Source organism: Aeromonas sp. FDAARGOS 1416 (assembly GCF_019048085.1).
Classification (GTDB): domain Bacteria; phylum Pseudomonadota; class Gammaproteobacteria; order Enterobacterales; family Aeromonadaceae; genus Aeromonas; species Aeromonas veronii.
This window is the reverse complement of sequence record NZ_CP077301.1, coordinates 3,718,869-3,762,500: the sequence shown is the minus strand read 5'-3', so window position 1 is coordinate 3,762,500 and position 43,632 is coordinate 3,718,869. Positions and strand designations below refer to the sequence as shown.

Genomic DNA, 43,632 nt, shown 5'->3' with positions numbered 1-43,632 from the left:
TTCGCTCGCCACCTTCTCGCCCCGGGGCGGTTCAACCAGCGTGGCCATAAACAGCAGGATGCCCAGACTGAGGGCAATCCCCAGCCCCAGGCTCATCAGCTTGTATTTCATTTCGGCGCCACCGCCACGGCGATATTGGCGATACCCGCCGCCTTGGCCTCATCCATCACCCGCACCACCTTGCCATGGGGCACTCGCTCGTCGGCCTGGATCACCAGGCTGGCATCGGGCTGCTCCGCCAGCAGACGGGCGATGGTGGCCTGTACCCGCTCCACATCGATCTGCTTGCGGTCGAGGAAGATCTGACCCTGAGCCCCGATCGCCAACATGATGCTGGAGGATTTCTGCGCCTTGGCCTGACTGGCCTGGGGTCTGTGTACCTCGAGCCCGGCTTCGCGCACAAAGGAGGTGGTGACAATAAAGAAGATCAGCATGATGAACACGATATCCAGCATGGGGGTCATGTCGATCTGCACTTCGTCACGCTGGCGTTTGGATTGCCGTCTCATTGCATTACCTTCTCTTCTCGCAGGCCGTCCCGGGTCTTGGCCAGCGCACGCTTGGCCTGACTCTCGAGCCGACTGAGTAACAACACGCCGGAGAGCGCCACCACCATGCCTGCCATGGTGGGAATAGTGGCGCGGGAGATCCCGCCCGCCATGCTCTCCGGGTTAAAGCGGTTGGCCGCAGCCAACGCATCAAATACGCCGATCATGCCGGTCACGGTGCCCAGCAACCCCAGCATGGGACAGAGCACCACCAGGGTGCGGATGAAGATCAGATGACGGTTCAGTTCCAGCTCTGCCTGCGCCAGCCAGCGGCTGCGGATCGCCCGGGCGTGCCAACTGTGGCGCTCGCTGCGGGCCTGCCAGCGGCCGAGCAGCTGTTGCTGCAAGGGGCCAAAACCCAGATTGAGGTAGAGCAGCCGCTCGATCATCAAAATCCACATCAGCACCAGCAGGGCCAGAATGACCCAGAGCACCGGACCGCCACGGCCCATGAAACTCTGCAGCTGTTGCCAGATGTCGAGCATCATGCTGCTCGCTCCATCCCGCCGTTATTGCTCTCGGCGCGCTCGGCCAGAATGCCGGCTACCTGCTGCTCCAGCACATTGGAGAGCTCGGTGAAGCGCGATTGCAGCAGGCTGTGGGCCAGGATCAGCGGAATGGCCGCAACCAGACCCTGTACCGTGGTAACCAGCGCCATGGAGATACCGCCCGCCATGATCTTGGGATCGCCGGTGCCAAACTGGGTGATGGCCTGGAAGGTGCCGATCATCCCGGTTACGGTACCGAGCAGACCCAGCATGGGGGCGATGGCCGCGATCACCTTGACCATGCCAATGCCGCGCTCCATACGAGGAGTCTCCTGCAGGATTGCCTCATCAAGACGCAATTCGAGGGTCTCCATGCTCAGCCCGGGGTGTTTGTCCGCCACCGTCAGTACCCGGCCGAGGGCGTTGTCGGCGTGATACTCGCCGCTCTTGAGCTGGCGGCGCACCCGACCCAGTTCTCGGGAGAGGCTCCACAGCCGTACTGCTGCAATTCCCAAGCCGATGGCAGCCAGCAGCACGATAATGGCGCCGACCTGACCACCTTGCTGTACCTGCTGCCAGAAGGTAGGTGCCTGTGCCAGCATCGCCAGCAGAGTGCCATGCGAAGGATCCAGCGGCAGCGTTTCCCCTTCCTGACCCTGATAAGCCGCAACGGCAGAGAGCACGCTACCGGGCAGACCCAGTACCGGGCTCAAGCCTTCGGCGGTCGGTTGCAGGAAGCCTTCGCTCCCCAGCAGGGCAAAACTGCCAACCCGGGTCAGCGACTGCTCGCTGGCAGCCCCCTGGGCATCGAGCACCTTGCCGTTGAACTGGGCAATCCGGCCAGATTCGCGGATCTCCTGCAGCAGCGTGGCGGGTAGCAGGGCGAGGGCGGCGCGATCCGGCACCTGTTTATCCTGTGCCATGGCTTTCAGCGGGGCGAGACGTTCCGGGTACTGGCCCTCGACGGCGGATTCGCTCAGCAGCTTGACCGCATCGCTGGCGCCCTGACGGGTGACCGCGAAGATCTCGTTCATGTCGCCGGAGGCTTGCTCCCACTGGGCGTTAAGCTCGACCAGCTGCTTCTCGTTGCTGGCGAACTTGCCGGCCAGCTCCTTGCTCAGGCGCTGGGCCTCGGCCAGTCTGGCGCGGGCAGTGCCGAGCTCCTTGGCAACGGTCGCCAGATCTTGCTGAGCCTGCTGTTCACGAGCCTGTTCCTGCTGCTGCCACTCATCGGCAACAGCGGCGTTGGTACCGCAGGAGAGGGCAATAAGGAGGGGGAACCACTTCATGGTGACTCTCATGATTGGGCCTCCTGACTACGGCTGACAGAGAGGGGGACATTGAGCAACTGGGGAACTTTATTGTCGGCGGCCACATCCATCGCCTCGGCGATAGGGGAGAGCCACTTGCTGTCGAGGGCTTGCCACTGCTTCGCCTCGGCAGACCAGCGCCATGCCTGACTGCGATCGGCCGTCATTGCCAGCAGGGAGACCCGACCCAGCGCCAGCACATCGACCCGACGCGGGGCACCATCCAGCTCCAGCTCGGCGGAATAGCGGTCCATCCGGCTGCCATATTCGGCTTCGATCTGATAGGCCTGCAGCAACTGACGGAATTTCTCCGCCTCGCTAACGTCTGCACGGGCCAGGGTCGCTTTCAACTGTTCAACCCGCGCCAACCGATCTTCCTTGCGCAGCGGGATGTCGTTTTGCACCAGCTGTTCCAGATCTGCCTGCATCTGCAACATCAGCGGGATCAAGCCCTGACGGGTCTCTTGCACCGCTTCCAGCTGCTGGCTCAATTTACCCAGCTCATTTTGCTGATCGGCCACCAGAGATTGCATGTAGCGGTTGTAGGCTTCGAGGTCACGCAGTTGTAGCTGGGCGTTTTGCAGCTCCAGTCGTGCGGCAACAGCGGCATCGGCGGCTTTTTCCACTCGCTGCTGGGAGGCTTTCCCGGCAGCTATGCTGTTCTTGAGGGCGGGAGCAACCAGCTCATCCCCGATGGCAGCAAAGTGGACTGACAGTGGCAGCAGGGCCACACCCCATAATTTGTTCATTGAAATACATCTTACTAATGATAACTATTATCATTATCTCAAATGCAGGGCGGACTGGCAACGAGAGGATTTTCTTGGCCTTTATGCACAAAAACAGGATAATTTTTAAGCACGCACGGAATAAGTGGCGCCAATAGCCACCGCACAAATATAAATAACGATAAAAAATCTTTTCGATCAGTGTGATAGAGATCGAAAAAGGAGAAAGTAATGCTCAACGATGCGATCTGGGAACATATCGACAAGTTCACCAAGGCAACAAAAACCAGCGATATCCAGCAACTGCTGGAGCGCTTCAGTCATCAAATGGGCTTTGATTACTTTCGGCTGCTGATTATTTTCCCCATCAGCATGCAAAAATCCCACGTGGCACTGTTCAACAACTGTCCGACCACCTGGTTTGACGCCTACAGCGAAAACCAGTATCTGACCCAGGATCCGGTGGTCTATCTGGGGCTGAAACAGACCCAGCCGATCTTCTGGAACAAGCTCGACTGCGACTCGCCCTGGCTGCCCAGCGCCAGCCGCGACGTGATGAACCTGGCGGCTGATTTCGGGGTACGCAATGGCGTCTCCTTTCCGCTGCACACCCCGCAGGGGGAGCACGGCATCCTCTCTTTCATCACCAAGGACAAATCCAACTCCGATCTGATGTTTGAAAATGTTCCGCTGCTGTCGTTTTGTGCCAGCTACATCTTCAACTCCGCACTGCAACTGATCAAAAGCAGACCGGATATGATGAAATACCTGACCGAACTGTCGGATCGGGAGAAGGAGTGCCTGTTCTGGGCCAGCGAGGGCAAGACCTCCTGGGAGATCGCCACCATCCTCGGCATCAGTGAGCGGACGGTCAACTTTCACCTGACCCAGGTGACCAACAAGACCGACTCAAAGAACCGCAGTCAGGCCATCGCCAAAGGGATCACCAGCGGCATCATAGTGCCCTCCCTCGACGAGGTCACCATCACCAACCTGCGGCTGTCGTAACCCCTCAGCCGAAACAAAAAGAGCCGCAATTGCGGCTCTTTTTCATTTGAGAGAGTGACTTACTCGACGGTCACCGATTTTGCCAGGTTGCGCGGCTGGTCCACGTCAGTGCCCTTGATCAGGGCAACGTGGTAGGAGAGCAGCTGCAGCGGCACGGTATAGACGATGGGGGCGATCACCTCTTCCACATGGTTGAGGTTCATGACCCGCATGGTCTCGTCGCTCTTGAAGCCGGTGTCGGCATCGGCGAACACGTAGAGGATACCGCCACGGGCGCGCACCTCTTCCACGTTGGACTTGAGCTTCTCCAGCAGATCGTTGTTCGGCGCCACCACAATGATGGGCATCTCGGCATCGATCAGCGCCAGCGGGCCGTGCTTCAGTTCGCCAGCGGCGTAAGCTTCGGCGTGGATGTAGGAGATCTCTTTGAGCTTGAGCGCCCCCTCCATGGCGATGGGGTACTGGCTGCCACGGCCGAGGAACAGGCTGTGCTGCTTGTCGGCAAACTCTTCGGCCAGGGTTTCGATATCCTTGGCCAGCGCCAGACTCTCTTTAATACGCAGCGGCAGGGCTTGCAGCGCCTTGACCAGTTCAGCCTCGGCGGCGGCGCTCAGGTGGCCACGGCAGTGACCGACGGAGGCCACCAGCATCAGCAGGCCAGCCAGCTGGGTGGTGAATGCCTTGGTGGAAGCCACCCCAATTTCTGCCCCCGCGCGAGTCATAAAGGCCAGATCCGATTCACGCACCAGCGAGGAGCCTGGCACGTTGCAGATAGCCAGCGAGCTCATGTAGCCGGATTCCTTGGCCAGACGCAGCGCCGCCAGGGTATCGGCAGTCTCGCCGCTCTGGGAGAGGGTCACCAGCAGGCTGTTGGGGCGCACTACCGATTTGCGATAGCGGAACTCGGAGGCGATCTCCACATCACAGGAGACGCCAGCGATCTCTTCGAACCAGTAGCGAGCCACCATGCCGGAGTGATAGGAGGTGCCGCAGGCGACGATCTGCACGTGCTCGACCTTGTCAAAGATGGCACGCGCGCCGTTGCCGAACGATTCGACCACCACGTGATCGCTGCCCAGACGCCCTTCCAGAGTGTTGGTGATCGCTTTGGGCTGCTCGTGGATCTCTTTGAGCATGTAGTGGCGATATTCGCCCTTGTCACCGGCATCGTGGGAGAGTTCGGACTCCTGCTCTTCGCGCACCACAGCGTTGCCGTTGATATCGAAGATCTGCACATCGCGACGGGTCACTTCGGCCACATCACCCTCTTCCAGGAAGATGAAACGGCGGGTCACCGGCAGCAGCGCCATCTGGTCGGAGGCGATAAAGTTCTCGCCGATACCGCGGCCGATCACCAGCGGTGAACCGGAGCGGGCCACCACCACGCGGCTGTCGTCGCGGCTGTCCATCACCACGGTACCGTAGGCACCGCGCAGCTGCTTCACCGCAGTTTGCATGGCGGCCAGCAGGCTGCCGGCGCTCTTCAGCTCGTGATGGACCAGATGGGCAATCACTTCGGTGTCAGTGTCGGAGCTGAACACATAGCCCAGCGCCTTCAACTCTTCCCGCAGCTCTTCGTGGTTCTCGATGATGCCGTTGTGCACCACCACGATATGCTCGGAGACGTGAGGGTGAGCGTTGCGTTCGGAGGGCTCGCCGTGAGTGGCCCAGCGGGTATGAGCGATGCCGGTACCGCCATGGACGGACTGCTCGTCGAGCGCCTTGGCCAGCTCGGCCACCTTGCCCAGACGGCGAACCCGCTGCAACGGCTGGTTGGCGCTGAACACGGCCACACCGGCTGAGTCATAACCGCGGTACTCCAGACGGCGCAGGCCCTCTACCAGAATTTCAGCCACATCACGTTGGGCAACAGCCCCGACGATGCCACACATACACTTCTCCTTGAGATGCAAATCGTAAAGTCAGTTGGATGGTTCAGAGCTCGATGTCAGCAAGTGACCGGGGCGCAGATAAGCGTCACCCCCTGGGCTTGAATCTGTTCTCTGGCCTCGCTGGCCAGCCCCTCGTCGGTCACCAGGGTATGGATGCTCGACCAGGGCAGCTCGAGATTGGGGATCTTGCGGCCGATCTTTTCCGATTCGACCATCACAATGACCTCCCGCGACACCTCGGCCATGACCCGCGACAGGCCCACCAGCTCGTTGAAGGTGGTGGTGCCACGCTCCGGGTCGATGCCGTCGGCACCGATAAAGAGCTGGTCGAAGTCGTAGGATCGCAGCACCTGTTCCGCCACCTGCCCCTGGAAGGATTCGGAGTGAGGGTCCCAAGTGCCACCGGTCATTAACAGGGTAGGCTCATTTTCCAGCTCGCGCAGGGCTCCGGCCACATTGAGGGAGTTGGTCATCACGATGAGGCCGCGCTTGTTGCCCAGCATGGGGATCATGGCGCTGGTGGTGCTGCCGCTGTCGATGATGACGCGGTTGTGATCACGCAGCCGCTCGGCCGCCGCACGGGCAATAGCTAACTTTCGGTTCGAAACTTGTTCAGGGTTGACCTCGACCACCATCTCATTCGGCAAGGGAACGGCACCACCGTAACGGCGCAGCAGCAGACCGCCGGTCTCCAGTACCGCCAGATCTTTACGGATAGTCACTTCGGAGGTAGAAAAGTGTTTGGCGAGGGCGTCGACACTCACTTCACCCTGCTCTTGTACCAGGGTCACTATGGTGTGTCGGCGTTGTTGAGTATTACGTTTGGTCATCTTTAAGTTTCGATTCGAAAGAACATCGAAATATTAGCCCCTTTTTCGGAAAAATAAAACAGCAAATAGGATCCGATTTGGTTCGATGCCAGAATGGGGTGCCAATTTGCGACGAGGATGCCATGCAAAAGAGAGTCATCTGGCTGGTGGAGGATGAGGCCAGCATCGCCGACACCCTGATTTACGCCCTGCAGACCGACGGGTTCGAGGTGGAGTGGTTCATGCTGGGCCAACAGTTGCTGACACGACTGGAACAGACGCGACCCGACTTCCTGATCCTCGATGTGGGGCTGCCCGACATCAGCGGCTTCGAACTCTGCAAGCAGGTGAGGGCGCTGACCGATATCCCCCTGATGTTCCTCACCGCCCGCAGCGAGGAGATAGACCGGCTGATCGGGCTGGAGATCGGTGCCGACGACTATGTGGCCAAACCCTTCTCGCCACGGGAAGTGTGTGCCCGGGTGCGGGTCATCCTGCGCCGCAGCCAGCCCGTCGCCCCCCAGCCCAGCGCCCTGCTGGTACTGGATGAGGAGCGGGCCCGCATTCACTTTCGCGGCCAGCCGCTGGCCCTCACCCGCTACGAATATCTGCTGCTCAAGACCCTGATGCAGACGCCGGGGCGGGTCTACTCCCGCCAACAGCTGATGGATCTGGTGTGGCAGGATGCGGAGGAGAGTCTGGATCGCACCGTAGATACCCATATCAAGACCATCCGCGCCAAGCTGCGCGAACATGATCCAGAAGCCAACCTGATCCTCACCCACCGCGGGCTGGGCTACAGCCTGGAGCTGGCATGAGACTAGGGTTGCAACTGCTGTGCGGCCTGCTGCTGATCTTCGCGCTGGCCGCCTGGTTCGTGCTGGAGATCTTCGTCGAGGAGATAAAACCCGGGGTGCGCAGCGCCACCGAGGATACTCTGGTCGACATGACCCAGCTGCTGGCGCCGCTCGCCCTCGATGATCTGAAAGAGGGCAATATGATGAACGGGCGGTTGGCCAACGCCTTCGCCCGCCTCAACCAGAATCCCATCAATGCGATGATCGATGGCCACCTCAAGCAGCAGGCGGAGTACCGCATCTATGTCACTGACCAGAAGGGTATGGTGATTTACGACTCCGACGGCACGGATCTGGGCAAGGATTATTCCCGCTGGAACGATGTCTACCGCACTCTGCGCGGCCAATATGGCGCCCGCAGCACCCGCACCGACCCCGACGATGCCGCCAGCTCGACCATGTATGTGGCAGCGCCGCTGCGGGAAGGGGCCGAGATCATCGGCTCCCTCACCGTCGCCAAACCCAATCGCACCCTGATGCCAGCCATCGAGCGCGGGGAACAGGAGCTGCTGCGGGCCGGCGGCCAGATGCTGCTCATCTCGCTGCTGATCGGCAGCCTGCTGGTGTGGTGGCTCAACCGCGCCATCGGCAAGCTGGTGCACTATGCCGACTCGGTCAGCAAGGGGGAGGCGGCACCGCTGCCACGGCTGCACACCGTCGAGCTGGATCGGCTCGGCCGCTCACTGGAGACCATGCGCCACCAGCTCGATGGCAAAAGCTACATCGAAGCCTATGTGCACAGCCTGACCCACGAGCTGAAGAGCCCGCTGGCCGCCATTCGCGGGGCAGGGGAAATTTTGGCCGAAACGCCGCCCCCCGAAGTTGCCAAACGCTTTATCGGCAACATCAATCTGGAAAGCGCGCGCATGCAGCAGCTGATCGAGCGAATGCTGCAACTGGCGCGGCTGGAGTCGGGCCAGGGGCTGGATCGCCAGTCGGTGGAACCGGCAAAACTGGGCAAGCGCACCCTCGACGCCCGCCAGATCATCGCCCAGCGCCGTCAGGTCGAGTTGGTGGCCGAGCTGGCCAGCGCGCCGAAACAGAAGTGGGATCCGCTGCTGGTGGAGCAGGCCATCGGCAACCTGCTGGATAACGCCATCGACTTCTCTCCTGCCTACGGGCTGGTCACCCTGAGCGGCAGCCAGCAGGAAGAGGGCTACTGTTTTCGGGTCACCGACAGCGGCCCCGGCATTCCCGACTACGCCCTGCCGCGCATCTTCGAGCGCTTCTACTCCTTGCCGCGCCCGGACAAGGGCAAGAGCAGTGGTCTGGGGCTCAGCTTCGCCCATGAGGTGGCCCACCAGCATGGCGGCCGTCTGACCCTGAGCAACCGGCCAGAGGGAGGCGCGCTGGCGGAACTCTGGCTGCCATTCACCTAGTCCCCCCGCAACTTCACATTCCCCACACAAAGCGGCATTAGACTGCCGCTTTCTCTCATCCATTTGCTCAAGGAAATGCTATGTCCCGCCTGCTTCTCTCCAGCCTGCTGGCTGCCGGTCTGCTCGCAGCCCTGCCAGCCTCCGCCGCCAGCGGCTGCTTTCTCTATGCTGACGGCAACGGCCAGACCCTCTCCAGCGAAGGGGACTGCTCCAGCCAGCTGCCGCCCGCGTCCACCTTCAAGATCCCGCTGGCGCTGATAGGTTACGACAGTGGCTATCTGGTTGATGAAGAGCATCCGGCACTGCCTTACAAGCCGAGCTATGACGGCTGGCTACCCGCCTGGCGCGAAACCACTACCCCGCGCCGCTGGGAAACCTACTCGGTGGTCTGGTTCTCCCAGCAGATCACCGAATGGCTGGGGATGGAGCGCTTCCAGCAATACGTCGACCGCTTCGACTACGGCAACCGGGATCTCTCCGGCAATCCGGGCAAGCATGACGGTCTGACCCAGGCCTGGCTCAGCTCCAGCCTCGCCATCAGTCCGGAGGAGCAGGCTCGCTTTCTCGGCAAGATGCTGAGCGGCAAGCTGCCGGTCTCGGCGCAGACCCTGCAGTACACCGCCAATATCCTCAAGGTGAGCGAGATCGACGGCTGGCAGATCCACGGCAAGACCGGCATGGGCTACCCGAAGAAGCTGGATGGCAGCCTCAACCGCGATCAGCAGATCGGCTGGTTCGTCGGCTGGGCCAGCAAACCGGGCAAACAACTGATCTTCGTCCATACCGTGGTGCAAAAACCCGGCAAGCAGTTCGCCTCCATCAAGGCAAAAGAGGAGGTGCTGGCCGCCCTGCCTGCACAACTTAAAAAGCAGTGAGCTCGCTTCCCGCCAGATAAACCCCGATAACCACGGTCAGCCCACCAGCGATGGGCTGACCGCCATTCGTAAACGAGACAAACATGAAATTATTTCTATTGCTGCTCTGACTTCCGGCCAGCATGGCGCTGGCTGCCTGTGATCTCTCCGACCGCCTGACACGGCAGGGAGAAGTCATCCATGATCGGCTAAACCACCTCGAATGGCAGGCGTGCAGCCTGGGCAGCCAGTGGCAGAAAGGGAAAGGTTGTGTGGGCACACCTGCACTGCTGACGCTGCTTGAAGCCAAAGATGAAGCTGCCCGCCTTGGCGAGGGGTGGCGACTCCCCACCATCGAGGAGCTCTTCACCCTGCTCGACGAAGATTGCCGGGCGCCGATGACAGACCCGCGCTTCTTCTCCGATATCCATGACAACGGGGAAAATTCAGCCCCCTACTGGACCTCCAGCTCCATTGAGGAGATGCCGGAACTGGTCTATTACATCGACTTTATGCACGGACTCATCGACGGCCACACCGATCGCTTCGCCCAAGCCGCCCGACTGGTGCGCTCCCGCCCCTGAACAATCCCACGGCGTCTGATGGCGCCGTTTAGCAGCAGTTCACCGCCACTTCACACAAGCCCATCACCACTTCACGCCAGACTGACAGACTCACTCCATCCAACAAGGAGACGTGTCATGGTCAAACAGATATTCACCCACAAGATATTTCTGCTGCTGTTGCTCAGCCTGCTGTTGATGGTGCCAGTGCAATCCATCATGGAGCTGAACCGGGAGCGTCAGGCTTACCGCAGTCAGGCCATTCACAGCATCATGGCCAGCAGCAGCGGCCCGCAACGGCTGATGGGGCCCATTATCGTACAGCCCTATACCCGTTCGGTGACGGTCGAGCAGGATGGCAAGCGCTTCGTCCGTCAGGAGCAGACCTATCGCTACCTGCTGCCGGAACAGCTCGACGTGCAGGCCACCATGGAGGTGACCCCGCGCAAGCTCGGCATCTATCAGGCGCAGGTCTATCAGACCCGGCTCTCCCTCTCCGGCCGTTTGCCGACAGCCGCTCAACTACAAGAGAGCGCGCCGCTCGCCGGGGATGACGAGCTGGTGGCGGGCAAACCCTACCTGAGCCTGGTGCTCTCCGATGCCCGCGGTATCAACAGCGTCCCCGAACTGCAACTCGGCACACAGCGGATCCCGTTTGCCCCCGGCGCCCGCCTCGGTGATGCGCTCGCGGGTATCCATGCCCCGATCGACAGCCTGCCGCAGCAGGATGGCACCTTCCATCTGGAGCTCAATCTACAGGGGATGAACACCCTCGACATAGTCCCGCTGGGCAAGGAGAGCACCCTGCAGCTGGCGGGCAACTGGCCCCACCCCAACTTTATCGGTGACTTTCTGCCGGGCAGTCGCACCCTGAGCCCACAAGGGTTTGAGGCCAACTGGCAAACCAGCTGGTTCGCCAGCGACATGGAGACCCGCTTCAACCGGATGATGAACGGTGGCGATAGTCATCTCTCCACCTTCAGCGTCAGTCTGGTGCAGCCGGTGGATCACTATCAGCTCAACGAGCGGGCAGCCAAGTATGCCCTGCTCTTCATCGGTCTTACCTTTATCAGCTTTTTCATGTTCGAGCTGCTCAAGGGGCTGCGGGTTCACCCGATCCAGTACGCGCTGGTGGGCATGGGGCTGGCCATCTTCTATCTGGTGCTACTGGCCCTGACCGAGCACCTCGGCTTTGGCTGGGCCTATCTGGTGGCCTCGCTGGCCAGCGTGCTGCTCAACGGCTTCTACCTCAGCCATGTGCTGGGCGGCCGGAAGCAGGGGATAGGCTTTGCTGCGCTGCTCGGGCTGGTCTATGCCATTCTCTACAGCCTGCTGCAGGCCGAAGAGATAGCTCTGCTGCTCGGCGCCCTGCTGCTGTTCGCCACCCTGGCGCTGATCATGCTGCTGACCCGCAAGCTCGACTGGTATCAGGTGATGGACTACAGCGCACCCGCGACCACATGGGCGGCCCCCCAGCCATCGACCAGTGACACCAGCCATAAGTCATAAGCCAAAAAAACCGGCGCCATCAGGCGCCGGTTCTATTTTATTGATCGGGCATCACTTCTTCTTGACCGGGCGAGCCCAGTTTTTGATGTGACGCTGGGGCACCCGGGTGATCACCAGCTCGTTCTCAGCCACATCCTTGGTGATGGTAGAACCCGCCCCCAAGGTCGCACCCTTGCCGATGCGCACTGGCGCCACCAGCTGGGTATCAGAACCGACGAACACGTCATCCTCGATGATGGTCTGGAACTTGTTCACGCCGTCGTAATTGCAGGTGATGGTACCGGCACCGATATTCACCCCAGCTCCGATCTCGGCATCACCCAGATAGGTCAGATGACCGCACTTGGAACCAACCCCAAGACGGGCCTTCTTCATCTCGACGAAGTTGCCAACGTGCGCATCCTGCTCCAGAACCGCCCCCGGACGCAAGCGGGTAAACGGACCCACTGAGCACTGATCTGCCACCTGTGCCCCCTCGATAACCGAGTAGGGTTTCACCTCAGTATGATCGCCAATGACACAATCTTTCAGTACGCAACCGGCTCCGATACGAACGTGATTGCCGAGAGTCACCTTGCCCTCAATGATGACGTTTGCATCAATAACAACCTCTTCACCAATTTCCAAAACCCCACGCAAATCAAAGCGTGCGGGGTCGATCATGGTTGCACCAGCGATCATCAGCTTCTCGGCCTGCATCTGCTGATAGCTGCGCTCAAGTTGGGCCAATTGCACCCGATTGTTGGCCCCTTCAACTTCAGCGGCACGCTCTGGATGCACAGCGGCAATCGGGCAATTATCGACGTGAGCCATGGCGATCACATCGGTCAGATAGAATTCGCCCTGGGCATTCTTGTTGTCGAGACGAGACAACCATTGACGCAACTGGCCCCCATTGGCCACCAGCACGCCGGTGTTCACCTCTCGGATCGCCAGCTGTTCGGCGTTGGCATCCTTCTGCTCGACGATGCCGACTACCTGACCATTTTCACGGACGATACGGCCATAACCGGTGGGGTTGTCCAGTACCACGGTCAGCAGTGCCATCCCGTTTTCAGCCTTGGCAGCAAGCAGTCGCTGCAGGGTCTCTGGCTGGATCAGCGGGGTATCGCCGTACAGCACCAGCACATCGTCTTCATCCTTCCAGAACGGGATGGCCTGGGCGACGGCGTGACCGGTCCCCAGCTGTTGCGCCTGCAGCACCCAGTTCACATCGGCCGCCACGATCCGCTCTTTCAGCAGCTCGGCACCGTGGCCATAGACCAGATGCAGCTGCTCGGCACCGACCTGACGTGCAGTATCGATCACATGGGAAACCATAGGTTTGTTGGCTACCGGGTGGAGTACCTTGGGCAGGGAAGAGCGCATGCGGGTACCTTTACCCGCAGCCAGGATCACGACGTTGAGGGACATAAATTGACCTTTGGAACATGAGAAATACTCGGCGGAGTCTATCCAACGGGTAAAAAAAAAGCGACCCGAAGGTCGCTTTTTACATCACCGTTATTAGCGGTAATTCTTTTTGACGATATCGATAACTCGCAGTTGAGCCATCGCCTTGGCCAGCTCGGTGGCGGCCTGGGCGTAGTCGATATCACCATGGGAGCTGTGGATCCGCTCTTCGGCTGCGCGCTTGGCTTCCTGGGCTTTCGCCTCATCCAAGTCGTCAGCACGAATCGCGGTGTCCGCCAGCACGGTCACGGATTCAGGTTGTACTTCCAGCATACCGCCGGAGATGTACAGCACCTCTTCAGTTCCGTTCTGCTTCACCAAGCGGACCAGACCCGGCTTGATGGCAGTCAGCAACGGAGCATGACCGTGGCGGAGACCCAACTCACCTTCGGAGCCTGATACCTGAGCGGATTGCACGCGACCGGAAAACAGTTTTCCTTCGGCGCTCACCACGTCCAGGTGAAAGGAGATCATCTCTGCCATGGGCCCTCCTGTCGAGGCTTACAGTTTCTTGGATTTCTCGACGACTTCGTCGATACCGCCAACCATGTAGAACGCCTGCTCGGGCAGATCGTCATACTCGCCTTTCAGGATGCCCTGGAAACCACGGATGGTCTCTTTCAGCGGCACGTATTTACCCGGAGAACCGGTAAACACTTCTGCTACGAAGAACGGCTGGGACAGGAAACGCTCGATCTTACGGGCACGGGCTACGGTCAGTTTGTCTTCTTCTGACAGTTCATCCATACCCAGGATGGCGATGATGTCCTTCAGCTCTTTGTAGCGCTGCAGTACGGTCTGAACGCCACGAGCGGTCTCGTAGTGCTCTTTGCCAACCACCAGCGGATCCAGCTGACGAGAGGTAGAGTCCAGCGGGTCAACGGCCGGGTAGATACCCAGTGCCGCGATTTGACGGGACAGTACCACGGTCGCATCCAGGTGGGCGAAGGTGGTCGCCGGAGACGGGTCAGTCAAGTCATCCGCAGGCACGTAAACGGCCTGTACGGAGGTGATGGAACCGGTCTTGGTGGAGGTGATACGTTCTTGCAGAACACCCATCTCCTCGGCCAGGGTCGGCTGGTAACCTACTGCGGAAGGCATACGGCCCAGCAGTGCGGATACTTCAGTACCGGCCAGGGTGTAACGGTAGATGTTATCTACGAAGAACAGTACGTCACGACCTTCGTCACGGAACTTCTCGGCCATGGTCAGGCCGGTCAGCGCAACGCGCAGACGGTTTCCGGGCGGCTCGTTCATCTGACCGTAAACCAGAGATACTTTGTCCAGTACGTTGGACTCCATCATCTCGTGGTAGAAGTCGTTACCCTCACGGGTACGCTCACCTACACCGGCGAACACAGAGTAACCACTGTGCTCGATCGCGATGTTACGGATCAGCTCCATCATGTTTACGGTTTTGCCTACACCGGCACCACCGAACAGACCCACTTTACCACCCTTGGCGAACGGACATACCAGGTCGATAACCTTGATGCCGGTCTCCAGCAGCTCGGTGCTGTTGGACTGATCTTCGTAGCTGGGGGCTTCACGGTGGATTGACCAGCTCTCTTCTTCACCGATCGGGCCTTTCTCGTCGATTGGCTCGCCCAGTACGTTCATGATCCGACCCAGAGTCGCAGTACCGACCGGAACCTGGATGGATTTACCGCTATTCATTACTTCCAACCCACGACGCAGACCGTCGGAGGAACCCATGGTGATGCAACGAACGACGCCGCCACCGATCTGTTGCTGAACTTCCAGCACCAGACCCTGGCCTTGACCTTCGCTAACGACCTTCAGTGCATCGTACACCTGGGGCACGGCATTCTGCGGGAACTCGATGTCCACTACAGCGCCGATGATTTGGACGATGAAACCGTTACTCATGTCAAATCCTCTAAACCTTTGATAACCCTTGCCTTACACCGCAGCAGCACCGGATACGATCTCTGTCAGCTCCTGGGTAATACTGGCCTGACGGGCCTTGTTGTATACCAGTTGCAGATCGTTAATCAGGTTACCGGCGTTGTCAGTCGCGGCTTGCATGGCAACCATTCGGGCTGCCTGTTCACTGGCCAAGTTTTCCACTACACCCTGGTAAACCTGAGATTCGACATAGCGAACCAGCAGGGTATCCAGCAGCTTCTTGGGATCCGGCTCATAGAGGTAATCCCAGTGGTGTTTCTTGGCGAGCTTGCTGTCTTCAGTTACGGGCAAAGGCAGCAGTTGATCGACCCGTGGTTGCTGCACCATGGTGTTGACGAACTTGTTGTACACCAGATACAGCTTGTCAATCTCACCGTTGTCGTAAGCCTTCAGCATGACCTTGACTGAACCAATCAGGTCATTGACGCTCGGATTATCGCCCAGTCCTGCGACGTGAGCTTTCACCTTGGCGCCGTGCCGTTCAAAGAAGTTGGAGGCTTTGTTGCCGATCAGAGCCAGGTCAACCTTGGCACCTTTCGCGCTCCATTGCTTCATATCATTGAGGGCAGCCTTGAACAGGTTGATGTTCAGACCACCACACAGGCCACGGTCGGTGGAGACGACGATGTAACCCACTCGCTTGACCTCACGTTCGATGAGGTAGGGGTGCTTGTATTCCAGGTTCCCCTGAGCGATATGGCCGATCACCTTGCGCATGGTTTCAGCGTACGGACGGCTGGCAGACATGCGATCCTGCGCACGGCGCATCTTGCTTGCTGCCACCATTTCCATAGCGCTGGTGATCTTCTGAGTGTTTTTCACACTCCCGATCTTGTTACGTATCTCTTTTGCGCCGGCCATCTCTTCTCTCCATCAGGTGGCAGCTTGCGCTGCCACACACGCTTACCAGGTCTGGGTTGCCTTGAAGTTGTCCAGCAACGCAGTCAGCTTGCCAACGATCGCGTCGTTGTAGTCAGCCTTGGCATTGATTTCAGCCATCAGCTCGGCATGCTGGGTATCGGCGAAAGAGAGCAGAGCGGCTTCGAAATCGAGGATCTTGTTCAGCTCGACATCGGAGAGATAGCCTTTTTCCGCGGCGAACAGCACCAGAGACTGGTGAGCAACGCTCATCGGAGAGTACTGCTTCTGCTTCATCAGCTCGGTCACTTTCTGACCGTGGTCCAGCTGCTTGCGAGTCGCATCGTCCAGGTCGGAAGAGAACTGGGCAAACGCAGCAAGTTCGCGGTACTGAGCCAGCGCGGTACGGATACCACCGGACAGCTTCTTGACGATCTTGGTCTGGGCGGCACCACCCACACGGGATACGGAGATACCCGGATCAACCGCAGGACGAATACCGGCGTTGAAAGACTGGGAAGTCAGGAAGATCTGACCATCGGTGATGGAGATCACGTTGGTCGGAACGAACGCGGATACGTCACCAGCCTGGGTTTCGATGATCGGCAGCGCGGTCAAAGAACCGGTTTTGCCCTTCACTTCACCCTTGGTGAACTTCTCTACGTACTCGTCGTTGACGCGAGCAGCACGCTCCAGCAGACGGGAGTGCAGATAGAATACGTCGCCCGGGAATGCTTCACGTCCTGGTGGACGGCGCAGCAGCAGGGAGATCTGACGATATGCAACGGCCTGCTTGGACAGGTCATCATAAATGATCAGGGCATCTTCACCGCGGTCACGGAAGTACTCACCCATGGAGCAACCGGAGTACGGAGCCAGATACTGCAGGGCAGCAGCTTCGGAAGCAGAGGCAACCACCACGATGGTGTTGGCCAGAGCACCGTGCTCTTCCAGCTTGCGCACCACGTTGGCGATGGTGGAGGCCTTCTGGCCAATCGCAACGTAGACACACTTAATGCCGGAGTCTTTCTGGTTGATGATGGTGTCGATCGCGATGGCAGTTTTACCTACCTGGCGGTCACCGATGATCAGCTCACGCTGGCCACGACCGATAGGGATCATGGCATCGATGGCTTTCAGACCGGTCTGGACAGGCTGGTCAACAGACTTACGCTCGATAACGCCCGGGGCAATCACTTCTACCGGAGAGAAGCCATCGTGCTCGACCGGACCTTTACCGTCGATAGGCTGACCCAGGGTGTTGACCACCCGGCCCAACAGACCACGACCAACCGGCACTTCCAGAATGCGGCCAGTACCTTTTACTTTCATCCCTTCGGCCAGATCGGCATAGGGACCCATCACTACGGCACCAACGGAGTCACGCTCCAGGTTCAATGCCAGAGCGTAGCGGTTGCCCGGCAGCTCGATCATCTCACCCTGCATGGCATCGGCCAGGCCGTGGATACGAATGATACCGTCACTCACGGAGACGATGGTACCTTCGTTACGCGCTTCGCTCTTTACATCAAACTGCGCAATGCGCTGCTTGATCAGCTCGGCGATTTCAGTGGAATTCAGTTGCATGCTCTAATACCCCAATCAAGATTGCAGCGCGTCAGCCATGCGATCCAGCTTGCCGCGGACAGTTCCGTCGATAACCAGATCACCGGCCTTGATGAGCACCCCGGCCATCAAGGACGCGTCGATGCTGCAATTCAGCTTCACTTTGCGCGCGAGACGTTGTTCCAGAGAAGCCTGAATATTGGCTTTCTGCTGGTCGGTCAGTGCAATCGCCGAAATCACGTCAGCCTGAACTTCTTTGTCCAGTTCAGACTTGAACACCACAAATTCGGCAACGACCGCCGGCAGCACACCCAAGCGACCATTCTCTGCCATTACCCGGATCAGGTTCTGGCCATGCTCGTCGAGTTGCTCCCCGCAGATGCTGACAAACAGTTTTGCCAGCTCGTCGGCAGCCACAGAGCCGTTAACCAGGGAGTGGATGGTCTCGTTCTTCACTACTTCCGCAGCGAAGCTGAGCATCCCCAGCCACTGATCAACCGCCTTGTGCTCAACGGCAAACTCGAAAGCAGCCTTGGCGTAGGGGCGAGCGATTGTAGTCAGTTCAGACATAGCCCCGTTCCCGTTACAGTTCAGCTACCAGTTTGTCGACGATGTCGCTGTTGGCAGCCTGGTCGATTTGGCGCGCCAGGATCTTCTCTGCACCCGCAATGGCAAGAGCAGCAACCTGCTTGCGCAGTTCCTCTTTGGCACGATGACGTTCAGCTTCAATCTCGGCACGGCCTTGAGCCAGGATTTTTTCCCGCTCAGCCTGAGCACCGACAGTTGCCTCATCAATGATCTGGGCCTTGCGTTTGTTGGCCTGTTCAATGATTTCAGCAGCCTGCAGCTTGGCTTCTTTCAGCTGATCGACGGCGTTGGCCTTGGCCAAATCCAGATCTTTCTTGGCTCGTTCGGCAGAAGAGAGACCGTCAGCAATAGCTTTCTGACGGGCTTCGATGGCAGCCATCAGCGGCGGCCATACATACTTCATGCAAAACACAACGAAGAAGAAAAAAGCAATTGCTTGGCCGAGGAGGGTGGCGTTGATATTCACAGCCGATGTCCTCTTTAGTTAGTTAATGGGTTATGCCTGGAGAGTCGTAACGACTTAGCCAGCAACCGCAAACATCACGTACAGACCCAGACCAACGGCGATCATCGGGATCGCATCCACCAGACCCATTACGATGAAGAACTGGGTACGCAGAACAGGGATCAGATCCGGTTGACGAGCAGCACCTTCCAGGAACTTGCCACCCAGGATACCGATACCGATGGAAGCGCCGATAGCAGCCAGACCCATCATCATTGCAGCAGCGATGTACAGCAGGTCCATGTTCAAGTTTTCCATGAGGATCTCCAGTTATTTAGATGTAATTGATTGTATAAAAAGGATTATTTGAGTTGCATCAACCATGGTCTTCCTGCGCCATCGACAGATAGACGATGGTCAGAACCATGAAAATGAATGCCTGCAAAGTGATGATCAGGATGTGGAAAATTGCCCAAGGCACGGACAGGATCCACTGTGACCACCAGGGTAACAAACCCGCAATCAGGATAAAGATCAGTTCGCCAGCATACATGTTGCCGAACAGTCGAAGACCCAGAGAAACAGGTTTGGAAATCAGCGTAACAGTTTCCAGGATGAGGTTAACCGGGATGGCCGCCGGGTGGTTGAAAGGCTGAAGCGTCAGCTCCTTCACAAACCCGCCGATACCCTTGACCTTGATGCTGTAGTACAGGATCAAGAAGAACACGCCCAAAGCCATGGACATGGTGATGTTAACGTCAGCAGAGGGAACCACACGCAGATAGGGAATACCCATCAATTGTGCAGCGTGAGGGATAAAGTCAACAGGGATCAGATCCATGAAGTTCATCAGGAAGATCCACACAAACACGGTCAGCCCCAAAGGTGCGATGACCTTGTTGCGACCGTGAAAGATGTCTTTGACGTTACCATTCACAAACTCGACCAGCATCTCCACAAAGCACTGCAGCTTACCCGGCACCCCGCTGGTAGCGTTAACGGCTACTTTGCGGAACAGCAGGATAAACAGGGCGCCTAGCACGACGGAAAATACCATTGAGTCGATATTGACCGTCCAGAACCCGGACCCGACTTGAAGGTGGGTCAGGTGGTGGGAGATATATCCCTGAGGAGTCAGGACTTCTCCGGTTGCAGACATGAGTTTTCCTAATAGTGGTTGTTAAGCGTGAATGAAACCATCCACTGTACAACGAGGGCGAGGATATAAGTGGCGAAAAACGAGACGGTAACGACCTCGACTCCCGCACCAAACATCAGGGCGAATAGACCTGTTGTAGAAATGAGCTTAATCCCTGCCCCACCATAAAAGTCCCGCAAAACCAGGCCCACACTCTCGGTTGTCACCTTGCGGCGCAGCACCCAGACAGTAAACAAGGCTTGAGGAACCCAGTACATCCCCCCTCCGTAGAGGGCGGAATAACCGGCGCTGGCACCAGTCAGGTAAAACCAGACGGCACTCATCGCCAGGATCAGGATGAGCTGACAAACGAGCATAACCAAGGCCAGTGTCAAACCTTCCAAGGCTATTTTCTGCTTCACCAACCTACCCCTGAACATTACAGAACTGTAAAAAATCGGGATCCGAAGACCCCATGTTAACAGCTCTTAAAGCCGGTCAAATTATACCCTTGAGGGCAGCTATTGCAATATGACAAAAATCCTTAATTTTTGCGGCTTTCCGCGGCAAATCAGGGTTATGGTCATATCAAAAGGAATGGATGTTTTATTACTACAAAAAGCGTAAAAATCACGATTCCGACACGCCAAAATAGCCCAATATACGGTCCAAATCGGACAAATTCTCGTAACTTATTACTAACTTCCCGCTATCCCGCTTGCCAGGCTGAAGTTGCACCTGATTGCCAATTTTTTCTGCCAGTTGGCGCTCCAGGTAGCCGATCTGTGGATCACGGGCCGGTTCGACCCTGGCTTTTGCCGGTTCGAGCGCTTTTTGCACCAGCTTCTCGGTATCGCGCACGGTCAGCCCTTTCTGGGCAACCAGCTTGGCCAGTTCGGACTGGGCCTGGCCGCTCAGAGCCAGCAGGGCACGGGCATGGCCCATGTCGAGGTCGCCATGCTCGACGAAACGCTTCACGTCATCGTTGAGCTGGTTGAGACGCAACAGGTTGGTCACCGTGGTACGGGACTTGCCCACCGCCTCGGCCACCTGCTGGTGGGTGAGTTCGAATTCGGTCAGCAGTCTTTGTAAAGCGACCGCCTCTTCGATGGCATTGAGGTCTTCCCGCTGAATATTCTCTATCAGCGCGATGGCGACGGCAGCCTCGTCGGGTACATCCTTGACGATACAGGGCACCACCTCAAGCCGCGCCAGCTGGGACGCGCGCCAGCGCCGCTCACCGGCAATGATTTCGAAGGATTGTTCGCCGAGAGGGCGTACCACGATGGGCTGGATCACCCCCTGGGCGCGGATGGAGTTGGCAAGCTCTTCCAGTGCATCCTGGGACATGTCTTTGCGGGGCTGGTACTTGCCGGACTGCAACCACTCCACCGGCAGCTTGCGCAGCTCGCCCTGATTGGTGGGGGCCATGGCCTCTTCAGTACGTTGATCGCTCATCACCTGTTTCTGGCGGGCAGCCGTGCTGGTACTGAGCAGGGCATCCAGCCCCTTGCCCAGTCCACGTTTTTTCGGAGTCATATGCTCTCTCGGTCTGCGATGGTCGCCTGACGTTCCTGCTCCTGGCGGCGCAGGATCTCGCCAGCCAGTGCCAGGTAGGCCTTGGCGCCCACCGATGATTTGTCATAGTGCATGGCCGGGGCACCGAAACTCGGGGCCTCAGCCAGTCTAACGTTGCGGGGAATGATGGTGCGGTAGACTTTGTCACCAAAGTGCTGTTTTAGCTGATCGGACACATCATTGGCCAGCCGGTTGCGGTGATCGAACATGGTGCGCAGCACCCCTTCGATCTTGAGATCCGGATTGACCACAGCGGCCAGCTTGCTGATGGTGTCGACCAGGGCGGTGAGCCCCTCCAGCGCGTAATATTCGCACTGCATGGGCACCAACACGGAGTCGGCGGCGGCCATGGCGTTCACGGTCAGCATGTTGAGAGAGGGCGGGCAGTCGATGAAGACGTAGTCGTATTTGTCCCGCACCGAAGCCAGCGCATTGCGCAGGCGGATTTCGCGGGCGAAAAATTCCATCAGACGGATTTCGGCCGCGGTCACGTCGGCGTTGGCGGCAATCAGGTGATAGCCCCCGGTGGTTTCGGGGATGATCACTTCGCTGATGGGGGCATCCTCGATCAGCAGCTCATAGGCGGTGCGCTCGACATCATACTTGTCGACACCACTGCCCATGGTGGCATTGCCCTGCGGATCCAGATCGATCACCAGCACCTTACGCCGGGTGGCAGCCATGGAGGCGGCCAGATTCACACAGGTGGTGGTTTTACCCACTCCACCCTTCTGGTTGGCTATGGCGATGACTTTTCCCACACGATCCCCTAAATGAAACTGCGACCCTATTCGGGCTGGATATGTTTGAATTCCAGCAGATGACGTTCGCCTTCCAGCTCCGGCACCCGCAACTCATGACAGGCTACCAGACGGATATTGGCAGGCAACTGGGCCAGCTCCTGCTCGGGATATTGTCCCTTGAGCGCCAGGAAGCAGCCCTGTTCTGACGGCAGGTGGTGACACCAGCTCAGCATGTCCTCCAGCGAGGCAAATGCCCGACTCAGTACACCATCAAACCCCACTTCGGGTTGATACTCTTCAACCCGGGATTTGACCGGCGTCACATTGGTCAGATCCAGCTCCTGGATCACCTGACGGATGAAGTTGATCCGCTTGCCCAGACTGTCGAGCAGGACGAACTGCTTGTCCGGATTGATGATCGCCAGCGGCAATCCCGGCAGGCCGGGACCTGTCCCCACGTCGATGAAGCGCTCACCGTGCAAGTGGGGGCTTACCACCAGGCTATCGAGGATATGCTTGACCAGCATGGCGTCCGGATCTCGCACCGAGGTGAGATTGTAAGCCTTGTTCCACTTGTGCAGCAACTCGACCAACTGCACCAGTTGGCTCTTTTGGGTATCGGTGATAACAATTCCGGCCTGCATGAGCAGGCCGTTCAATCTTTCCAGCATATTTTCCAACGGTAAGAATCCTCAGGCGGTTTTACGCAGCAGGCCGTGTTTTTTCAGGTGAACCAGCAAGATGGAGATGGCCGCCGGGGTGATGCCGGAGATGCGGGAAGCCTGACCGATGGTCTGCGGTTTGGCATCGTTCAGCTTGGCTTTCACCTCGTTGGAGAGGCCGTTCACCTCGCGATAGTCCAGATCCAGCGGCAGCAGAGTGTTTTCGTTGCGCAGCTGCTTTTCCACTTCATCGTGCTGACGTTCGATGTAACCGGCATATTTGATCTGGATCTCAACCTGTTCGGCCGCGGCAGGATCGGTCACGGAAGGACCGACCCCTTCGATGGCCATCAGCGCATCATAGGTCACCTCGGGACGACGCAACAGCTCTTCCAGACTCTGTTCGCGGGTCAGCGGGGTGTTGACCAGGGCGTTGACCGCTTCCAGTGACGGATGTTGCGGGTGGATCCAGGTTGAACGCATGCGCTGACGCTCCAGCTCGACCTGTTCCATCTTGGCGTTGAATTTGCTCCAGCGCTCGTCATCGACCAGACCCAGCTCGCGACCAATGGCTGTCAGGCGGATATCGGCGTTGTCTTCACGCAGCAGCAGGCGATATTCGGCGCGGCTGGTGAACATGCGGTAAGGCTCGCGGGTCCCCAGAGTGGAGAGATCGTCCATCATCACGCCCATGTAGGCCTGATCCCGACGCGGGTTCCAGGGATCCTTGTCCTGGGCACGCAGCGCGGCGTTCAGACCGGCCATCAGGCCTTGTGCCGCCGCCTCTTCGTAACCGGTCGTGCCGTTGATCTGGCCGGCGAAGAACAGGTTTGGAATGCACTTGCTCTCCATGTTGGCCTTGAGATCCCGCGGATCGAAGAAATCATATTCGATGGCATAGCCGGGGCGGGTGATGTGGGCGTTCTCGAAGCCGCGCACGGAACGGACGATCTGCACCTGCACGTCAAACGGCAGGCTGGTGGAGATCCCGTTCGGATAGAGTTCGTGGGTGGTCAGGCCTTCCGGTTCGACGAAGATCTGGTGCGCCGTCTTGTCGGCGAAACGGGTGATCTTGTCTTCGATCGACGGGCAGTAGCGCGGGCCGATCCCTTCGATCACCCCGGCGTACATGGGGCTGCGATCCAGGTTATTGCGGATCACCTCGTGGGTACGCTCGTTGGTGTGGGTGACGTAGCAGGGCACCTGACGGGGATGCTGACTGGCATTGCCGATAAACGAGAAGACCGGACGCGGATCGTCGCCGTGCTGTTCCTGCATGACGGAGAAATCGACACTGCGGGCATCGATGCGCGGAGGGGTGCCCGTCTTGAGACGATCGATGCGCAGCGGCAGTTCGCGCAGGCGCTGGGCCAATGCGATCGAGGGAGGATCCCCGGCACGGCCGCCCTTGTAGTTTTCCATCCCGATGTGGATCAAACCGTTCAGGAAGGTACCGACCGTCAGCACCACTGTCTTGCCACTGATGCGAATCCCGCTCTGGGTGACCACACCGGCAACACGATCCCCGTCCATGATCAGATCGTCACAGGCCTGCTGGAAGATCTTCAGGTTCGGGTAGTTCTCCAGCATCTGGCGAACGACAGCCTTGTAGAGCAGGCGATCCGCCTGGGCACGAGTGGCTCGCACTGCCGGGCCCTTGGAGGAGTTGAGGGTGCGGAACTGGATCCCGCCAAGATCGATGGCACGCGCCATAATCCCGCCGAGTGCGTCAACTTCCCTGACCAGGTGTCCCTTGCCGATCCCGCCGATCGCCGGATTACAGGACATGTGTCCCAGCGTATCGATATTGTGGGTCAGCAACAGGGTATTCATGCCCATACGGGCTGCCGCTGTTGCTGCTTCGGTTCCGGCATGACCGCCACCGACGACGATCACATCAAATTGTTCATGGTATTGCATTGGGATCACCTTGATCTGCACGCCTGAAGATCTTTATTTGCCTGGGCTAAAGGGCGGAACATTCTATCTGTTTCGCGTCCTGAGGGGAACGTCTACTTAACGTTCAGTATGAAGGGAGGATCCACTAATTAGATCTTAAGGATCTTTAGATCGATCTTTTACTGGATCTCTTATTAGGAGCCGCCCTTTTTGTTGATAAGCACTTTTTGATCATAAAGATCATTAATTTAAGAACGATCCTAGCTTGTGGAAAAGCTTGGATCCTGGCCCGGTGAACGAGGGGATAACCAGAACTTTTATACACAGAGGTCTGTCGGTCTGGATCTAATACATGGATAACTATAGGTTTTGCAGAGCTTTACACCGTAGTTATGCACATTACCCCTGGGCGTTGTGGGTAACCTTGTAGAACAACTCCCCCGGATCAATCTGTTAATAACATGGTGGATAGTCGATCTGGGGATAAGTGGGGAGATCAAGCTTTTTTTCAGGATCTCCCGCACGCTGATCAGGCGATCATCGTCATCCAGTCGCGGATCCACACTTCTGCGGCATCTTCGGGGATCTCGTGTTGGGTCACATCGATGTCGAGCCGCTCGCCGATCCGGCTGGCACCGCACTCGGCCAGCAGCCGATCCAGCGTCTTGCCACCCTGGCAAAAGGTGTCATAACTGCTGTCACCAAGGGCGATCACGCCATATTTCAATGAATTAAGATCCGGATGCTGCTCGGCAAGATCCATGGCGAAGGGTTGCAGGTTGTCGGGCACATCCCCGGCACCATGGGTGGAAGTGACCACCAGCAGGATGGATCCCGCATCATCCAGCACCTCTGCCAGCTTGGCCGGGTTGTGGATCCGGGTCTGGTGGCCAGCCTGTTCCAGCAGGTTGGCGACGTGGTCTGCGACATATTCGGCGGCGCCCAGCATGGAGCCGACGACGAGATTGAGTTTGGCCATGGAATGGATCCTGATTTCAGACAAAGAAACGGAAAGCCGGATTCTACCGCCAAAGGGTGTGGATAAATATGGATAAAGCTTGGGGATAATGGATCCAGTCAGATAATGCCACCGGATCCATCCCGTCGATCTTTTTTCTGCTTCTTTATATTCCTCTCCATTTTCTTCTCCGCTAATGGTTCTCCTGATGACGCCCATCCCCCGCGAAATCCTGCCAACGATGCAGCTAGATAACAATGTAGGTGCAAATGATTAGCAATTATTGAATCGATTCGATCACGGCTCCTGTAGTAGGATTGCGCTGCTTTATTCGCCCATGGAACAGGGTGATGTCGTGACAAACGACCACAAATAACAATTAAAACAACATAACTCATTGATAAACGAGACTTTAATATGATTGCGCAAAAATACACTACAGGACCCGGCAAGAAGGGCGCCTTCGGCGTGCTTTCGCTCTCCGGTTTGCTCGTCTCTCTGCCGCTGATGGCCGAACAAACCACCGCTGAGCTGCCCAAAGCCAGCGAAACCATGGTGGTGACCGGTACGGCCATGAAGGTTGAAGTGCCGATGGCCGAGACCCCTCGCGCCGTCTCCGTGGTTAATCGCGAGGAGCTGGATCAGCACGCCGTGTTGCAGCTGGATGAAGCGATTCGCTACCGTTCCGGTGTATTGACCGGCCTCTATGGCTCCGACAACAACACCGACTGGTTCAAGGTGCGTGGCTTCGATGCTGCTTCCTATCTCGATGGAAGCATCCTGTTTGGCTCTGGTTACTATCTTTGGACGCCGGAACCGTTCGGCCTGGAGAGTCTGGAAGTGCTGAAGGGGCCCGCTTCAATGCTCTACGGCGTAGCGCCTCCGGGCGGGGTGATCAATGCCATCAGCAAGCGACCGACCACCACGCCGCAAGGGCTGGTGGATCTGCAGCTTGGCAGCCGGGATCATCGTCAGGTCGGGGTGGACGTCTCTGATGCGCTCTCCGACAACAGCCGCTACCGCATGGTTGCTCTCTATAAAGAGCGTGATGGGGTGCTTACCGGTACTTACAACGATCGGGTTTATCTGGCGCCGAGCGTCGCCTTCGATCTTTCGGATCGTACCAGCCTGACCCTGCTGGCCAGTTTCCTGCACGACGAAGGAGTCCCGACCAACGGCTTCTTCCCGGTCTATGGCACCCTGAATACTTCAGGTGGCCAGATTGATCCCTCCACCAACCTGAGCCAGCCGGATTACGATCGCAACCGCAATACCCAGCTCTCCACCGGTTATGAGTTGGCCCACCAGCTCAACCAGAGCTGGGAGTTCAAGCAGAAGGTTCGGTTCAACTATAACGATCTGCTGCTGCGCCAGACCTATATCTATCCTTGGGCTGCCTGGCCCGCGACTCCCGATGAAAATATGCCGGTTCGTGGCCGTGGCATGATCTATCGGGATGGCAATACCAAGAGTGCCACTATGGATAATCAGATGGTGGGCTACTGGAACACCGACAGCACCGAGCAGACCCTGCTGCTTGGGGTGGATCTGCAGCGTCATGTCAACAAGGGGATGGAAGCGGATTCATGGATGGGGACCATAGATACCCAGAATCCGGATTACAGCGGCTTCCCTGGATTTGATGAGTCAACGGCCACTTATCAGAAAACAACCATGGCCCAAGAGGGGATTTATGCCCAGCATCAGATCCGTTGGGACGATCGCTGGTTGCTGACAGGAGGTGGTCGCTTTGACTATGTCGAGACCCATAACATCAGCAAAACATATGATAGAGATGAAAAGCAGTACGATCATGCGCTATCCCTTTCCGGCAGCTTGATGTATCTGGCCGACAACGGCATCTCGCCATATCTTGCTTATTCTGAGTCGTTCTTGATGTTGCCCGGGATCGATCCGAATACCAAAACTTCATATAAATCCCGTGAGGGAAAATTGTATGAAGCAGGCGTCAAATATGCGCCTGCCTTCCTCGACGGTTACATCAATCTGGCGCTGTTCGATCTGGAGCAAAGTAACGCTCTGGTTTCCAGTGGCTCAGGCCAGCAGACCCAAGCTGGCGAGATGACCTCTCAGGGGGTTGAGCTGGAAGGGAGCGTGCAGGTGACAGATGCGCTGCGTCTGACCGCTGCTTATACCTACACCGATGCCAAAACCAACGACACCGGCAGTGGCGATCGCCGTGCCAGCCTGATCCCGCGCCACCAGGCCTCCTTCTGGGGTAACTACAAGGTGCTGCAAGGGGTGGCTTCGGGTCTGGAGCTGGGGACCGGTGTGCGTTATATCGGTTCCAGCGTGGGTATTGGCGCCGTGAATGCGGACTACACCCCCATCTACGGCTCTGCCGAGGTGCCAGCCCATACCGTTTGGGATGCGATGATCGGGTATGACTTTGCCAAGAATTGGCGTGCCCAGCTCAACGTCAACAACCTGCTGGGTGAAACCTACGTGGCCAGTTGTGACTACTACTGCTACTACGGTGAGCCGCGCAGCGTAGTGGGCAGCATCAACTACCGCTGGTAATCGAAGTCGGGCGGGAACCGGATTCCCGCCCTTCTTTTCACCCGCAGTTGTTCTGATCTCTCTGGAATACCGGTCCGTTATGGAACTCTTGTCTCTGGTTTATCGCCAATATCGTTGGCCCTTTATCGCCATTACCCTGCTCAGTCTGCTCAGTGCCGTCAGCGGGATTGGTGTCATTGCCTTTATCAATCAGTCTCTTATCGAATCTATAGGTGATCCGCTGCCGATCCTCGGTCAGCTGGTCGGCCTGATTGTGTTGCTGCTGGTGATCACGCTCGGATCTCAGCTGGCCCTGACCACCCTCGGTCACCATTTTGTCTACCGGTTGCGTGGCCGTCTGCTCAAGCAACTGCTGGATACCGATGTCGCCCGCATCCGCCAGATTGGTCAGGGGCCGCTGCTGGCCTCTCTCTCCAGCGATATCGGCCAGATCACCATCGCCTTCGTGCGCCTGCCTGAGCTGGTGCAGGGGCTGGTACTCACGCTGGGCTCTGCCCTTTACCTTGGCTGGCTCTCTCCTGCATTGCTCGGGGTGACTGCGCTCTGGGTCACCGTCACCATGGTGGTGGGCTGGTTGCTGGTGAACCGTGTTTATCGCCATCTCTCCCACATGCGTCAGGCCGAAGATCGGCTCTATCAGAACTATCAGGCCATCATTGCGGGCAGCAAGGAGCTGGCGCTCAACCGCGAGCGGGCTCATTTCGTTTACCACCAGCTCTATGAGCAGAATGCCCGTGACTACCGCCAGCAGATCATCCGCGCCGACACCTATCACCTGAGCGCGGTGAACTGGTCGAATATCATGATGCTGGGGGCCATCGGTCTGGTCTTCTTTCTGGCCAACGGCCTTGGCTGGGCCAACACCAATGTGGCCGCCACCTTCGCCCTGACCCTGCTGTTCCTGCGCACCCCGCTGTTGCAGGGGATTGGCGCCCTGCCGACCCTGCTTGCCGCTCAGGTGGCGTTCGACAAGATCGCCGCCCTCAATCTGGCCGAGCCGGATGCGGACTTCCCGCTGCCGCCCGCCATCCGACCCTGGCAGCGTATCGAGCTGGAGCAGGTGAGCTTTCACTATCAGGGGGAGGGCGGCTTTGCCGTTGGCCCCATCGATCTGGTCATCGAAAAGGGGGAGCAGATCTTCATCATCGGTGGCAATGGCTCCGGCAAGTCGACCCTGGCCATGCTGTTGACCGGCCTTTACCAGCCGGTATCGGGCCGGATCCTGCTGGATGGTGAGCCGATCACCGATCGCAACGGCTATCTGGAGCTCTTCTCCGCCATCTTCACCGACTATCACCTGTTCCAGCACCTGCTGGGGCCGGAACCCAAGGATGAGCTGGTGGCCGAGTGGCTGGAGCGGTTGCAGATGGGCAGCAAGCTCACCATCGAGGATGGCTTTATCGCCGATATCAATCTCTCCCAAGGGCAGCGCAAGCGGGTCGCCCTGCTGCTGGCGCTGGCCGAGCAGCGCGAAGTGATGCTGTTTGACGAGTGGGCTGCGGATCAGGATCCCCAGTTCCGTCGCATCTTCTATCAGGCGCTGCTGCCGCGCCTCAAGGAGATGGGCAAGACGGTGATTGCCATCAGTCACGATGATCACTACTTCCCGCTGGCAGATCGCCTGCTGGAGATGCGTCAGGGTCAGCTCACCGAACTGACCGGGGCGCGCCGTGCCGCAGTGAGCCGTGATGCGATCGCTCACCTGGATTGCGAGGTGCCGGCTTGATGCTGGCACCGATGAGACTGGCGGCAAGCCAGCACAGGAATTGCTTATGTTCGAGATGAAATCAGCCAGCTTCACGGTCAATGACCGCACGCTGCTGCACCCCACCGACCTGCGTTTCGAGCAGGGACAGGTCTATGGCCTCATCGGCCACAATGGGTCGGGCAAATCGACCCTGCTCAAGCTGCTGGCTCGCCAGCAACATCTCAGCGACGGCGAGATCCGGTTCGATGGCAAGCCGCTGCCCGACTGGGGCTACCGGGAGTTTGCCCGTCAGGTGGCCTATCTGCCCCAGCATCTGCCTAGCGCCGAGAATCTGCTCGGGCGGGAGCTGGTGGAGATGGGCCGCTACCCCTGGCGCGGCCTGCTGGGCCGGATGGGGGCGGAGGATCACCGTCAGGTCGAGCGTGCCATCGCTCTGACTCATACAGAACGCTTTGCCGATCGGCTGGTGGATACCCTCTCCGGCGGCGAGCGGGGGCGGGTCTGGCTGGCGATGCTGCTGGCCCAGGAGAGCCGCTTTATCCTACTGGACGAGCCGCTGGCCGCGCTGGACGTGGCCCATCAGGTGGAGGTGCTGACGCTCGTCAAGCAGTTGAGCCGTCAGCTCAACCTTGGGGTCATCATCGTCATTCACGACATCAATATGGCCTCCCGCTTCTGTGATCGGTTGGTGGCGCTCCATTCCGGCCGCCTGCTTACCCACGGCGAACCTGAGGGGATCATGACCAGCGAGACCCTGCACGCCATCTATGGCATCCCGATGGAGGTCATTCGCCACCCGGCCCATGCCCATCCCATCGCCATCGTCTGACCGGGGGCATACTTGAACCTTTTATTGAAGATGGTCCCTTGCATCGTTAGCCTGCTGCTGGCGCTCCCGTTGCAGGCTGCACAATCATCCGCAACAAACGAGGCCACCAGCGCGCCACCCCGTATCGCCACCGTCGACTGGACCATAGCCGAAACACTGCTGGCACTCGGGGTGACACCGCTGGCGGTGGGGGATGCAGGTCCCTATCAGGCATGGGTCCGCGAGCCACGGCTACCTGCCGGAGTGGTGGATATCGGCCTGCGCACCCAGCCCAACCGTGAGCTGCTGGCGGAGCTCAGACCCGATCGCATCCTCATCTCGCCGCTGGCGGCCCCGCTGGCGCCAACTCTTTCCCGCATTGCACCGGTGAGCACCATCGCCCTCTATGATGGGCAAACCGATCTGTGGCAGCGGCTGCACGAGGTGACCCTGACCCTCGCCCGTATAGTGGGCAAAACCGCCGAGGGCGAACGGCTGCTGGCCGGGCTGGATCGGGATCTCGCCAGCATGCAGGCCGGATTGCCTGCGGATCTGCCGCCCCTGCTGGTGGTGCAGTTTATCGATGAACGCCATGTGCGGGTGTTTGGTCGCCACAGCCTGTTCGATGCGGTGATGACGCGGCTTGGGCTGCGTAATGGCTGGCAGGATCAGACCAATGACTGGGGTTTCTCGGTGGTCAGCATCGAGCAGTTTATGACCTTGCCAACCGCGCGGCTGGTGGTGGTCGATCCCATTCCGGTCGGGGTGAGCGAACGGCTGCAGGAGCCTGGTCTGTGGCAGCATCTGCCGCTGGTTCGGCAGGCGCCTGTGCTGCATCTGCCTGCGGTCTGGAGTTTTGGCGGCGTACTTGCCGCCCGCCGTTTTGCCGGTCTGCTCAGCGATGCATTGCTGCAAGATGCCGAGCGTATGGAGGCTAGCCGATGAAGCGACTGCTCACATCGCCGCTGCTGCGGCCGGTCTCGATCCTGCTGGGGTTGACCCTCTTGCTCGCGTATTGGGAGCTGGCTCGCCAGCTGCCCGGTGCGCTCTGGTGGCAGAGCCTGTTCGCCCCCAATCTGGATGATGTCAGCCAAGCAGTGGTGCATTTCAGCTGGCTACCCCGCTTGGCTGTCACCCTGTTGGCCGGGGCGGCTCTCGGGCTGGCGGGCACCCTGATGCAGCAGGTGCTGCGCAACCCGCTCGCGTCACCGACCACCTTGGGGGTGGCCTCCGGCGCCCAGCTGGCGCTGATGATGGTGACCCTGTTTGCCCCCTCCTGGCTGCTGCTGGGGCGGGAGTGGATCGCCATGGCCGGCGGTGGCCTTGCGATGGCGCTGGTGTTCGCCCTAGCCTTGCGTCGTCAGCTCAATCCGGTGGTCATCGTCTTTGCCGGGCTGGTGATCAACCTCTATCTGGCGGCCATCAGCATCGGACTCTTGCTGTTCTTTCAGGAGGAGCTGAAAGGTTTGCTGGTGTGGGGCAGTGGCTCTCTGGTACAGAACAGCTGGAGCGGGGTGAGTTACCTGTTGCCCCGCCTGCTGGCAGCCGCTGCGCTGGCTGCGGTGCTGGTACGCCCGCTGGCGGTGCTGGAGCTGGATGATGCCAGCGCCCGCAGTCTGGGGGTCTCCCTGCAGCATCTGCGTTTTGCCGGACTGGGGCTGGCGGTGTTTGTCACCGCTTGCGTGGTGAGCGTGGTGGGGCTGATCGGCTTTATCGGGCTGGCAGCGCCCGCCATGGTGCGGCTGCTCGGGATCCGTCAGCTCGGCCAGCGGCTATTGTGGGCACCGATCCTCGGCGCCCTGCTGCTGGCGGCGACCGATCTGCTGCTGCAGAGTCTGAGCCGCTTCTGGCCAGTCTTGATCCCCACCGGCGCCATGACCGCCCTGCTGGGTGCGCCGCTGCTGCTCTGGTTGATCCCGCGCCTTGGCATCAAGTCGGGTACGCCGAAGGCTAACGCCGGCCTGCTGGTGGCTCGCCATCCGGCTCCGGCTCGCCTTATTGGCCTGTTGCTGGTCGGGCTGATGCTGGCTGTGGTCGCCTCCCTGCTGGTTGGACAGGGGATGACGGGCTGGAGTTGGCCAAGCTGGCTCCGCTGGCAGGCCCAACTGGAGTGGCGGTTGCCGCGCACTCTGGCGGCGGGGGCGGCTGGCGTGCTACTGGCGCTGGCGGGCACTCTGTTGCAGCGGGTTAGCAACAATCCTATGGCGAGCCCTGAGCTGCTGGGGGTGAGCGGCGGCACCTTTATGGGGGTGATAGCCACGGCGCTGTTGCTGCCTGCATTGCCCCTGCCGTTGATGCTGGCCGGTGGCCTGCTCGGTGCCTTCGGCTGCCTGTTGTTGCTGGTGGTGGTCAATCGCAAACACGGCTTCCAGCCGGAGCGGATCCTGCTCTCAGGTATTGCCATCACGGCGTTGTTTGAGCCGCTGCAGGCTATCGCGCTGGCCAACGGCGACATGCGGGTGCAGCAACTGCTCTCCTGGATGTCTGGTTCCACCTATTACGTCACCTTGCCGGTGGCCTATGGGCTGGTGGGGCTGGCGCTGTTGATGCTGGCCGCCTGCCTGCTTGTCAGCCGCTGGCTCGATCTGATGCCAATGGGGGCGGCGGTAGCCACCGCACTCGGCATTCGCCTCAACCGCGCCCAGCTCGCCATCCTGCTGCTGGTGGCCGTGCTCACCGCCAGTGCCACCTTAGTGGTGGGGCCGCTCTCCTTCGTCGGTCTGTTGGCGCCACATATGGCCAAGCTGATGGGGCTGGTGCGGGCACGCTGGCACCTGCTTGGGGCCGCTACTTCCGGTGCCCTGTTGATGGTGTCGGCTGACTGGGTCGGCCAGCAGATCCTTTTCCCGCAGGAGGTGCCGGTCGGGTTGGTCTCCACCCTGTTAGGGGGCGCTTACTTCATGTGGTGTTTGCGCCGCCTCTAGGTTTGCGGACAAAAAACGCACAACAAAAAGCCCGGGATGAACCCGGGCTTTTTGTTGCCTGCTGTGCGGAGAGTTACTTGCCGATGCAGAAGCTGGAGAAGATACGGCCCAGCAGATCGTCGGAGCTGAATTCGCCGGTGATCTCGGAGAGGGACTCCTGCGCCAGGCGCAGCTCTTCGGCTACCAGCTCGCCAGCCACGAACACTTCCAGTTGCTCCTTGGCCACCAGCAGGCGCTCGGCGGCGCGCTCCAGCGCATCCAGATGGCGGCGGCGGGCCATAAAGCCCCCTTCGGTGTTGCCCTGGAAGCCCATGCAGGCTTTCAGGTGCTCGCGCAGGGCGGGCAGCCCCAGCTCGGTCTTGGCGGAGATGCGGTAGACGGCGTGGCCCTGCTCCTGGCTCGGTGCCAGATCCTCGCCGGTCAGGTCGGCCTTGTTGCGAATGACGGTGAGGCCGATGTTTTTTGGCAACCGATCAACAAATTCCGGCCAGATCTCTCGCGGGTCAACCGCATCCGTGGTGGTGCCATCCACCATAAACAGCACCCGATCGGCCTGTTCAATCTCGGCCCAGGCGCGTTCGATACCGATCTGCTCCACCTTGTCCTGAGTGTCGCGCAGACCGGCGGTGTCGATGATGTGCAGCGGCATGCCATCGAGATGGATGTGTTCGCGCAGCACGTCGCGGGTGGTGCCAGCAATCTCGGTGACGATGGCCGACTCGCGGCCCGCGAGGGCATTGAGCAGGCTCGATTTGCCGGCGTTGGGACGACCGGCGATCACCACCTTCATCCCTTCCCGCAGCAGAGCGCCCTGTTTGGCTTCCCCGCGCACGTCGTCCAGCTCGGACATGATGGCGTAGAGGTCGCCCGCCACCTTGCCATCGGAGAGGAAGTCGATCTCCTCGTCCGGGAAGTCGATGGCCGCTTCCACATAGATGCGCAGCCGGGTCAGGTTTTCCACCAGCTGCTGGATCTTGCTGGAGAACTGCCCCTGCAGGGAGTGCATGGCGCTGCGGGCAGCCTGTTCGCTGGAGGCTTCAATAAGGTCAGCGATAGCTTCGGCCTGGGCCAGATCCAGCTTGTCGTTGATGAAGGCGCGCTCGCTGAACTCGCCGGGGCGGGCAGGGCGGATGCCATCGATTTTCAGAATGCGGCGGATCAGCATGTCCATGATGACGGGGCCGCCGTGGCCCTGCAGCTCCAGCACATCCTCGCCGGTGAAGCTGTTGGGGGCTTTGAACAGCAGGGCGATGCCCTGATCCAGTACCTGGCCTTGCTCATCCTTGAACGGCAGATATTCGGCGTAGCGCACCCGCGGGAGCTTGCCGAGCACTATCCCGGCGACCTGTTCGGCGGCGGGGCCGGAGACCCGGACTATGCCGACGCCACCACGGCCTGGCGCGGTGGCCTGGGCCACGATCGTATCTGTTGTCATCTTGCTTGGCTCGTTTGTTCGCTGATAGGAAAACGTAGTGGGAGACATTGTAATAAAAAAGGCGGCCCGAAGGCCGCCTCTTTTGTCATCACGGGAAGATTAGCTGCGTGAATGCAGTCCTTTCTTCTCCAGCTGACGATAGATGATGGTCTGCTGGATGATGGAGATGACGTTGCTCACCAGCCAGTAGAGAGTCAGGCCAGCCGGGAACCAGAGGAACATGAAAGTGAAGATGATCGGCATGAACTGCATCACTTTCTGCTGCATCGGGTCGGTTACGGTGGTCGGGCTCATCTTCTGCAGATACCACATGGAAGCACCCATGAGGATTGGCAGCACGAAGAAGGGGTCCTTCACTGACAGGTCAGTGATCCACAGGGCAAACGGCGCGTGACGCAGTTCAACGGACTCCATCAGTGCCCAGTAAAGGGCGATGAAGATCGGCATCTGAACCAGGATCGGCAGGCAGCCACCCAGCGGGTTGACCTTCTCCTTCTTGTACAGCTCCATCATGCCCTGAGACATCTTCTGGCGGTCATCGCCGAAGCGCTCGCGCAGGGCCGCAATCTTGGGTTGCAGCATGCGCATCTTGGCCATGGAGGTGTACTGGGCCTTGGTCAGCGGGAACATGATGCCGCGCACCAGCAGGGTCAGCATGATGATGGCCAGACCCCAGTTCTGGACGAAACCGTGGAACACGGTCAGCAGCCAGTGCAGCGGTTGGGCGATGAACCACAGCCAGCCGTAGTCGACGGTCAGGTCGAGATGGTTAGCCACCTTGGCCATCTGGTCTTGCAGCTTGGGGCCAACCCACAGTTTGCTGGTCACTTCGGCCTGTTGACCGGCAGCCACGTCAACCATCGGCGCCTTGTAACCGATGATGGCCTGGCCTTTACCCGGGATCACGCGGCTGTAGAAGCTGTTGGTATCGTCGGCATTCGGAGCCCAGGCAGAAACGAAGTAGTGTTGCAGCATGGCGACCCAACCACCCTTGGTGGTCTTGTTCAGGTCGGCATCCTTCATCTCGTCGAAGGTGTACTTCTTGTAGCGGGTATCTTCAGTGGAGAAGGCACCACCACGGTAAGCGCTGGCTACCATGGCATGACCTTCCTGATCCTTCGGTGTGGCTACGGTCTGCTTCAGCTGACCATAGAACTGCACCTGAACCGGCTCGGCAGATTTGTTGTCGATCTTGTAATCAACGCCAACGGCATAGTCGCCACGCTTGAGGATGAACTCCTTGGTGAAGACCACGCCCTTGCTGTCGGTCCAGGTCATCGGAACGACGACTTGATCCTGACCATCGGCCAGCTGATAGCTGGTCTGGGCGGCTTCATAGGTAGGACGACCTTCGGCCTGACTGTCCGGACCGTTGCGACCCACCAGACCGCTCTGGGCGATATAGAGGTGCTCAGGCTTGCTGGTCAGCAGCACGAACGGTTGGTCCTTGCCCTCTTCCAGTTTGTGAGACAGCAGTTCGGCAGACACGATGTCGCCACCCTGGGTGTCCAGGGTCAGCTTGAGCACGTCAGAGGAGACGGTGATCAGCTTGCGTGCGGCAGTCGCGTTGGCTTGCTCGGAAACCTGAGGAATATCACCGGTCTGACCGGCTTCAGGTACGAAATGTTCGGTTTGGGCCACGGTAGTCGGGGCCGGCTTCGGAGCCTTGTCGGACTCCCACTGTTGCCAGAGCAGAAAGCTCACGAACAGCAAACCGATCAGGAGTAGATTGCGTTGTGATTCCATAGTTTTCAGTTTCTTCGCTTTGGTTGCGGAACCGGGTCATAACCACCCTCGGATAAGGGATGGCATTTTAATAGACGTTTGCTGGCTAACCAAACGCCTTTTATGAAACCGTGAAGTCGGATGGCTTCTATCGCAAATTGGGAACAAGTTGGAGTAAAACGGCAGCGCGGCCCGAGCAGAGGGCTAATGATTAGCTGATACAGGCGTATCAGTTTGATAGCTACCCATTGCAACGGCGTGACAGGGTGCGCCATAGCTTTTCCAGTAACTTGAACAGTTCCTCGTTATCCATCTCTTTCACACCGGCCTTGGCGATCACTACGATGTCGATAGCGGGCAGCTGATGTTGTTTGAGGCGGAAACTTTCCCGAACCACCCGTTTGACACGATTACGCCAAACGGCACGCTTGAGTGCTTTTTTGGGCACAGCGAGACCAAGACGAGGGTGTTCGAGCGAATTGGGAGAAGCGAGAAGGGTAATCTGCGGAGAGGCGGCCCGGACAGGCTCGGCGAAAACGCGTTTGAAGTGTTCGGGAGTTAACAGACGTAACTCCCGAGAGAAGGTGTGCTGGGTAGGCATTAGACTACCAGGCGGGCACGACCCTTGGCACGACGAGCGGCCAGAACTTTACGACCGTTGGCAGTTGCCATGCGGGCGCGGAAACCGTGAGAGCGCTTGCGCTTCAGGTTGGACGGTTGAAAAGTACGTTTCATGATTCGATTCCGTATTTCTGTACAGTTTTGATTGTCACACTTAGCCGACGCGCCAGCTATAGCGTGTGACGACTAGCAAAAGAGGCCGAATTCTAAACAGAGTTCGGCTTTTAGTCAATCCGCCGTTCCCTCTCATCCTGCCATGGCCTTGAAAAGGCCACTGCCGAGCGTGAGGATCCAGAGGATCAAGGGCTCCGGATTATACTGGCAACCCGGGGTTAAACAAGGGATCCCTCAATAAAAAAGGCGGCCAGGCCGCCAAAGAGAGAGCTATTTAAGGACTTTCCGCAAAAACTCCCGGGTACGGGGATCCTTGGGATCGACCAATATCTGATCCGGCGGGCCCTGCTCGACGATCCGCCCCCCTTCCATGAAGATCACCCGATCGGCAACATCACGAGCAAATTCAATCTCATGAGTTACCACCACCATGGTCTGGTGCTGGCGGGCCAACTCCTTCATCAACCCCAAAACCTCGTCGACCCACTCGGGATCGAGGGCCGAGGTGGGCTCATCAAACAGGATCACCTTGGAGTGGGCCGCCATGGCGCGACCAATGCCGACCCGCTGCTGTTGCCCGCCTGAGAGCGACGCCGGATAGGCATCCTGCTTGTCGGCAAGACCAATGTCCTTGAGGATGCCGAGCGCTGTGGCGCGGGCCTCGGCTTTTGGCTGCTTCCAGACGGTGATCAGCCCTTCGGCGATGTTGTCGAGCGCTGTTTTGTTGGCAAAAAGGGCGTAGTTCTGGAACACGAAGGAGGCCCGTTTGCGCAGCTCGATCGCCTGCTGTTCGCTGGCCTTGGCCAGATTCAGCTCGAGATCGTCGATGGCAAGGGTGCCCGCATCCGGGGTCTCCAGCAGGTTCAGGCAGCGCAACAGGGTCGACTTGCCGGTGCCGGAGGGACCGATGATGACGACAATTTCCCCCTTTTTGACCTCCAGATCGATACCGTTGAGCACCTGATTGCCGTGATATGCCTTGGAGAGGCCGGTTAGCTTGATCATGAACGCCCTCCTTTAATAGGCACGGTTGAGACGAACTTCCAGCAGATGCTGCAAGCGGGTAAAGAAGATCACCACTACCCAGTAGATCAGCGCCACCGCCATAAAGCTCTCGAAGAACTTGAAGGAGGAGGAGGCTTCCATCTGCGCTTTGCCCATGATCTCGGCCACCCCCAGGGTGAACGCCAGCGAGGTGCTCTTGATCATGTCGATGAAGTAGTTCATCAGCGACGGGGTGGCGATACGGGCCGCCTGCGGCAGGATGATCCGCTGCATCGCCTGATAACGGCTCATGCCGATACTGAGCGCGGCTTCCATCTGGCTTTTGTGAATGCCGAGGATGGCTGCGCGGATCGACTCGGCCATGTAGGCGGCGAAGTGCAGGGTCAGACCGACGATGGCGGCGGTAAAGGCATCCATCCCCACGAAGATCGGGAACAGTTGCGGCAGTCCGTAGTAGAGCAGGAACAGCTGAACGAGTAGCGGTGTACCCCGAAAGAACGAGATATAGAGCATTGCCAGCCAGTGAATCGCGGGGACGCGAAACACCCGTACTATCGCCAGGGCCAGCGAGAGTACGAGTGCCAGCACGAATCCCCACAGGGCCATCTCCATCGTGGTGCCCAGGTATTTGAGCAGGATGGGAAACAGCCCCAGCGTGTATTCGAGGTCAAATTCCATCATTTATTTGTCGGTGATGTCGGAAGCGAACCATTTCTCGGAGATCTGACGCAGGGAGCCATCCTTGCGCATGGCGGTCAGGGCCTCGTCGACCTTCTTCAGCAGCGCCTGTTTCTCCGGGGTCTTCAGGAAGGGCAGTGCGTTCTCGATTGTCTCGAACGGTGCGCCAGCCTGTTGCAGCGGCAGCTTGGACTCTTTGATCAGCTGGGCGGTGGAGACGCGGTCCATCACGAAGGCATCGATGCGACCCAGGGCGACATCCTGCTCGAAGGCGGAGTCATAGGTGCGGATGTCGATCTTCTTGTTCGGGTCGTTCTTGCGCAGCAGCTCTTCAAAGTTGGAACCCAGGTTCACGGCCACCTTCTTGCCTTCCAGATCCTTGATGCCGTGGATGGTGCTGTTGCCCTTGCGTACCACAATCTGGGCGCCGTCATAGACGTAAGGCTGGGAGAAGTCGTACTTCGCCTTGCGCTCGTCGGTGATGGTGATCTGGTTGGAGATGGTATCGATGCGGCCGGTTTCCAGCATGCCGAACAGGCCGGAGAAGCTGGCGGTCACGAATTCGACCTTGTAGCCGGTGCGCTCGCCGATCTGGTTCCACATATCCACTTCAAACCCTTGCAGCTTGTCCTGCTTGACGAAGGTGAACGGGAAATATTTGCCAGACATGCCGACCTTGATGGTCTCCTGGGCGATGGCCTGACCGGACAGTGTGGCGAGCAGGATGGCTGCGCCGGAAATCAGTTTGATGGATGTTTTCATGGTGTTTCTCTCTCTCAATGTCTTGTATTTGTAGTTGTAATAACTGGTTTGGCCCTGATGTTATTGGAATAAAATTTAAAAAATAAATGACATTTGGTTATATGAAATAACAGGAGAGAAGCACGGGATCGACCAATCCGGACGGTGGATCAAGCTGTGGGTAACTTTGGGGATGAAATCCGATCCAAAGGCGCTGGATCCTTGAAAGTCAAGGATCTTATTTGCTGGATCCACCGGGCGATGGCTGGAGATCCGGCGGCTAAAAACGTAGAATAGCCGGTCTTTAGTTAATCAATCGACAGGAGTTTAGAGTGACTGCTTCGCTATGGCAGCAGTGCCTTAACCGGCTGCAAGATGAGTTGCCCTCGGCAGAATTCAGCATGTGGATCCGGCCGCTTCAAGCGGAGTTGAGTGACAATACTCTGACCCTGTATGCACCGAATCGCTTTGTTCTGGACTGGGTACGAGACAAGTATCTCATCCGGGTTAACGGCATCATCAACGAACTCTGCGGGGTCGACGGCCCCGCCCTGCGTTTTGATATAGGCAATCGTCCCCATCCTGTTGCTGTCGCCAGAGCGCCGGTACAGGGTGCCGCGCCTGTGAATAACTTGCAGAAGAGCTGGGAAAGCAAGGCTGAAGCCAAGCCCGAGCCGAACCACAAGAGCAACACCAACGTGAACTATACCTTCGAGAATTTCGTCGAGGGTAAGTCCAACCAGTTGGCGCGTGCGGCGGCCCGTCAGGTAGCGGACAATCCGGGTGGTGCTTACAATCCGCTGTTCCTCTATGGCGGCACCGGCCTGGGTAAAACCCACCTGTTGCACGCCGTTGGCAATGCCATCAAGGAGAGTAAAAAAGATGCCAAAGTCATCTATATGCACTCCGAGCGGTTTGTTCAGGACATGGTGAAAGCGCTGCAAAACAACGCCATTGAAGAGTTCAAGCGTTACTACCGCAGCGTCGATGCCCTGCTCATCGATGACATCCAGTTTTTCGCCAACAAGGAGCGCTCCCAGGAGGAGTTCTTCCATACCTTCAATGCCTTGCTGGAAGGTAACCAGCAGATCATCCTGACCTCGGATCGCTATCCGAAGGAGATCAACGGTGTCGAGGATCGCCTCAAGTCCCGCTTCGGCTGGGGCCTGACCGTGGCGATCGAACCGCCGGAGCTGGAGACCCGCGTCGCGATCCTGATGCGCAAGGCAGACGAGAACCAGATCCATCTGCCGGACGAAGTGGCCTTCTTCATTGCCAAACGTCTGCGATCCAACGTCCGTGAACTGGAAGGCGCCCTCAACCGGGTGATCGCCAACGCCAACTTCACCGGCCGTGCCATCAACATCGATTTCGTGCGCGAAGCGCTGCGCGACCTGTTGGCACTGCAGGAGAAGCTGGTCACCATCGACAATATCCAGAAGACGGTGGCGGAGTACTACAAGATCAAGCTGGCGGATCTGCTCTCCAAGCGCCGTTCCCGCTCTGTTGCCCGTCCGCGCCAGCTGGCGATGGCACTGGCCAAGGAGCTGACCAACCACAGTTTGCCGGAGATAGGTGATGCCTTTGGTGGCCGTGACCACACTACCGTTCTTCATGCCTGCCGCAAGATCGAGCAGCTGAAGGAGGAGAGTCACGACATCAAGGAGGACTATTCCAACCTGATCCGTACCCTTTCTTCCTGATAACGGAATCGAGTGGACAGATGCAGCGCGAATATTCCAACCTGATCCGAATCTTTTCCTCCTAATCACAACGGAGAGCACAGATGCAGCTCGAAATTAGCCGTGAGGCCCTGTTACGTCCTCTGCAACTGGTGTCCGGCGCCCTCGGCGGCCGACCGACCCTGCCGATCCTCGGCAACGTGCTGCTTGATGTCAGCAACGGTCTGCTGTCACTGACCGGTACCGATCTCGAAGTAGAGATGATCGGTCAGGTCTATCTGAACGGGGCCAGCGAAGATGGCCGCACCACAGTACCGGCGCGCAAGCTGCTGGATATCTGCCGTGGTCTGCCGGAAGGCGCCGAGATCCGTCTCAATACCGAAGGCGAGCGCCTGATCATCCGGTCCGGTCGCTCCCGCTTCAACCTCTCGACCCTGCCGGCGACCGAGTATCCGAACATCGAGGATTGGGAATCCGTGCTCGAGTTCGATATCAGCCAGCTGGAGCTGAAGAAGCTGATCGATGCGACCCAGTTCTCCATGGCCAGCCAGGACGTGCGTTACTACCTGAACGGCATGCTGTTCGAGAGCGAAGGTCACGGTCTGCGCACCGTGGCGACCGACGGTCACCGTCTGGCCACCTGCCGCCGCGAGGTAGTAGGGGAATCGCTGCCCGATCATCAGGTTATCCTGCCGCGCAAGGGGGTACTGGAGCTGGTGCGTCTGCTGGAAGCAGAAGACAAGCCGGTACGTCTGCAGATCGGCCGCAGCAACCTGCGTGCTGCGCTGGACGGCTTCATCTTCACCTCCAAGCTGGTGGATGGCCGCTTCCCGGACTGGCGCCGCGTCATTCCGCGCAACAGCGACAAGGCCCTGATCGCCGGCCGTGAGGATCTGCGTCAGGCGTTTGCCCGCGCCGCCATCCTCTCCAACGAGAAATTCCGTGGGGTGCGTCTCAATCTGCAGGAAAACCTGCTGCGCATCACCGCCAACAACCCGGAACAGGAAGAAGCCGAAGAGCTGCTTGACGTACAATATGCCGCTGGCGAGATGGAGATCGGCTTTAACGTCTCTTATGTGCTGGACGTGCTGAATACGTTAAAATGTGACCAAATTCGGATTAGCCTGAGCGATTCCATCAGCAGTGCCATTATTGAGGATTTTGAACATCAGGATGCTCAGTACGTGGTGATGCCGATGCGGATCTAGTCGTGTCCCTGGTCAAACTCCAGCTCAGCGACTTTCGCAATATCCAGCAAGCCAGTCTCAAGCTGTCGCCCGGCCTCAACATTCTGGTCGGGTGCAATGGCAGCGGCAAGACCAGCGTGCTGGAAGCCATTCACTACCTTGGTCTGGGGCGCTCCTTTCGCACTCATTTGACCGGGCGGGTTATCCGCCAGGGGGAGAGGGCATTTACCCTGTTTGCCCAGTGCGAGCTGGAGGGGCGTCAGGTTCCGATCGGTCTTGCCAAAGACAAGAGTGGCGAGACCCAGCTCAAGATTGCCGGGGCGCAGGCCCAGCGGCTGGCCGATTTGGCGGAGCTGTTGCCGGTGCAGTTGATCCATCCCGATGGCTTCAACCTGCTGACGGGCGGTCCTCAGGCTCGCCGCGCCTGGCTCGATTGGGGTGTCTTCCATCAGGAGCCGACCTTCTTTGCTCTGTGGGGGCGAGTGCGGCGGCTGCTGAAACAGCGCAATGCGCTGCTGCGCCAGAGCACCCAGTACCGCCAGCTGGCGTTCTGGGATCAGGAATTGGTGCGGCTGGGTTGTGAGCTGGCCGAGTTTCGCGCCAGTTATTGTCAGGCCATTACGCCCCTGATCAAGGAGATGACGGCGGATTTTCTGCCGGAATTCGATATCAGTCTCGGCTTTTACCGGGGCTGGGAGAAAG

44 protein-coding genes (2 of these 44 running past the window's edge) are annotated in these 43,632 nt (G+C 58.7%); 14 read left to right on the top strand and 30 right to left on the bottom strand.

The features are described 5' to 3' along the window. The 5 genes in view from I6L46_RS17100 to I6L46_RS17080 are tightly spaced (each overlapping or abutting the next) and all read right to left on the bottom strand, a layout consistent with a single transcriptional unit that may run on beyond the window. On the bottom strand, positions 1–111 hold the start of the coding sequence (locus I6L46_RS17100; protein WP_216976474.1) for an energy transducer TonB. It extends 552 nt beyond the left edge of the window; only the first 111 of its 663 coding nucleotides appear in the window; it begins with the start codon at positions 109–111; its stop codon lies off the left edge, out of view. Then, positions 108–509, bottom strand: coding sequence for a biopolymer transporter ExbD (locus I6L46_RS17095; RefSeq protein WP_005339369.1), 402 nt, complete (start codon positions 507–509; stop codon positions 108–110). The genes I6L46_RS17100 and I6L46_RS17095 overlap by 4 nt, the downstream gene beginning before the upstream one ends. Continuing rightward, a complete protein-coding gene (locus tag I6L46_RS17090) occupies positions 506–1,036 on the bottom strand; it encodes a MotA/TolQ/ExbB proton channel family protein (RefSeq protein WP_005339367.1) in 531 nt (176 codons plus the stop codon). Before I6L46_RS17090 ends, I6L46_RS17095 begins: the two co-directional genes overlap by 4 nt. Beyond that, on the bottom strand, positions 1,033–2,337 hold the full coding sequence (locus I6L46_RS17085; RefSeq protein ID WP_216976472.1) for a MotA/TolQ/ExbB proton channel family protein: 1,305 nt from the start codon (positions 2,335–2,337) through the stop codon (positions 1,033–1,035). Before I6L46_RS17085 ends, I6L46_RS17090 begins: the two co-directional genes overlap by 4 nt. Then, entirely contained in the window at positions 2,334–3,095 is a 762-nt protein-coding gene (locus I6L46_RS17080) for a DUF3450 domain-containing protein (RefSeq protein ID WP_216976470.1), read from the bottom strand. Before I6L46_RS17080 ends, I6L46_RS17085 begins: the two co-directional genes overlap by 4 nt. A 210-nt stretch (positions 3,096–3,305) precedes the next feature. Here I6L46_RS17080 and I6L46_RS17075 point away from each other — a divergent pair, with 210 nt between their 5' ends. Then, on the top strand, positions 3,306–4,082 hold the full coding sequence (locus I6L46_RS17075) for a LuxR family transcriptional regulator (RefSeq protein WP_005339360.1): 777 nt from the start codon (positions 3,306–3,308) through the stop codon (positions 4,080–4,082). A gap of 59 nt (positions 4,083–4,141) precedes the next feature. On the opposite strand, the gene glmS is transcribed toward I6L46_RS17075, so the two are convergent. Together glmS and I6L46_RS17065 are read right to left on the bottom strand one after the other, a co-directional pair. Beyond that, entirely contained in the window at positions 4,142–5,974 is a 1,833-nt protein-coding gene (gene glmS, locus I6L46_RS17070; RefSeq protein WP_216976468.1) for a glutamine--fructose-6-phosphate transaminase (isomerizing), read from the bottom strand. Between the two features lie 56 nt (positions 5,975–6,030). Continuing rightward, positions 6,031–6,804 (bottom strand): DeoR/GlpR family DNA-binding transcription regulator, encoded by a 774-nt coding sequence (locus I6L46_RS17065; protein WP_064335026.1) that lies wholly within the window; start codon positions 6,802–6,804, stop codon positions 6,031–6,033. 122 nt (positions 6,805–6,926) lie between these two features. Here I6L46_RS17065 and blrA point away from each other — a divergent pair, with 122 nt between their 5' ends. The 5 genes from blrA (at position 6,927) to creD (ending at position 11,945) form a co-directional block, all read left to right on the top strand. Continuing rightward, on the top strand, positions 6,927–7,601 hold the full coding sequence (gene blrA, locus I6L46_RS17060; RefSeq protein ID WP_201954589.1) for a beta-lactam response regulator transcription factor BlrA: 675 nt from the start codon (positions 6,927–6,929) through the stop codon (positions 7,599–7,601). Next, positions 7,598–9,019: a beta-lactam sensor histidine kinase BlrB gene (gene blrB / locus I6L46_RS17055; protein ID WP_216976466.1), complete on the top strand. Its 1,422-nt coding sequence runs from the start codon at positions 7,598–7,600 to the stop codon at positions 9,017–9,019. The genes blrA and blrB overlap by 4 nt, the downstream gene beginning before the upstream one ends. 80 nt (positions 9,020–9,099) lie before the next feature. Then, positions 9,100–9,894: an OXA-12 family class D beta-lactamase gene (blaOXA, locus tag I6L46_RS17050; protein ID WP_216976464.1), complete on the top strand. Its 795-nt coding sequence runs from the start codon at positions 9,100–9,102 to the stop codon at positions 9,892–9,894. A 122-nt stretch (positions 9,895–10,016) separates the two neighbouring features. Next, entirely contained in the window at positions 10,017–10,457 is a 441-nt protein-coding gene (locus tag I6L46_RS17045; RefSeq protein ID WP_254203107.1) for a DUF1566 domain-containing protein, read from the top strand. A 117-nt stretch (positions 10,458–10,574) separates the two neighbouring features. Next, positions 10,575–11,945: a cell envelope integrity protein CreD gene (creD, locus tag I6L46_RS17040; RefSeq protein WP_216976462.1), complete on the top strand. Its 1,371-nt coding sequence runs from the start codon at positions 10,575–10,577 to the stop codon at positions 11,943–11,945. 51 nt (positions 11,946–11,996) lie between these two features. Here creD and glmU read toward each other — a convergent pair whose 3' ends face one another. The 15 genes from glmU to mioC all read right to left on the bottom strand — a co-directional run bounded on the left by glmU (position 11,997) and on the right by mioC (position 25,782). Continuing rightward, positions 11,997–13,358 carry a bifunctional UDP-N-acetylglucosamine diphosphorylase/glucosamine-1-phosphate N-acetyltransferase GlmU gene (gene glmU, locus I6L46_RS17035; protein ID WP_042054334.1) on the bottom strand — a complete coding sequence of 454 codons (1,362 nt, stop codon included), beginning with the start codon at positions 13,356–13,358 and terminating at the stop codon, positions 11,997–11,999. A gap of 93 nt (positions 13,359–13,451) precedes the next feature. Next, positions 13,452–13,880, bottom strand: coding sequence for a F0F1 ATP synthase subunit epsilon (locus I6L46_RS17030; RefSeq protein WP_005339345.1), 429 nt, complete (start codon positions 13,878–13,880; stop codon positions 13,452–13,454). A gap of 18 nt (positions 13,881–13,898) precedes the next feature. Then, complete coding sequence (atpD, locus tag I6L46_RS17025) at positions 13,899–15,287, bottom strand: F0F1 ATP synthase subunit beta (RefSeq protein ID WP_026455856.1); 1,389 nt, start codon at positions 15,285–15,287, stop codon at positions 13,899–13,901. 33 nt (positions 15,288–15,320) lie between these two features. Continuing rightward, positions 15,321–16,187: a F0F1 ATP synthase subunit gamma gene (gene atpG / locus I6L46_RS17020; protein WP_041210471.1), complete on the bottom strand. Its 867-nt coding sequence runs from the start codon at positions 16,185–16,187 to the stop codon at positions 15,321–15,323. A 42-nt stretch (positions 16,188–16,229) separates the two neighbouring features. Further along, positions 16,230–17,771: a F0F1 ATP synthase subunit alpha gene (gene atpA, locus I6L46_RS17015; protein ID WP_042054336.1), complete on the bottom strand. Its 1,542-nt coding sequence runs from the start codon at positions 17,769–17,771 to the stop codon at positions 16,230–16,232. A 15-nt stretch (positions 17,772–17,786) separates the two neighbouring features. Then, the gene (atpH, locus tag I6L46_RS17010; protein ID WP_204480539.1) at positions 17,787–18,320 is read right to left on the bottom strand and encodes a F0F1 ATP synthase subunit delta; all 534 of its coding nucleotides are present in this window, start codon (positions 18,318–18,320) and stop codon (positions 17,787–17,789) included. A 13-nt stretch (positions 18,321–18,333) separates the two neighbouring features. Next, positions 18,334–18,804: a F0F1 ATP synthase subunit B gene (gene atpF / locus I6L46_RS17005; RefSeq protein WP_204480536.1), complete on the bottom strand. Its 471-nt coding sequence runs from the start codon at positions 18,802–18,804 to the stop codon at positions 18,334–18,336. Between the two features lie 54 nt (positions 18,805–18,858). Beyond that, on the bottom strand, positions 18,859–19,101 hold the full coding sequence (gene atpE / locus I6L46_RS17000; RefSeq protein ID WP_005307205.1) for a F0F1 ATP synthase subunit C: 243 nt from the start codon (positions 19,099–19,101) through the stop codon (positions 18,859–18,861). Positions 19,102–19,159: 58 nt separating this feature from the next. Continuing rightward, the gene (atpB, locus tag I6L46_RS16995) at positions 19,160–19,942 is read right to left on the bottom strand and encodes a F0F1 ATP synthase subunit A (RefSeq protein WP_005339335.1); all 783 of its coding nucleotides are present in this window, start codon (positions 19,940–19,942) and stop codon (positions 19,160–19,162) included. A gap of 8 nt (positions 19,943–19,950) precedes the next feature. Further along, positions 19,951–20,361 (bottom strand): ATP synthase subunit I, encoded by a 411-nt coding sequence (locus I6L46_RS16990; RefSeq protein ID WP_019445506.1) that lies wholly within the window; start codon positions 20,359–20,361, stop codon positions 19,951–19,953. Between the two features lie 190 nt (positions 20,362–20,551). Continuing rightward, positions 20,552–21,460 (bottom strand): ParB/RepB/Spo0J family partition protein, encoded by a 909-nt coding sequence (locus I6L46_RS16985; RefSeq protein WP_005342343.1) that lies wholly within the window; start codon positions 21,458–21,460, stop codon positions 20,552–20,554. Then, complete coding sequence (locus I6L46_RS16980) at positions 21,457–22,260, bottom strand: ParA family protein (protein ID WP_005342341.1); 804 nt, start codon at positions 22,258–22,260, stop codon at positions 21,457–21,459. The genes I6L46_RS16985 and I6L46_RS16980 overlap by 4 nt, the downstream gene beginning before the upstream one ends. 26 nt (positions 22,261–22,286) lie before the next feature. Continuing rightward, entirely contained in the window at positions 22,287–22,913 is a 627-nt protein-coding gene (rsmG, locus tag I6L46_RS16975; protein WP_216976460.1) for a 16S rRNA (guanine(527)-N(7))-methyltransferase RsmG, read from the bottom strand. Between the two features lie 21 nt (positions 22,914–22,934). Further along, positions 22,935–24,824 carry a tRNA uridine-5-carboxymethylaminomethyl(34) synthesis enzyme MnmG gene (mnmG, locus tag I6L46_RS16970; protein WP_005357220.1) on the bottom strand — a complete coding sequence of 630 codons (1,890 nt, stop codon included), beginning with the start codon at positions 24,822–24,824 and terminating at the stop codon, positions 22,935–22,937. Between the two features lie 508 nt (positions 24,825–25,332). Then, positions 25,333–25,782 carry an FMN-binding protein MioC gene (mioC, locus tag I6L46_RS16965; RefSeq protein WP_216976458.1) on the bottom strand — a complete coding sequence of 150 codons (450 nt, stop codon included), beginning with the start codon at positions 25,780–25,782 and terminating at the stop codon, positions 25,333–25,335. A gap of 396 nt (positions 25,783–26,178) precedes the next feature. Here mioC and I6L46_RS16960 point away from each other — a divergent pair, with 396 nt between their 5' ends. The 5 genes from I6L46_RS16960 (at position 26,179) to fhuB (ending at position 33,742) form a co-directional block, all read left to right on the top strand. Continuing rightward, a complete protein-coding gene (locus tag I6L46_RS16960; RefSeq protein ID WP_216976455.1) occupies positions 26,179–28,302 on the top strand; it encodes a TonB-dependent siderophore receptor in 2,124 nt (707 codons plus the stop codon). A 79-nt stretch (positions 28,303–28,381) separates the two neighbouring features. Next, complete coding sequence (locus tag I6L46_RS16955; RefSeq protein ID WP_216976453.1) at positions 28,382–30,028, top strand: multidrug ABC transporter permease/ATP-binding protein; 1,647 nt, start codon at positions 28,382–28,384, stop codon at positions 30,026–30,028. A gap of 46 nt (positions 30,029–30,074) precedes the next feature. Then, positions 30,075–30,839, top strand: coding sequence for an ATP-binding cassette domain-containing protein (locus I6L46_RS16950; protein ID WP_216976451.1), 765 nt, complete (start codon positions 30,075–30,077; stop codon positions 30,837–30,839). A gap of 30 nt (positions 30,840–30,869) precedes the next feature. After that, a complete protein-coding gene (locus I6L46_RS16945; protein ID WP_216978069.1) occupies positions 30,870–31,763 on the top strand; it encodes an ABC transporter substrate-binding protein in 894 nt (297 codons plus the stop codon). Then, complete coding sequence (fhuB, locus tag I6L46_RS16940; RefSeq protein ID WP_216976449.1) at positions 31,760–33,742, top strand: Fe(3+)-hydroxamate ABC transporter permease FhuB; 1,983 nt, start codon at positions 31,760–31,762, stop codon at positions 33,740–33,742. Before I6L46_RS16945 ends, fhuB begins: the two co-directional genes overlap by 4 nt. 73 nt (positions 33,743–33,815) lie before the next feature. Here the strand turns inward: fhuB and mnmE are convergent, their stop codons facing one another. The 8 genes from mnmE to I6L46_RS16900 all read right to left on the bottom strand — a co-directional run bounded on the left by mnmE (position 33,816) and on the right by I6L46_RS16900 (position 40,082). Further along, positions 33,816–35,177, bottom strand: a complete 1,362-nt coding sequence (gene mnmE / locus I6L46_RS16935) for a tRNA uridine-5-carboxymethylaminomethyl(34) synthesis GTPase MnmE (protein WP_197928275.1) — start codon at positions 35,175–35,177, stop codon at positions 33,816–33,818. 99 nt (positions 35,178–35,276) lie between these two features. Then, entirely contained in the window at positions 35,277–36,923 is a 1,647-nt protein-coding gene (gene yidC / locus I6L46_RS16930; protein WP_088868083.1) for a membrane protein insertase YidC, read from the bottom strand. 5 nt (positions 36,924–36,928) lie between these two features. Next, on the bottom strand, positions 36,929–37,177 hold the full coding sequence (gene yidD / locus I6L46_RS16925) for a membrane protein insertion efficiency factor YidD (RefSeq protein WP_075116235.1): 249 nt from the start codon (positions 37,175–37,177) through the stop codon (positions 36,929–36,931). Beyond that, the gene (rnpA, locus tag I6L46_RS16920; RefSeq protein WP_005342318.1) at positions 37,144–37,503 is read right to left on the bottom strand and encodes a ribonuclease P protein component; all 360 of its coding nucleotides are present in this window, start codon (positions 37,501–37,503) and stop codon (positions 37,144–37,146) included. The genes yidD and rnpA overlap by 34 nt, the downstream gene beginning before the upstream one ends. Further along, a complete protein-coding gene (gene rpmH, locus I6L46_RS16915; RefSeq protein ID WP_005307156.1) occupies positions 37,503–37,637 on the bottom strand; it encodes a 50S ribosomal protein L34 in 135 nt (44 codons plus the stop codon). The genes rnpA and rpmH overlap by 1 nt, the downstream gene beginning before the upstream one ends. A 270-nt stretch (positions 37,638–37,907) precedes the next feature. Next, positions 37,908–38,642 carry an amino acid ABC transporter ATP-binding protein gene (locus I6L46_RS16910; protein WP_005339311.1) on the bottom strand — a complete coding sequence of 245 codons (735 nt, stop codon included), beginning with the start codon at positions 38,640–38,642 and terminating at the stop codon, positions 37,908–37,910. 12 nt (positions 38,643–38,654) lie between these two features. Beyond that, positions 38,655–39,323, bottom strand: coding sequence for an amino acid ABC transporter permease (locus I6L46_RS16905; protein WP_019445518.1), 669 nt, complete (start codon positions 39,321–39,323; stop codon positions 38,655–38,657). After that, a complete protein-coding gene (locus I6L46_RS16900) occupies positions 39,324–40,082 on the bottom strand; it encodes an amino acid ABC transporter substrate-binding protein (RefSeq protein WP_005339308.1) in 759 nt (252 codons plus the stop codon). Positions 40,083–40,393: 311 nt separating this feature from the next. Here I6L46_RS16900 and dnaA point away from each other — a divergent pair, with 311 nt between their 5' ends. The 3 genes from dnaA to recF form a co-directional block, all read left to right on the top strand. Further along, the gene (dnaA, locus tag I6L46_RS16895; RefSeq protein WP_005339307.1) at positions 40,394–41,764 is read left to right on the top strand and encodes a chromosomal replication initiator protein DnaA; all 1,371 of its coding nucleotides are present in this window, start codon (positions 40,394–40,396) and stop codon (positions 41,762–41,764) included. 83 nt (positions 41,765–41,847) lie between these two features. Next, positions 41,848–42,951 (top strand): DNA polymerase III subunit beta, encoded by a 1,104-nt coding sequence (gene dnaN, locus I6L46_RS16890; RefSeq protein WP_005339306.1) that lies wholly within the window; start codon positions 41,848–41,850, stop codon positions 42,949–42,951. A gap of 2 nt (positions 42,952–42,953) precedes the next feature. Then, positions 42,954–43,632, top strand: the 5' portion of a protein-coding gene (gene recF, locus I6L46_RS16885; protein WP_216976447.1) for a DNA replication/repair protein RecF. It continues 425 nt past the right edge of the window; 679 of the gene's 1,104 nt are visible here — the first part of the coding sequence; the start codon lies at positions 42,954–42,956; its stop codon lies off the right edge, out of view.

Excerpts from the sequence above, each read along its gene's own strand:
- mnmG (WP_005357220.1), bottom strand. The coding sequence starts at position 24,824 with ATGCAATACCATGAACAATTTGATGTGATCGTCGTCGGTGGCGGTCAT.
- I6L46_RS17030 (WP_005339345.1), bottom strand. The coding sequence starts at position 13,880 with ATGGCAGAGATGATCTCCTTTCACCTGGACGTGGTGAGCGCCGAAGGA.
- blrA (WP_201954589.1), top strand. The coding sequence starts at position 6,927 with ATGCAAAAGAGAGTCATCTGGCTGGTGGAGGATGAGGCCAGCATCGCC.
- I6L46_RS16990 (WP_019445506.1), bottom strand. The coding sequence starts at position 20,361 with ATGTTCAGGGGTAGGTTGGTGAAGCAGAAAATAGCCTTGGAAGGTTTG.
- I6L46_RS17090 (WP_005339367.1), bottom strand. The coding sequence starts at position 1,036 with ATGATGCTCGACATCTGGCAACAGCTGCAGAGTTTCATGGGCCGTGGC.
- I6L46_RS16985 (WP_005342343.1), bottom strand. The coding sequence starts at position 21,460 with ATGACTCCGAAAAAACGTGGACTGGGCAAGGGGCTGGATGCCCTGCTC.
- I6L46_RS17065 (WP_064335026.1), bottom strand. The coding sequence starts at position 6,804 with ATGACCAAACGTAATACTCAACAACGCCGACACACCATAGTGACCCTG.
- glmU (WP_042054334.1), bottom strand. The coding sequence starts at position 13,358 with ATGTCCCTCAACGTCGTGATCCTGGCTGCGGGTAAAGGTACCCGCATG.
- dnaN (WP_005339306.1), top strand. The coding sequence starts at position 41,848 with ATGCAGCTCGAAATTAGCCGTGAGGCCCTGTTACGTCCTCTGCAACTG.
- atpH (WP_204480539.1), bottom strand. The coding sequence starts at position 18,320 with ATGTCTGAACTGACTACAATCGCTCGCCCCTACGCCAAGGCTGCTTTC.
- yidC (WP_088868083.1), bottom strand. The coding sequence starts at position 36,923 with ATGGAATCACAACGCAATCTACTCCTGATCGGTTTGCTGTTCGTGAGC.
- mnmE (WP_197928275.1), bottom strand. The coding sequence starts at position 35,177 with ATGACAACAGATACGATCGTGGCCCAGGCCACCGCGCCAGGCCGTGGT.
- atpG (WP_041210471.1), bottom strand. The coding sequence starts at position 16,187 with ATGGCCGGCGCAAAAGAGATACGTAACAAGATCGGGAGTGTGAAAAAC.
- atpA (WP_042054336.1), bottom strand. The coding sequence starts at position 17,771 with ATGCAACTGAATTCCACTGAAATCGCCGAGCTGATCAAGCAGCGCATT.
- I6L46_RS16945 (WP_216978069.1), top strand. The coding sequence starts at position 30,870 with ATGGTCCCTTGCATCGTTAGCCTGCTGCTGGCGCTCCCGTTGCAGGCT.
- I6L46_RS17075 (WP_005339360.1), top strand. The coding sequence starts at position 3,306 with ATGCTCAACGATGCGATCTGGGAACATATCGACAAGTTCACCAAGGCA.
- rnpA (WP_005342318.1), bottom strand. The coding sequence starts at position 37,503 with ATGCCTACCCAGCACACCTTCTCTCGGGAGTTACGTCTGTTAACTCCC.
- yidD (WP_075116235.1), bottom strand. The coding sequence starts at position 37,177 with ATGGCGCACCCTGTCACGCCGTTGCAATGGGTAGCTATCAAACTGATA.
- I6L46_RS17095 (WP_005339369.1), bottom strand. The coding sequence starts at position 509 with ATGAGACGGCAATCCAAACGCCAGCGTGACGAAGTGCAGATCGACATG.
- I6L46_RS16950 (WP_216976451.1), top strand. The coding sequence starts at position 30,075 with ATGTTCGAGATGAAATCAGCCAGCTTCACGGTCAATGACCGCACGCTG.
- I6L46_RS16960 (WP_216976455.1), top strand. The coding sequence starts at position 26,179 with ATGATTGCGCAAAAATACACTACAGGACCCGGCAAGAAGGGCGCCTTC.
- I6L46_RS17085 (WP_216976472.1), bottom strand. The coding sequence starts at position 2,337 with ATGAGAGTCACCATGAAGTGGTTCCCCCTCCTTATTGCCCTCTCCTGC.
- atpE (WP_005307205.1), bottom strand. The coding sequence starts at position 19,101 with ATGGAAAACTTGAACATGGACCTGCTGTACATCGCTGCTGCAATGATG.
- I6L46_RS17045 (WP_254203107.1), top strand. The coding sequence starts at position 10,017 with ATGGCGCTGGCTGCCTGTGATCTCTCCGACCGCCTGACACGGCAGGGA.
- mioC (WP_216976458.1), bottom strand. The coding sequence starts at position 25,782 with ATGGCCAAACTCAATCTCGTCGTCGGCTCCATGCTGGGCGCCGCCGAA.
- rpmH (WP_005307156.1), bottom strand. The coding sequence starts at position 37,637 with ATGAAACGTACTTTTCAACCGTCCAACCTGAAGCGCAAGCGCTCTCAC.
- rsmG (WP_216976460.1), bottom strand. The coding sequence starts at position 22,913 with ATGCTGGAAAGATTGAACGGCCTGCTCATGCAGGCCGGAATTGTTATC.
- creD (WP_216976462.1), top strand. The coding sequence starts at position 10,575 with ATGGTCAAACAGATATTCACCCACAAGATATTTCTGCTGCTGTTGCTC.
- glmS (WP_216976468.1), bottom strand. The coding sequence starts at position 5,974 with ATGTGTGGCATCGTCGGGGCTGTTGCCCAACGTGATGTGGCTGAAATT.
- I6L46_RS16905 (WP_019445518.1), bottom strand. The coding sequence starts at position 39,323 with ATGATGGAATTTGACCTCGAATACACGCTGGGGCTGTTTCCCATCCTG.
- I6L46_RS16955 (WP_216976453.1), top strand. The coding sequence starts at position 28,382 with ATGGAACTCTTGTCTCTGGTTTATCGCCAATATCGTTGGCCCTTTATC.
- I6L46_RS17080 (WP_216976470.1), bottom strand. The coding sequence starts at position 3,095 with ATGAACAAATTATGGGGTGTGGCCCTGCTGCCACTGTCAGTCCACTTT.
- I6L46_RS16910 (WP_005339311.1), bottom strand. The coding sequence starts at position 38,642 with ATGATCAAGCTAACCGGCCTCTCCAAGGCATATCACGGCAATCAGGTG.
- blaOXA (WP_216976464.1), top strand. The coding sequence starts at position 9,100 with ATGTCCCGCCTGCTTCTCTCCAGCCTGCTGGCTGCCGGTCTGCTCGCA.
- I6L46_RS16900 (WP_005339308.1), bottom strand. The coding sequence starts at position 40,082 with ATGAAAACATCCATCAAACTGATTTCCGGCGCAGCCATCCTGCTCGCC.
- atpD (WP_026455856.1), bottom strand. The coding sequence starts at position 15,287 with ATGAGTAACGGTTTCATCGTCCAAATCATCGGCGCTGTAGTGGACATC.
- atpB (WP_005339335.1), bottom strand. The coding sequence starts at position 19,942 with ATGTCTGCAACCGGAGAAGTCCTGACTCCTCAGGGATATATCTCCCAC.
- fhuB (WP_216976449.1), top strand. The coding sequence starts at position 31,760 with ATGAAGCGACTGCTCACATCGCCGCTGCTGCGGCCGGTCTCGATCCTG.
- blrB (WP_216976466.1), top strand. The coding sequence starts at position 7,598 with ATGAGACTAGGGTTGCAACTGCTGTGCGGCCTGCTGCTGATCTTCGCG.